The 54817-nt window shown below is 46.8% G+C and carries 58 protein-coding genes (1 of these 58 only partly in view); 41 read left to right on the top strand and 17 right to left on the bottom strand.

All coding sequences use genetic code 11. The features are described from left to right. The first annotated feature begins 392 nt into the window (after positions 1-392). Positions 393-926, top strand: coding sequence for a gamma carbonic anhydrase family protein (locus tag ACXAGX_RS04480; RefSeq protein WP_474836795.1), 534 nt, complete (start codon positions 393-395; stop codon positions 924-926). Positions 927-938: 12 nt separating this feature from the next. On the opposite strand, the gene aroE is transcribed toward ACXAGX_RS04480, so the two are convergent. Further along, positions 939-1745: a shikimate dehydrogenase gene (aroE, locus tag ACXAGX_RS04475; protein ID WP_474818428.1), complete on the bottom strand. Its 807-nt coding sequence runs from the start codon at positions 1743-1745 to the stop codon at positions 939-941. Between aroE and ACXAGX_RS04470 the strand changes: the two genes are divergently transcribed. Further along, positions 1744-2172, top strand: coding sequence for a group II truncated hemoglobin (locus ACXAGX_RS04470; RefSeq protein WP_474836793.1), 429 nt, complete (start codon positions 1744-1746; stop codon positions 2170-2172). The genes aroE and ACXAGX_RS04470 overlap by 2 nt on opposite strands. Before the next feature lie 67 nt (positions 2173-2239). Here ACXAGX_RS04470 and ACXAGX_RS04465 read toward each other — a convergent pair whose 3' ends face one another. From ACXAGX_RS04465 to ACXAGX_RS04435, 7 genes are all read right to left on the bottom strand, one after another. Continuing rightward, positions 2240-2917, bottom strand: coding sequence for an OmpW family outer membrane protein (locus ACXAGX_RS04465; protein WP_474836791.1), 678 nt, complete (start codon positions 2915-2917; stop codon positions 2240-2242). Positions 2918-3104: 187 nt separating this feature from the next. Further along, the gene (gene hemF, locus ACXAGX_RS04460; protein WP_474819238.1) at positions 3105-4019 is read right to left on the bottom strand and encodes an oxygen-dependent coproporphyrinogen oxidase; all 915 of its coding nucleotides are present in this window, start codon (positions 4017-4019) and stop codon (positions 3105-3107) included. Positions 4020-4030: 11 nt separating this feature from the next. Further along, positions 4031-4588 (bottom strand): L-threonylcarbamoyladenylate synthase type 1 TsaC, encoded by a 558-nt coding sequence (gene tsaC, locus ACXAGX_RS04455; protein ID WP_474836789.1) that lies wholly within the window; start codon positions 4586-4588, stop codon positions 4031-4033. Beyond that, positions 4585-5139, bottom strand: coding sequence for a DNA topoisomerase family protein (locus tag ACXAGX_RS04450; RefSeq protein WP_474818433.1), 555 nt, complete (start codon positions 5137-5139; stop codon positions 4585-4587). Before ACXAGX_RS04450 ends, tsaC begins: the two co-directional genes overlap by 4 nt. 24 nt (positions 5140-5163) lie before the next feature. Beyond that, positions 5164-5640, bottom strand: coding sequence for a DUF494 family protein (locus ACXAGX_RS04445; protein WP_070124301.1), 477 nt, complete (start codon positions 5638-5640; stop codon positions 5164-5166). A 3-nt stretch (positions 5641-5643) separates the two neighbouring features. Continuing rightward, positions 5644-6774 (bottom strand): DNA-processing protein DprA, encoded by a 1131-nt coding sequence (gene dprA, locus ACXAGX_RS04440; protein WP_474818434.1) that lies wholly within the window; start codon positions 6772-6774, stop codon positions 5644-5646. Between the two features lie 34 nt (positions 6775-6808). Beyond that, the gene (locus ACXAGX_RS04435; RefSeq protein WP_474836787.1) at positions 6809-7894 is read right to left on the bottom strand and encodes a LysM peptidoglycan-binding domain-containing protein; all 1086 of its coding nucleotides are present in this window, start codon (positions 7892-7894) and stop codon (positions 6809-6811) included. 266 nt (positions 7895-8160) lie between these two features. Between ACXAGX_RS04435 and def the strand changes: the two genes are divergently transcribed. The 4 genes from def to trkA are packed head-to-tail and all read left to right on the top strand — an operon-like array spanning position 8161 to position 12361. After that, positions 8161-8673, top strand: a complete 513-nt coding sequence (gene def, locus ACXAGX_RS04430; RefSeq protein WP_070124304.1) for a peptide deformylase — start codon at positions 8161-8163, stop codon at positions 8671-8673. 8 nt (positions 8674-8681) lie between these two features. Further along, positions 8682-9635 (top strand): methionyl-tRNA formyltransferase, encoded by a 954-nt coding sequence (fmt, locus tag ACXAGX_RS04425; RefSeq protein WP_474836784.1) that lies wholly within the window; start codon positions 8682-8684, stop codon positions 9633-9635. A gap of 3 nt (positions 9636-9638) precedes the next feature. Then, positions 9639-10955, top strand: a complete 1317-nt coding sequence (gene rsmB / locus ACXAGX_RS04420) for a 16S rRNA (cytosine(967)-C(5))-methyltransferase RsmB (RefSeq protein WP_474836782.1) — start codon at positions 9639-9641, stop codon at positions 10953-10955. 26 nt (positions 10956-10981) lie between these two features. Then, positions 10982-12361, top strand: a complete 1380-nt coding sequence (gene trkA, locus ACXAGX_RS04415; RefSeq protein WP_070124308.1) for a Trk system potassium transporter TrkA — start codon at positions 10982-10984, stop codon at positions 12359-12361. Positions 12362-12392: 31 nt separating this feature from the next. Here the strand turns inward: trkA and ACXAGX_RS04410 are convergent, their stop codons facing one another. Continuing rightward, entirely contained in the window at positions 12393-13844 is a 1452-nt protein-coding gene (locus ACXAGX_RS04410; RefSeq protein ID WP_474818443.1) for a TrkH family potassium uptake protein, read from the bottom strand. Positions 13845-13964: 120 nt separating this feature from the next. Continuing rightward, on the bottom strand, positions 13965-14618 hold the full coding sequence (gene elbB, locus ACXAGX_RS04405; RefSeq protein ID WP_474836781.1) for an isoprenoid biosynthesis glyoxalase ElbB: 654 nt from the start codon (positions 14616-14618) through the stop codon (positions 13965-13967). 421 nt (positions 14619-15039) lie between these two features. Between elbB and polA the strand changes: the two genes are divergently transcribed. After that, complete coding sequence (gene polA / locus ACXAGX_RS04400; protein WP_474836822.1) at positions 15040-17814, top strand: DNA polymerase I; 2775 nt, start codon at positions 15040-15042, stop codon at positions 17812-17814. Positions 17815-18226: 412 nt separating this feature from the next. Here the strand turns inward: polA and yihA are convergent, their stop codons facing one another. After that, positions 18227-18838, bottom strand: coding sequence for a ribosome biogenesis GTP-binding protein YihA/YsxC (yihA, locus tag ACXAGX_RS04395; protein WP_474818446.1), 612 nt, complete (start codon positions 18836-18838; stop codon positions 18227-18229). A gap of 177 nt (positions 18839-19015) precedes the next feature. On the opposite strand from yihA, the gene ACXAGX_RS04390 reads away from it, so the two are divergent. The 4 genes from ACXAGX_RS04390 to ACXAGX_RS04375 all read left to right on the top strand — a co-directional run bounded on the left by ACXAGX_RS04390 (position 19016) and on the right by ACXAGX_RS04375 (position 21675). Next, positions 19016-19639 carry a c-type cytochrome gene (locus ACXAGX_RS04390; protein WP_070124313.1) on the top strand — a complete coding sequence of 208 codons (624 nt, stop codon included), beginning with the start codon at positions 19016-19018 and terminating at the stop codon, positions 19637-19639. A 360-nt stretch (positions 19640-19999) separates the two neighbouring features. After that, complete coding sequence (locus tag ACXAGX_RS04385; RefSeq protein WP_474836779.1) at positions 20000-20647, top strand: class I SAM-dependent methyltransferase; 648 nt, start codon at positions 20000-20002, stop codon at positions 20645-20647. Between the two features lie 49 nt (positions 20648-20696). Beyond that, positions 20697-21203: a Der GTPase-activating protein YihI gene (gene yihI, locus ACXAGX_RS04380; protein WP_474818450.1), complete on the top strand. Its 507-nt coding sequence runs from the start codon at positions 20697-20699 to the stop codon at positions 21201-21203. A 13-nt stretch (positions 21204-21216) separates the two neighbouring features. After that, a complete protein-coding gene (locus ACXAGX_RS04375; RefSeq protein ID WP_474818452.1) occupies positions 21217-21675 on the top strand; it encodes a DUF2489 domain-containing protein in 459 nt (152 codons plus the stop codon). A gap of 20 nt (positions 21676-21695) precedes the next feature. Here ACXAGX_RS04375 and ACXAGX_RS04370 read toward each other — a convergent pair whose 3' ends face one another. Next, on the bottom strand, positions 21696-22286 hold the full coding sequence (locus ACXAGX_RS04370) for a DNA-3-methyladenine glycosylase I (protein ID WP_474818454.1): 591 nt from the start codon (positions 22284-22286) through the stop codon (positions 21696-21698). A gap of 121 nt (positions 22287-22407) precedes the next feature. Here ACXAGX_RS04370 and glyQ point away from each other — a divergent pair, with 121 nt between their 5' ends. From glyQ to ACXAGX_RS04355, 3 genes are all read left to right on the top strand, one after another. After that, on the top strand, positions 22408-23313 hold the full coding sequence (glyQ, locus tag ACXAGX_RS04365) for a glycine--tRNA ligase subunit alpha (protein ID WP_474836777.1): 906 nt from the start codon (positions 22408-22410) through the stop codon (positions 23311-23313). Between the two features lie 2 nt (positions 23314-23315). Then, positions 23316-25385 (top strand): glycine--tRNA ligase subunit beta, encoded by a 2070-nt coding sequence (glyS, locus tag ACXAGX_RS04360; protein WP_474836775.1) that lies wholly within the window; start codon positions 23316-23318, stop codon positions 25383-25385. 71 nt (positions 25386-25456) lie between these two features. Further along, positions 25457-25900 (top strand): hypothetical protein, encoded by a 444-nt coding sequence (locus ACXAGX_RS04355; protein ID WP_474836773.1) that lies wholly within the window; start codon positions 25457-25459, stop codon positions 25898-25900. A gap of 350 nt (positions 25901-26250) precedes the next feature. Here ACXAGX_RS04355 and gyrB read toward each other — a convergent pair whose 3' ends face one another. The 4 genes from gyrB to dnaA are packed head-to-tail and all read right to left on the bottom strand — an operon-like array spanning position 26251 to position 32505. Beyond that, the gene (gene gyrB / locus ACXAGX_RS04350) at positions 26251-28671 is read right to left on the bottom strand and encodes a DNA topoisomerase (ATP-hydrolyzing) subunit B (protein ID WP_474818458.1); all 2421 of its coding nucleotides are present in this window, start codon (positions 28669-28671) and stop codon (positions 26251-26253) included. A 10-nt stretch (positions 28672-28681) separates the two neighbouring features. Further along, the gene (recF, locus tag ACXAGX_RS04345) at positions 28682-29770 is read right to left on the bottom strand and encodes a DNA replication/repair protein RecF (RefSeq protein WP_474836771.1); all 1089 of its coding nucleotides are present in this window, start codon (positions 29768-29770) and stop codon (positions 28682-28684) included. Positions 29771-29824: 54 nt separating this feature from the next. Further along, positions 29825-30928, bottom strand: a complete 1104-nt coding sequence (gene dnaN / locus ACXAGX_RS04340; protein ID WP_474836769.1) for a DNA polymerase III subunit beta — start codon at positions 30926-30928, stop codon at positions 29825-29827. Between the two features lie 32 nt (positions 30929-30960). Then, on the bottom strand, positions 30961-32505 hold the full coding sequence (dnaA, locus tag ACXAGX_RS04335) for a chromosomal replication initiator protein DnaA (RefSeq protein WP_474836767.1): 1545 nt from the start codon (positions 32503-32505) through the stop codon (positions 30961-30963). Between the two features lie 620 nt (positions 32506-33125). Here dnaA and rpmH point away from each other — a divergent pair. The 25 genes from rpmH (at position 33126) to ACXAGX_RS04210 (ending at position 53647) form a co-directional block, all read left to right on the top strand. After that, positions 33126-33260, top strand: a complete 135-nt coding sequence (rpmH, locus tag ACXAGX_RS04330; RefSeq protein ID WP_014290886.1) for a 50S ribosomal protein L34 — start codon at positions 33126-33128, stop codon at positions 33258-33260. 15 nt (positions 33261-33275) lie between these two features. Beyond that, positions 33276-33632, top strand: a complete 357-nt coding sequence (gene rnpA / locus ACXAGX_RS04325) for a ribonuclease P protein component (protein WP_283645666.1) — start codon at positions 33276-33278, stop codon at positions 33630-33632. After that, positions 33620-33868, top strand: coding sequence for a membrane protein insertion efficiency factor YidD (gene yidD / locus ACXAGX_RS04320; RefSeq protein ID WP_283645667.1), 249 nt, complete (start codon positions 33620-33622; stop codon positions 33866-33868). Before rnpA ends, yidD begins: the two co-directional genes overlap by 13 nt. A 10-nt stretch (positions 33869-33878) precedes the next feature. Then, the gene (yidC, locus tag ACXAGX_RS04315) at positions 33879-35543 is read left to right on the top strand and encodes a membrane protein insertase YidC (protein ID WP_474818464.1); all 1665 of its coding nucleotides are present in this window, start codon (positions 33879-33881) and stop codon (positions 35541-35543) included. Between the two features lie 59 nt (positions 35544-35602). Further along, positions 35603-36085, top strand: coding sequence for a YajQ family cyclic di-GMP-binding protein (locus ACXAGX_RS04310; RefSeq protein ID WP_474818467.1), 483 nt, complete (start codon positions 35603-35605; stop codon positions 36083-36085). 2 nt (positions 36086-36087) lie between these two features. Next, positions 36088-37476 carry a tRNA uridine-5-carboxymethylaminomethyl(34) synthesis GTPase MnmE gene (gene mnmE, locus ACXAGX_RS04305; protein ID WP_474836765.1) on the top strand — a complete coding sequence of 463 codons (1389 nt, stop codon included), beginning with the start codon at positions 36088-36090 and terminating at the stop codon, positions 37474-37476. A 3-nt stretch (positions 37477-37479) separates the two neighbouring features. Further along, a complete protein-coding gene (locus tag ACXAGX_RS04300) occupies positions 37480-37914 on the top strand; it encodes a flavodoxin domain-containing protein (protein ID WP_474836763.1) in 435 nt (144 codons plus the stop codon). A 7-nt stretch (positions 37915-37921) separates the two neighbouring features. Next, a complete protein-coding gene (locus tag ACXAGX_RS04295; protein WP_474818472.1) occupies positions 37922-38584 on the top strand; it encodes a DnaT-like ssDNA-binding domain-containing protein in 663 nt (220 codons plus the stop codon). 4 nt (positions 38585-38588) lie between these two features. Continuing rightward, the gene (locus ACXAGX_RS04290) at positions 38589-39407 is read left to right on the top strand and encodes a DnaA ATPase domain-containing protein (RefSeq protein ID WP_474836761.1); all 819 of its coding nucleotides are present in this window, start codon (positions 38589-38591) and stop codon (positions 39405-39407) included. Between the two features lie 650 nt (positions 39408-40057). Further along, the gene (gene mnmG / locus ACXAGX_RS04285; RefSeq protein WP_474836759.1) at positions 40058-41959 is read left to right on the top strand and encodes a tRNA uridine-5-carboxymethylaminomethyl(34) synthesis enzyme MnmG; all 1902 of its coding nucleotides are present in this window, start codon (positions 40058-40060) and stop codon (positions 41957-41959) included. 35 nt (positions 41960-41994) lie between these two features. Then, complete coding sequence (rsmG, locus tag ACXAGX_RS04280) at positions 41995-42597, top strand: 16S rRNA (guanine(527)-N(7))-methyltransferase RsmG (RefSeq protein WP_474819247.1); 603 nt, start codon at positions 41995-41997, stop codon at positions 42595-42597. Positions 42598-42607: 10 nt separating this feature from the next. Continuing rightward, positions 42608-43399, top strand: a complete 792-nt coding sequence (locus ACXAGX_RS04275; RefSeq protein ID WP_474818478.1) for a ParA family protein — start codon at positions 42608-42610, stop codon at positions 43397-43399. 64 nt (positions 43400-43463) lie between these two features. Beyond that, positions 43464-44345 (top strand): ParB/RepB/Spo0J family partition protein, encoded by an 882-nt coding sequence (locus ACXAGX_RS04270; protein ID WP_474836757.1) that lies wholly within the window; start codon positions 43464-43466, stop codon positions 44343-44345. A gap of 197 nt (positions 44346-44542) precedes the next feature. After that, positions 44543-44926 carry an ATP synthase subunit I gene (locus ACXAGX_RS04265; RefSeq protein WP_474818483.1) on the top strand — a complete coding sequence of 128 codons (384 nt, stop codon included), beginning with the start codon at positions 44543-44545 and terminating at the stop codon, positions 44924-44926. A 101-nt stretch (positions 44927-45027) separates the two neighbouring features. Continuing rightward, positions 45028-45888 (top strand): F0F1 ATP synthase subunit A, encoded by an 861-nt coding sequence (gene atpB / locus ACXAGX_RS04260; protein ID WP_474818485.1) that lies wholly within the window; start codon positions 45028-45030, stop codon positions 45886-45888. Between the two features lie 101 nt (positions 45889-45989). Next, positions 45990-46211 carry a F0F1 ATP synthase subunit C gene (atpE, locus tag ACXAGX_RS04255; RefSeq protein ID WP_012520222.1) on the top strand — a complete coding sequence of 74 codons (222 nt, stop codon included), beginning with the start codon at positions 45990-45992 and terminating at the stop codon, positions 46209-46211. Between the two features lie 44 nt (positions 46212-46255). After that, positions 46256-46726 carry a F0F1 ATP synthase subunit B gene (gene atpF / locus ACXAGX_RS04250; RefSeq protein ID WP_474818486.1) on the top strand — a complete coding sequence of 157 codons (471 nt, stop codon included), beginning with the start codon at positions 46256-46258 and terminating at the stop codon, positions 46724-46726. Positions 46727-46740: 14 nt separating this feature from the next. After that, a complete protein-coding gene (gene atpH, locus ACXAGX_RS04245; protein WP_474836755.1) occupies positions 46741-47274 on the top strand; it encodes a F0F1 ATP synthase subunit delta in 534 nt (177 codons plus the stop codon). 13 nt (positions 47275-47287) lie between these two features. Further along, complete coding sequence (gene atpA, locus ACXAGX_RS04240; protein WP_474818490.1) at positions 47288-48829, top strand: F0F1 ATP synthase subunit alpha; 1542 nt, start codon at positions 47288-47290, stop codon at positions 48827-48829. Between the two features lie 57 nt (positions 48830-48886). Further along, complete coding sequence (gene atpG, locus ACXAGX_RS04235; RefSeq protein ID WP_474818491.1) at positions 48887-49747, top strand: F0F1 ATP synthase subunit gamma; 861 nt, start codon at positions 48887-48889, stop codon at positions 49745-49747. Between the two features lie 33 nt (positions 49748-49780). Continuing rightward, positions 49781-51163, top strand: a complete 1383-nt coding sequence (gene atpD, locus ACXAGX_RS04230; RefSeq protein ID WP_070124358.1) for a F0F1 ATP synthase subunit beta — start codon at positions 49781-49783, stop codon at positions 51161-51163. A 70-nt stretch (positions 51164-51233) separates the two neighbouring features. Continuing rightward, positions 51234-51650: a F0F1 ATP synthase subunit epsilon gene (locus ACXAGX_RS04225; RefSeq protein WP_070124359.1), complete on the top strand. Its 417-nt coding sequence runs from the start codon at positions 51234-51236 to the stop codon at positions 51648-51650. Between the two features lie 121 nt (positions 51651-51771). Next, on the top strand, positions 51772-52188 hold the full coding sequence (locus tag ACXAGX_RS04220) for a GFA family protein (RefSeq protein ID WP_474836753.1): 417 nt from the start codon (positions 51772-51774) through the stop codon (positions 52186-52188). Next, a complete protein-coding gene (locus ACXAGX_RS04215) occupies positions 52185-52547 on the top strand; it encodes a VOC family protein (RefSeq protein WP_474836751.1) in 363 nt (120 codons plus the stop codon). Before ACXAGX_RS04220 ends, ACXAGX_RS04215 begins: the two co-directional genes overlap by 4 nt. A 134-nt stretch (positions 52548-52681) precedes the next feature. Next, positions 52682-53647 (top strand): hypothetical protein, encoded by a 966-nt coding sequence (locus ACXAGX_RS04210; protein ID WP_474836749.1) that lies wholly within the window; start codon positions 52682-52684, stop codon positions 53645-53647. On the opposite strand, the gene ACXAGX_RS04205 is transcribed toward ACXAGX_RS04210, so the two are convergent. Then, a complete protein-coding gene (locus tag ACXAGX_RS04205; protein WP_474836747.1) occupies positions 53618-54235 on the bottom strand; it encodes a tRNA-uridine aminocarboxypropyltransferase in 618 nt (205 codons plus the stop codon). The two genes, ACXAGX_RS04210 and ACXAGX_RS04205, sit on opposite strands and share 30 nt — an antisense overlap. Before the next feature lie 33 nt (positions 54236-54268). On the opposite strand from ACXAGX_RS04205, the gene ACXAGX_RS04200 reads away from it, so the two are divergent. Then, entirely contained in the window at positions 54269-54613 is a 345-nt protein-coding gene (locus tag ACXAGX_RS04200) for an MGMT family protein (protein ID WP_474818502.1), read from the top strand. 86 nt (positions 54614-54699) lie between these two features. Beyond that, positions 54700-54817 carry the 5' end (the start) of an HD-GYP domain-containing protein gene (locus ACXAGX_RS04195; RefSeq protein ID WP_474836820.1) on the top strand. The gene runs 1070 nt beyond the window's last position, so the window shows 118 of its 1188 coding nt (coding positions 1-118); its start codon is at positions 54700-54702; the stop codon falls past the right edge of the window.

Below are 54817 nucleotides of genomic sequence, written 5' to 3'. Positions count from 1 at the left end.
GTCTTGTTATACATTTTTAAAGAACAATGCTAAGTGCTTATTTAAAAGCTCTACTTAGCGGCTTCGAAGCTTTACCCCGAAGCGGGACGCGCATTCTACGCGCTTCGTTTTCAGTGTCAATCGTTTTTTTAATTTAATTTCAAAACGTTGCTTTTGAAAACGGCTTACTGAATTTACTTGAAAGCCTTATTCTGCAAGCTCTTCGCGGTGTCTGTCAGTGACGTTCCCCGTCGAAGTGGGGCGCATTATAGGGTGTTCATTTAATAGATCAATGGTTATTTTCAAAAAACTGAAACATTTCGTTCGTTCGCTTAAATCTTGTACTTTCGCGCCTATAAAGCGAGCGATCAGAGGCGTATAGTAGCGTTATTACTATTTAAGAGAGCTTTATAATGCCTGTTAGAGAATACAATTCTATCTCCCCTTCTATTGCAGAACGCTGCTATATAGATGAATCGAGTGTATTGGTTGGCGAGATAACTATCGGTGCGAATTCCAGTGTCTGGCCCCTTGTTGCAGCCCGTGGCGATGTTAACTACATAAAAGTAGGTGCCAGAACGAATATTCAGGATGGTTCTGTTCTTCATGTTACCCGTAAGTCATCCGGCAACCCTGAGGGCAATCCTCTGATTATTGGTGATGATGTCACTGTTGGGCATAAATGCATGCTACATGGCTGCACCCTTGGTAATCGTATCCTTGTGGGTATGGGCGCGATAGTAATGGACGGTGCGGTTGTAGAAGATGATGTGTTTATTGGCGCTGGCACATTGGTGCCCCCCAATAAGCGACTTGAGAGTGGTTATTTATATGTAGGCAACCCAATGGTGAAGAAACGCCCGCTCAAAGAAAGTGAACAGGCTTTTCTTAAAGTATCTGCTGACAACTATGTGCGCCTTAAAGATGAATATCTGGCGCAGGACTGAATAGGTGCAAATCTAAGGTCTCAGTTTCTCAATGACACCGGCGGTCTCCGGTGTCTTTCCTGTCCATATAGTGAATGCCGCTGCAGCCTGTTCCACCAGCATACCAAATCCGTCTTTCGCATTACGCGCGCCTTTCTCCTGTGCATATTGCATAAATGAAGTGGGATTAGCGCTGTATACCATGTCATAGGCAAGCTCACAGTGATCGAACAAGCCTTCGGTCACAACAGGAAGCTCACCGGTCAGACTAGCCGACGTACAGTTAATAATAATATCCGGCTGGTTAGTCTCTGCATCCTTAACGCTCACGGCGCAGAATCCATCCAGTTGAATATCCGAAACAATTGCTTCTGCTTTAGACAAGGTACGGTTTGTCATCATCAGTAATTCAGGCTCTGCTCTGAGGATTGGCTGCACCACACCACGGGCTGCCCCACCAGCGCCAATTAACAAAATACGCTTACCTTTTAACTCTGTAGCATTCAGTAAATCCGCCACCAGCCCCATGCCGTCGGTTGTATAACCAAATAGTGCATTCCCCTCACGATGAAGAGTATTTACTGCCTTAGCAGTTTTCGCTTCCGGATTACAGTTTGCTTCACTTAGCACAAACGCCTTTTCCTTAAAGGGAACCGTAACATTACAGCCCACCGCCAGTTCATCTGCGAAGAATGCGTCAACAGCTTGCTCAAAGCCATCTACTGGTGCCTCAATTTTGTCATAATGAATATCTTCACCGGTTAATTCTGCAAACATATGGTGGATGGCCGGTGATAAACTATGAGAAATTGGATTTCCGAATACAGCGAACTTTTTCATGGGCATTTTTAGCTTGTTAAATAAATCAAAGAAGAATACAGGATCCCCTGCCACACCTTATGAGGCGATTGGCGGAGAGGAAACAGTCAGATTAATTGCTAACCGATTCTATGACATCATGGAGCAAGATCCTATTGCTGAGGAGCTTCTCGCTATCCATCCGCAGCCACTAGATAAAATTCGCCATGTATTTTTTCTATATTTAACGATGTGGCTGGGCGGGCCAAATGAATTTGAAAAACAGTTTGGCCACCCACGTTTGCGCGCGCGTCACCTAGGCTTCCCGGTGACACCAACCCTTAAACGTCAGTGGATGTACTGCATGCGAAAAGCCATGCTACAAACGGTAGACAATATGGCTATTGCTGAGAAGCTACTCGACGCACTGGATCAGTTAGCTGAGCACATGATTAACCGCGAGGAATAAAAAAGCCCTCCAATTCAAGAGGGCAAAAGGCAAGTGCGAAAAACGCATGGAAAGCAAAAGCGAGTTATTAGAAAACGTAGCCCACTGATACGGTGTAAACCCAAGGGTCAATGTCAACGTCTACGCTGCCAGCTACACTAGCAACAGTAAAGTCGGCAGTAGTGTCGATAGCGATATAGCGGGCAGAGGCGTTAATCAGCCATTTTTCATCAATTTTATAGTCGAAGCCTACCTGCGCAGACCAACCAAATGAATTGTCGAGATCTAGATCAGAGAAGGTTTGCTCCTCACGATCGCCTGTAAAGTCTTCATCATAGATAAACGTGTAGTTTAAACCCGCACCAATGTAAGGAATAAAAGCTGAGTTGGTATCAAAGAAGTAAACAGCACTAATCGTTGGAGGTAGATGCGTAACTTCAGCAAGTTTGCCGTCACCTAAACCGAGATCATTATCTGCGGTACCTGTCAGTTCAACATCATGGGTAAACGGCGTTGCAGCCAGAATTTCCACGCCCCAGTTTGAATCCAGCATGTAGACCAGGTTTAAACCAAGCTGAGTATCGTTATCGACACCAACCCCCATACCAACATTGCCGCCTAGCGCGTTTACGTTAACATTGCTAGAATCGTCATTTGGCGCAACCGTAGTTACACCCGCGCGAACAATGATATCACCGGCTTCATAAGCCATGGCAGGAGCAGTAAGAGCAGTCAGAATAAGTGCTGCAAGGGTAGTTCTTTTCATGATTTTCTCTCGTGTATTAACGTTGATGTGCGTACTGTACGCCTCGGGAAAATCAGAATGTTGTTCTAGATCAACAGAAAAAATCTGTTTGAGAATGTGCCCGTTGAGGTTGATCTGAATCAACATCAACGAGTCATAGTGCTTTTAAAGAGAAAGCGAATTCACTGAGAACCAGTGGAGTGAATCATTACCAATCGGTGGGTTTAAGCCAGCTTGAGAGCTTGTCTTCAGGACTGCCAGGGGCTGGTTCAAAACCATACTCCCAACGAGCCAGCGGCGGCATCGACATAAGAATGGATTCAGTACGGCCGCCGGTTTGCAAACCAAACAGCGTGCCTCGGTCATACACCAGGTTGAACTCGACATAGCGACCACGGCGATAAAGTTGAAACTGACGTTCCCGCTCGCCAAAAGACTGACCTTTACGACGCTCTACAATAGGCACATAAGCATCGAGGTAACTATTCCCTACAGACTGCATAAATGCGAAGCTTTTTTCGAAGCCCCATTCATTTAAGTCATCAAAGAACAAACCGCCGACACCACGGGTTTCATTGCGATGTTTCAGATAGAAGTAATCGTCGCACCATTTTTTATAATTCGGATAAACTTCATCGCCGTATGGCGCGCAACACTTTTTGGCCGTATCGTGCCAGTGCTGTGCATCTTCCTTAAATGGATAAAAAGGCGTGAGGTCGTATCCGCCACCAAACCACCAAATCGGCGCTTCGCCTTCTTTCTCTGCAATAAAGAAGCGCACATTAGCGTGGGATGTTGGAATGTAGGGGTTGTGTGGATGGATCACCAATGACACGCCCATAGCCTGAAAGCTTCGGCCAGCTAACTCTGGACGTGATGCTGTGGCGGAAGCTGGCATAGCATCACCAAACACATGGCTGAAATTAACACCGCCCTGCTCGATTACGCAGCCATTCTTCATTACTCTGGAACGGCCACCACCGCCCTGCTCTCTCTCCCAGGTGTCTTCTTCAAAAGAACCTTTTCCGTCAGCCAATTCCAGGGTCTGGCAAATATTATCTTGTAGAGAGAGTAAAAAAGCTTTTACTCGAGCGATGGCGTCAGCCGTATCCTCAATGTTCATGATTTGCATATCTAGTCTCTGATTATCTGCCCGGTTTCGCAGTCACGAATCGTACTGGGACGGGTTTTAGCGCCGGTTTCGCCATCGATATAAATAACGCTATCAGCAAAATAAGCGCGCGCTTGCTGTTGATCTTGCGCAGGCGGCTCGCCGGAAGGATTGGCGCTGGTAGATACCAACGGCTTCCCCAAGCGCTCACAGAGCGCTTTAACCACCGGGTGATCAGTAACGCGAACGGCAATTTTTTCGTGTTCGCCCGTTATCCAACGAGGCGCGGTTTTCGATTTGGGTAGTAGCCAGGTGTTGTGACCCGGCCAGGAGGAGAAGATTTCTGCTCTGCGATGAGGCGGCACGGCATTATCATTAACAAATGGCAGTAATCTTGAGTAAGAATCTGCAATCAGGATCATGCCTTTTTCAATTGGACGCTGTTTTAGCTGTAGCAGCTTATGTACTGCCATTTCGTTATCAGGGTCGCAGCCAATCCCCATTACTGCTTCTGTAGGGTAGACAATTAATGCCCCCTTTTCGAACGCATCTTTCAGCGTATCGTTTTGTTGTTCGCTCATTCTTTGGACTCAGCCTGATAGTCACATAATGGTTGAGGGCAGCAGAGTGTTCCTTTCTTATCGATAAGCAATTCCCATCCACATTCTGGGCAGCTACCCGACACAGGCGGGAAATTTACCACATATCGACATTTGGGATAATGATTACAGGCGTAAAACCGCTTCCCATATTTATTTGTGCGTTCGATGATATGCCCGGTTTTACATTGTGGACATAAAACCTGTGTATCTTCCTGTTGCTTGATCGGCTCGATATGATGACACTCAGGGAAATTGGTGCAGCCGATAAACATACCATATCGCCCTTTCTTAATAGCCATCACATTTCCACATTCTGGACAGGCCGAGCCGGCAATTTCTTTTAGCGTCGTAGTTTGCTGATCGTGTAGAGGTTTACTGAAATGGCAATCAGGATAGGCAGTACAGCCAAGAAACGGGCCGTTTTTGCTGTTGCGAAGTTGCATACGACTGCCACATTCCGGGCAGTCGCCAAAGGCGTGCTCAAGCGCATGCTCGTGAGCACTAAAAAGGGAATGATCAATTTTTGACATAAAGAATGTCGGAAACGCTCCTACTTAATGTAGCGTACCGTCTGATTCCTCAAACAAAAGATCTTCCATTTGGGCGTACGCATTTTCTTTACCGGGTACATTGAATAACACCATCAATACTACCCACTTAAGATCTTCAAGGCAGAATTCAGGAGAATCGATTTCCATTACTCTGTCTATCACCATCTCACGCGTTGACGCGTCAAGCACACCAACCTGCTCTAAAAACAGCAGGAAGCCCTGACACTCAACATCAAGACGCATTTGCTCTTCTTGCGTATAAATGCGGCTCACGCCAGATGAGATCCCTTTACAAAAATACGGTTTAATATCCGTCTCTTGCAATGCGGCGAGTTTTTCTAACCAGGCCAACGCTTTGTAGATCTCATCGTGATGAAAACCAGCGCGTATTAACTCATCTGTCAGTTCGTCCTGATCGACGCGGATTTCCGTTTCGCTATGAATGAAATTCTCAAACAGATACATGAGGATGTCGAACATGGTTTATTTCCCCCTCAATTTGACGTAACCACCAGGAACAGCGGCTACGAGACCACGCAGCTCATATTCTAATAATGTTGCCATTACTACTGATATAGGCAGAGCGCTACGTTCGGCTATGATGTCAACGCCAGTAACATCTAACTCCACACTATCTAATAATTTATCGGTTGCCAAGTTTTGTTCTTTACTTTTTTGCTGCGATGTTTCGGGCAGACCATGCGCAGTACTGGCTTGCGGACTCAATTCTTCAATAATGTGTTCAGCCGATATAACCAGTTTAGCACCTTGCTGAATAAGTGCATGACACCCACTTGTTTGCGAGTTGCTGATATTACCTGGCACTGCGAACACATCACGCCCCATATTTGCGGCCAAATTCGCAGTTATCAAGGTGCCACTTTTCAACGACGCTTCTACAACCAATGTTCCGGCCGATACAGACGCAATCAGGCGGTTTCGCCGAGGGAAATGAAATCGTTTCGCCGGTGTACCGGGGAAAAACTCAGAGGCAATCAGACCTCCCCCTTCGACAATGTGCCTGGCAAGACTATGGTTACGCCGGGGATAGATGATGTCAGCACCTGTCCCCAAAAAGGCGATAGTTCTGCCTTCAAATGGCATTGCCCCCTTATGCGCCGCACTGTCGATACCGGTGGCTAAGCCACTGGTGATAGTGATACCAGCCTGCGCTAACTGTGTAGCAAACATCTCAGCGTGCTGTAGTCCAGAGAACGTTGCTCGTCGGCTACCAACAACGGCGATTTGTATATCAGATAATCTTGATACGTTGCCAACAGCAAAAAGTACCAACGGGGGCGATGACAACAACGAGAATCCGGTTGGCCAGTGCGCATGCTCACAGGTAAGAATATGGTGCTGCTCACTTTGCTCAAGCCAGTTAATAGCCTGATTTACCGCCTTTACATCGATATGTAGACGTAGGGTAGCCAATGCTGTTCTTACAGGCTCAGGAATAGCGTCAGACGATAACACTTGCTGATTAAACATGATGTCCTCTGCGCTCAGTGAGTATGCAGAAAGCATGCGGTGCCACTTTTGCGGCGACATTTTAGGAACGGTGGCCATGGCAAGCCATGCAGCGAGGGATGAATAATGGGAGGAAAAGTGCATGCCGTAACTCCTTGGTTACGGCATGGCTATTTAGTTAAGGGTTGGCGACAATCGCGCCGGTTTTCACCAGCTCCCTTGCGCGGGTAATAATACCGTAACTCGCTTTTTCAAAGGTTTTGAAGATAACAATTTCGCCAATTTTTATGCCTGGCTGATGCACCGTACTGCCATCGTTAAACACGCTGTAAAGCGCATTATTTTCGCCGGCATATTTGGGGGATTCACCATCAATAATGTCTGGCCCTTGTGCATAAAGCCCCATGACTGTGCCAGGCTGAACCTGTTCTGCGCCCAAGTCGACGATGACCACATCATCTTTGCCAAGCAATTCATGCTGATGCAGGTTGCCCACCACGAACCCTCGCTGTTCAGGCTTCGCAGCCTGAAGCATGAGATCTTGTTTACCGGTGAACTCGCCATCGTATAGGCGGTCACCGCGGCGGGCTTCAAAATTAGATTTAGATACCTTAACGAGCCATTGAAACGGTACCGTGTCGTCAATCATATCGGCATCGGCGACGTGATAAACCTGGATGCCGAGGATATCGCCATTCAGGTTTTCAATAGTAGATTGTCTTCTCAGCACGCGATACTGATCGGAAGATCGGCCGTAGCTGCGACTAATTACGATATCATCTGTCACGAAGCGGATATCACCCGTTTGGTTACCTAAAATGTGAGGCAGCTTTTCGTACACCTCTTCATCCAGCAATTCGTTCTGATTGATGTAAGGCGCAATCGCGGTCCAGGGCAACATGCCAATGGGATCTGGTTTACTCTGCTTTCTCAGTGATGGCCCGAGGGTTAAATGTTTCTTCTCCCGCTGTACAACAAGTACAGGCTGCCCGTCAACAATTCGGATAACCAGCACGTCGCCGGGGTAAATAAGGTGAGGATTTATGATTTGCGTGTTGTTGCGCCATAACTCTGGCCACAGCCAAGGCTTGTCTAGAAAGAGACTCGCAATGTCCCACAACGTATCGTGACGTTTTACGGTATAAGTTTGTGGCGCGCCCTCTTTTAACGTTATCGCCTGAGCCAGCCCCGACAAACAACCGATAAGCATACCTAGCAAGACTGCGGCAGTGGTTAAACGCTTCTTTATGAATCCTGTTTTCATGCTGGCACCAGCCACTCCTGTTGAAATGTTCGTCATTGCCTCTATATCGGCGGTGTAACGTATTTTTACAGTCCGAAACGCCTTATTACTTAGCTTTGGTTAAAGCAGGCCTCTAGGACTAAAGCATAGCGCCAATGCATCAGGAAACAAAAAAATGCACGGCTGAACCCGTTATACGATAGAATAGTAACTTAAACGAATGTGTAAATAGCGCTGGCTATTGGATCGTATATAAATTCATACACGCAAGCGAAGTAGAACGACAGATGGCAATATTAGACGTTTTAAGTTTTCCCGACGAACGGTTACGCACTGTAGCGAAGCCGGTAGAGTCAGTTAATGATGAAATCAAACAACTTGTTTCGGACATGTTCGAAACCATGCGCGACGAGAAAGGCATTGGCCTGGCAGCAACGCAGGTAGATCGTCATGTTCAGGTGGTGGTGATGGATGTGTCTGAAGATCAGGACACGCCTCGGGTTTTCATTAATCCGGTTATCACCGAAAAAGACGGTTCCACGATCAGTGAAGAAGGCTGCTTATCGGTACCGGGCAATTACGCCAAGGTGGATCGCGCCGAGCGTGTTACCGTTAAGGCCCTCGATGCCGACGGCAAAGAATTTGAGCTTGAAGCTGATGGCCTGTTGGCTATTTGTATTCAGCACGAACTCGATCACCTGAAAGGTAAGCTGTTTATTGATTACCTCTCTCCTCTCAAGCGTCAGCGTATTCGTAAAAAGCTTGAGAAAGAAGCCCGACTGGCTGCGAAAGAAGCATAAGGTACGCTGTGACTTCACCACTACGAATTATCTTTGCAGGTACGCCTGAATTTGCTGCCGATCACTTACGTTCTTTGTTAAAAACAGAGCACGAAGTTATTGCCGCCTATACGCAACCCGATCGCCCGGCAGGACGTGGGAAAAAGCTCACTCCCAGCCCGGTAAAAGTGCTAGCGGAAGAAAGCCAAATTCCGGTTTTCCAACCGGCATCGCTTAAAAATGAAGAAGCGCAGGCAGAACTGGCTGCATTGAATGCCGATGTAATGGTAGTTGTGGCGTACGGTTTACTGCTACCTAAAGCCGTACTCGATATGCCGCGCTATGGTTGCATCAACGTTCACGGTTCTATTTTGCCCAAATGGCGAGGTGCTGCACCTATCCAACGTTCTATTTGGGCAGGCGATGACGAAGCCGGCGTTACCATCATGCAAATGGATGTGGGTTTGGATACCGGCGATATGCTGCATATTGCTAAACTCCCGATTGAAGCTTCAGACACCAGTGCCACTTTGTACAATAAATTGGCTGAGTTAGGTCCGGTTGCTTTGGTAGACGTACTTAATGATCTTGAGCGTTACCTTGGCGCTGCAGAAAAGCAAAATGACGACGAAGCCACCCATGCTAAGAAACTAAGCAAAGAAGAAGCGCTTATTGACTGGCAGGCAACGGCAGAACAGATTGAGCGGAATATTCGTGCGTTTAATCCCTGGCCGGTTGCATGGATGCAGTTAGGAAGCGACAACGTGAAGGTATGGTCTGCATCGGTTAGCGAAGCAACGTCAACACAAACGCCTGGCACCGTAGTCAAAGCGGATAAGCACGGTATTGTAGTTGCCACCGGCAGTAAAGATCTGCAAATCAATCAATTACAAATTCCGGGTAAAAAAGCCCTACCGGCGGCAGATGTTCTTAATGCTCGCCCTCAGTGGTTCGAAACCGGCAAGCCCATCGGCGGCAATTAAGTTATGACAATCCCCTTACCCCGTCAGAAAAACCTGCGCGCCGATACCGCGTGGGTTATTTATCAGATCCTCGAAAATGGTAAATCCAGTCGTGAATGCTTAGCAAAAGTACAGCGTCGATATCAGGGGAAAGATAACGCGTGGATTCAAGAAATGTCGCTGGGTGTGATGCGCCAGTTGCCTTTATTGCAAACTTGGTTACGTCAGCTGCTGGATAAACCGTTAAAAGGTAATAAGAAGGTGCTTGAACATCTGATTTTGCTTGGGCTGTATCAGATTGCATTTAGTCGTGTGTCGTCACATGCCGCTGTCAGTGAAACCGTCAACGCTGCTTCTTATCTTGGCGGCATGCAACTAAAAGGTTTAGTGAATGCCATCCTACGTAATTTCGAGCGACAGGCGCTGGCAACACAACCCGTAGAAGATCCTATCATCGCCAGTGGATTGCCCAAGTGGTTCTATAAACGTGTTGTTACGGCCTACCCTGATCACTACGAATCGGTTGTTGAACAAACCAATGCTCAAGCGCCTATCTGGCTTCGAGTGAATACCTGCCAGGTTTCACGTGAAACGTTTTGTGCAGCATTAACACAACAAGACATTGCGTTTTCGCTGTCAGAACAACACCCGCAGGCAGTGATACTGGTTAAGCGCCAGGATATTACCGCCCTTCCTGGCTATGAGAAAGGTTGGTTCGCCGTGCAAGACGGGGCGGCTCAATTGGCAGCGCAATATTTGGCACCACAGCCAAACGACCGAGTTTTGGATTGCTGTGCGGCTCCCGGTGGAAAAACCGGACATATTTTTGAGATCCAGCCTGCCGTTGGCTCTTGCCTCGCCATCGATAGCGATGCCATTCGTTTAGAGCGGGTTAAAGAAAACATGACTCGCCTACAGCACAAACCAGAAATAAAAACAGGTGATGCGCTTAGGCCGGATCAATGGTGGGATGGCCAACTATTCGATCGTATTTTGCTTGATGCCCCCTGCTCTGCAACCGGAGTAATTCGTCGTCATCCAGATATACGCTGGTTACGTAAATCCACTGATATTGCAGCACTCGGCGCACTGCAGTCGGAAATTATGGATGTCATATGGTCATTGCTTAAACCCGGCGGCACACTGCTTTATGCCACCTGCTCCATATTGCCTGAAGAAAATCATCAGCAAGTTGCCGCGTTTTTAGCGCGCACTGAAGATGCAGAATTGTCTTCGCTTACTGAAACCGACACCACCGAAAAACCTGGTCGCCAGATTTTACCTGGCGAGCAACAAATGGATGGTTTCTACTACGCGAGACTGATAAAGTCTTCTCACTAATAAGATAAAGAGTCTGAAATAAATCAATGAAAATCATCATTCTTGGCGCAGGACAGGTCGGTGGTACGCTGGCAGAAAACCTGGTTGGTGAAAAGAACGAGATAACCGTTATTGATTCAGACCCGACCATCTTACGAGCGCTACAAGACAGGCTCGATCTTCAGGTCGTCGAAGGCGTGGGTTCTCACCCAGATATTCTTAAAAAAGCCGGTGCCGAAGACGCAGACATGCTTATTGCTGTAACCAACAGCGATGAAAGCAACATGTTGGCTTGTCAGGTCGCTTACAGCCTGTTCAAGACCCCAACCAAAATTGCTCGCGTGCGTAGCGAGCAATACATTATTTATCAGGAACAACTGTATAAAGAGCAGAATATTCCTGTCGATCATATTATTGCGCCAGAGCAATTGGTTACCACGGCGATTAAACGCCTAATTGATTACCCTGGCGCACTGCAAGTTGTCGAATTTGCCGAAGGCAAAGCCAGTCTTGTTGCGGTAAAAGCCTATTATGGAGGTTTGCTCGTAGGTCATGCACTTTCAACATTAAAAGAGCACATGCCTAACGTGGAAACCCGGGTAGCCGCTATTTACCGACGTGGTCGCCCTATCCGCCCTCTAGGAACAACGGTTATAGAAGCCGACGATGAAGTGTTCTTCATTGCGGCTACAAAGCATATTCGCGCTGTAATGAGCGAGTTGCAGAAGCTGGAATCCAGTTATAAGCGTATCATGATAGCCGGTGGTGGCTTGATTGGCGCGGGCTTGGCAAAACGTCTTGAGCATAAGCACAACGTTAAACTTATTGAATTTAGCCCTGAGCGCGCGCAGTATCTTTCTGCGAACCTGGATAAAACCATCGTGTTCTGTGGTGATGCTTCTGATCCTGAGCTACTGAATGAAGAAAGTATCGATCAGGTAGATGCCTTCATAGCGGTTACCAACGACGATGAAGCGAATATCATGTCTGCGATGCTGGCCAAGCGAATGGGCGCGCAAAAAGCGATGGTGCTAATTCAACGCAGCGCGTATGTTGATCTGGTTCAGGGCGGCGAGATTGATATCGCCTTTTCACCACAACAGGCAACGATTTCTGCACTGCTGACGCACATCCGTCGCGGTGACATTGTAAATGTATATTCTTTACGTAGAGGGGCCGCCGAAGCCATCGAGGCGATAGCCCACGGCGATGAGAATACGTCTAAGGTGGTCGGACGCGAAATTGGCAGTATCAAACTACCGCCCGGCACAACCATCGGCGCAATTGTTCGTGAAGACACGGTAATTATCGCTCACAGCGACACCAAAATTGAAGCCAATGACCATGTGATTCTGTTTCTGGTAGACAAGAAATACATCACCGACGTGGAAAAACTGTTCCAGCCTAGCGCTTTCTTCTTTGGCTAATTGATAACTTACAGATGAAGGCGAAGCCGGATCAGCTTCGCCAGAATGTGGGCGAGAATAGCACCAACAGTGAAAACACTTCCAAACGACCAAACAGCATGGCCAGCACCAACAGCCATTTACCTGCGTCGGTGACTTCAGAATACGTGCCAGCAACACTGCCAAGACCAGGGCCTAAGTTATTCAACGTTGCCGCTGTTGCCGTAAAGGCTGAAATATTGTCCAGCCCGGTAGCAATCATACCAATCATGATCACCACAAACACGATGGCATAAGCCGAGAAGAACCCCCATACCGCTTCTACAACGCGATCAGGCATTGCCCGCTCACCCAGCTTAACGGAATACACCGCTTTAGGGTGAATAAGCCTATCGACTTCCCGCTTTCCCTGTAGAAATAGCAGTAAGACACGCACCACTTTTAGCCCACCACCGGTAGACGACGCACAGCCGCCGATAAAACTGGAAAAGATTAACAATATTGGCAAGAAGGCCGGCCAGGATGAGAAGTCTGTGGTAGCGAATCCCGCGGTAGTACTAATAGACACCGCTTGAATCATTGCCTGATCGAGGGCTTCTTCTGCAGAACCGTAATAACCCGATAGCGTGAGCACCAGGAAGCAAATCATGATCAACGCAAACTGAATGCAAAGGAAAGCTTTAAATTCTGGATCCCGCAGGTAGCCCTTTATCGATCGAGAGCTGGCAGCCGCGTAGTGTAATGAAAAGTTAAGTGCCGCGATAAGCAGGAAGATGGAGCAAACCGCATTAACCATCGGACTGTCGAAGTAGCCAAGACTCGCATCATGCGTCGAAAACCCGCCAATAGCCACCGTGGCAAAGGAGTGGCAAACCGCATCAAACCAGTCCATACCGGCAATCATGTAAGCACCGGTACAAGCGATTGTCAGCGACAAATAGATATACCAAAGGTGCTTTGCCGTATCGGCAATACGAGGCGTCATTTTTGAATCTTTCACAGGACCGGGGGTCTCCGCTCTGTATAGCTGCATACCCCCTACGCCAAGAATAGGCAGAATCGCAACGGCCAGTACAATGATACCCATGCCGCCTAGCCACTGCAGTTGCTGACGATAAAATTGAATTGAATGAGGAAGGAATTCAATCCCTTCGATAACAGTGGCCCCGGTGGTGGTGAGCCCAGAGAAGGACTCGAAAAAAGCATCTGTGACCGTCATGCTCGGCTGTTCGAGCAAAATAAACGGGATGGCACCGAAGCTGGCCAGTACTGTCCAGAACAGTACGACGATGAGAAACCCCTCTTTCGCCCGGAGTTCTTTACGATGGTAACGGTTTGGGTACCACATTACTGTGCCGGTGGCGACACACATCAGGAAGGCAATAATGAAAGGCAAACCACTGCCGTCTTCAAAAACCAATGATATCAGTGCAGGCGGTATCATTGTGACGCTAAACAGCGCAACCAGTAATCCCAGAATCCTTACGATTGCACGGTAGTGCATATTTCGCTGTGCCTTTTTATATTTCTTCTAATGCAGTAACTGCATTGTTATCACCCCAATCTTGTCATTATGCGGTGACTCAGGCGAAAGGGAAAGCCCATTCGCCTTAACCGACTACGATTAGTTCATCGCCAGTACGGTTTTCACCATTTTATCGATACCGGCCTTGGCCTCCAAAATGTCACCTGCAAGCATGTAAGCAGGTGTGGTGACAAGTTTTGCTTCGGTATCAATAACGATGGCATCAACGGCGCAATCAACATGTGAAGCACCCAACGCATTAATACCTGCCGCCGCTCCCTCGTCGTTGCCGATGGTGACTTTACGTTGATCTTTATAAACCGCTGCAGCAAGGGCTGGTGCAATACAGGCGTAGCCCGCTGGCTTGGCGGCTTCTGCAAATGCTTTGCAGACGGCCATGACATCATTGTTAACTGAACATTCAGGCCCGTCTACCGCAAAGGTGCATAAGTTCTTCGCTGCTCCGAAACCGCCCGGTAACATAATGGCGTCAAAGTCGTCGGGCTTGCACGCGGTAACAGGTTTAATTTCCCCGCGAGCGATGCGGGCAGATTCAACCAGCACATTGCGCGACTCGCCTTCAGCAACTTCGCCTGTAAGATGATTCACTACATGCATTTGCGCCACATCCGGCGCGAAGCATTGATATTGTGCCCCGTTTTCACGAATTGCTAATAAGGTAATAACCGCTTCGTGAATTTCAGCTCCATCAAACACGCCACTTCCACTTAGAATCACTGCTACTTTTTTCACTGAATATTCTCCCATCTCTGCAGGCCAGATAGATCAGGCGTTATGCCTTTTATGATTAAAAAAACAACAAATACTATACAAAAAGTATCAATCTCAGCTGTCACTGATTGTTACCGTTATGCTACATTAACTGCCGAACTTGGTTAAACTATAAATCTCAATACACCAAGTTATCCACATTATCAGGGAAGAATTTATCACAAGGATGATGCCTCTTCGGTTTCCTGCAACACCTTATATACTCAGATCTACGGAATTTGACGCCGTTTTAGATCTACATTAACGATCCCGTTATTCTTAGATTTGATCACAAAGTTATCCACAAGCGATCCGAATATTGCTCAATACGGCTAATATGGCTTTAAGACGCCGCCTGTGGCATCCTGCATGCTTTATTATTGATGCCTGCGATAGCCTTTCTATGTCCCAAAGCAAAAAGCCTCCTTTTATTCTTGTTGATGGATCTTCTTACCTGTTCCGCGCTTTTCATGGTTTGCCCCCTCTGACCAACTCCAAAGGTCAGGATACGGGTGCCATTTACGGTGTGATCAACATGCTCAGAAGCTTGATCCGCCAATACCATCCTACTCACATAGCCGTTGTGTTCGATGCAAAGGGTAAAACCTTTCGTGACGATATGTATGCCGACTATAAGGCTAATCGCCCGCCGATGCCGGAAGAGCTGCGTTCTCAAATAGCCCCACTGCACGATATTATCCGCGCGATGGGTTTACCGATAATTATCGAAGACGGCGTTGAAGCCGATGATGTGATTGGTACGCTCTCCCGACAGGCGACAGAAAAGGGTATCGATACGCTTATCAGTACCGGTGACAAAGATATGGCTCAGCTGGTTAACCAGCATGTCACGTTGATAAACACAATGAACAATCAGATCACCGACATCGCCGGCGTAAACGAGAAGTTTGGTGTACCACCAGAATTGATCATCGACTTCCTGGCCCTAAAAGGGGACAAAGTGGATAACATTCCTGGCGTGCCCGGTGTAGGTGATAAAAGCGCGCAAGCCTTATTGAACGGCATTGGTGGCATTAATGATATCTACAATCATCTTGATGATATTGCTGGCTTGTCATTTCGCGGCAGTAAAACCATGGCAGCGAAAATGGCCGAGTACGAAGAACAAGCTCGCCTTTCCTATGAGCTTGCCACCATTAAGTTAGACGTGGAAATGGACTTTGCCCCAGAAACCCTCACCCCAACAGAGGCAGACAACGGCAAACTTGCTGAACTGTTTGCGGAATATGAATTTAAACGCTGGTTCTCTGAAGTATCTTCCGAATCGGCGGCTGAAGCAGCCGCTGAAGCAATCGCTGACTCTGATGATTCCGAAGACGCCCCGGCCTCTCTTTCTGATATTAATCGTGACAACTACGAAACGGTAACGACACAAGAAGTGTTCGATAACTGGCTTAAAAAACTCGAAGACGCCCCGCTGTTCGCGTTTGATACCGAAACCACCAGTCTGGATTATATGGAAGCGGAAATCGTCGGCGTGTCTTTCTGCACCGCCCCCGGCGAGGCGGCTTATGTTCCGGTTGCCCATGATTATCCCGATGCACCAGAGCAGCTAGATCGCAATCACGTGTTAAGCGCACTTAAGCCCCTTCTCGAATCGGAGAGCATCAAGAAAGTAGGTCAGCATCTAAAGTACGATAAGAATGTACTGGCGAATTATGATATCAACCTGCAGGGCATTGCTTTCGATACCATGCTAGAGTCGTACGTGTTGAATAGTACCGCCACTCGTCACGACATGGACTCTCTGGCGATGGCATACTTGAATCACAAAACGATTCACTTTGAAGAGATTGCGGGCAAAGGAGCCAAACAGTTAACCTTTAATCAGATCGATCTGAATGAAGCCTCGCCCTATGCCGCAGAAGATGCCGATGTTACGCTTCGCCTTCATAACGAAATTTGGTCGCGTCTGGAAGAACATGACGAGCTAAAAGCGCTCTTATTGGATGTAGAAGTGCCCCTTGCCAGTGTGCTATCCCGCATGGAACAGTTGGGCGTTTTTATCGATTCGCAGAAGTTGAATCAGCAAAGTCAGGATCTCGCCACCAGAATTAAAGAACTGGAAGCCAGCGTGCACGATGCAGCCGGAGAGACTTTTAACCTGGGATCAACCAAACAGCTCCAGCAAATTCTGTTTGAAAAGCTTGAACTGCCTATTATCAAGAAGACACCTAAAGGTGCGCCTTCTACTTCCGAGGAAGTGTTACAGGAACTGGCGCTTGAGTACCCTATTCCAAAAATGATCATGGAATACCGAGGCTTGACCAAGCTGAAGAATACCTACACGGATAAACTCCCGAAGATGATTAATCATCGTACCGGTCGCGTGCATACTTCTTATCATCAAGCAGTCACTGCAACAGGACGTTTGTCTTCAACTGATCCAAACCTGCAGAATATTCCAATTCGTACAGAAGAAGGTCGTCGGGTGCGTCAGGCATTTGTACCCCGTGATGGCTTCAAAATTGTAGCCGCCGACTACTCGCAAATCGAACTGCGTATTATGGCGCACCTATCTAAAGACAAAGGCTTACTCGATGCCTTCTCTGAAGGAAAGGACATTCACCGCGCAACAGCAGCTGAAGTATTCGATACGCCTTTAGATGACGTTACCGCCGATCAGCGCCGCAGTGCAAAGGCGATTAACTTTGGCTTAATTTACGGTATGTCTGCGTTCGGCTTATCTCGCCAACTGAATATTCCGCGTAACGATGCACAAACCTATATGGATTTGTATTTTGAACGTTATCCGGGCGTACTTCGCTACATGGATGAAACCCGCGAACACGCGAAAGAGAAAGGCTACGTGGAAACGGTGTTTGGCCGTCGTCTCTATTTACCTGATATTAAAGCCAGCAATGGGGCCCGTCGTAAAGGCGCCGAACGTGCAGCGATCAATGCACCGATGCAAGGCACTGCCGCCGACATCATTAAACTGGCCATGTTAAAAGTGGATGAGTGGATTCAAAAAGAAGCCGGCGATGATGTGTATATGATGATGCAGGTACACGACGAACTGGTATTTGAAATTCGCGAGTCTGTTGTTGACGAAATGAAGGCAAAAATTGTAACCCTGATGGAGCAGGCTGCTGCTTTATCTGTTCCCCTTCAGGTAGAAGCCGGTGTGGGTGAAAATTGGGATGAAGCGCACTAAAACAGAAAGTGGCTTACAGTATTTACTGTATTTATCCTTACAATCGCCTACATTTGGTAATTTTATTACATTTTAACTTGCCTTTTCAGCATTCTGTTGTACCCTATTGCATGTAGGGTACAGAGGTGAGAAAGCTGTTTTCAAACCTTTGCTTTGGCCCCGGTAGTTTTACCGGGGCTTTTTTATGCCTGAAATTCAGTGATAAAGCTTTATCGTAAGACTATGATTTATATAGAGGAAAAAATTAAATAGAAAAAAATCGCGTTTTTTTCTATTTAATTTGAACTAATGGCGGGATGGGGCACTCTATATCTTCGGTTTTTATGTGTTTTCTCTCAGTCCTTTTCCCCGTCCAAATGGATGGGGATTTTTCTTTTCAGGACTGCAAAAATTTATCTCCTACAGCTGCCACCTACTCTTCTTCTTTTTTATTCAGGTCGAACCAATTATTTAATATAGCTTCAGCTTCACCCACGCCAATCTTATTCAACGACGAGAAAGTCTGTACCGTCACATCGCCATTGAAGGCCAGTGCTGCCGTTTTTGCAAACATTAATGCTTCTTTTCGCTTACCTGATTTTAACTTATCAGCTTTCGTCAATAACGCTAATACGGGAAGTCCCGCATCGACAGCCCAGAAAATTAAATCCTGATCGAGATCTTTAAACGGGTGTCGGATATCCATCATCACCACCAGACCGCGTAGGCTTTTCCGCTTTTGCAAATACTCACCCAGCGATGCCTGCCATTTCTTTTTCATTTCTAAGGGTACCTGAGCAAAACCGTATCCAGGTAAGTCAACCAGGCGGCGGTTTTCGTCAAGTTCAAAGATATTAATCAGCTGCGTGCGACCAGGCGTTTTACTGGTTCTAGCCAGGTTTTTTTGTCTGGTGAGCGTATTTAAGGCGCTGGACTTCCCGGCATTCGAGCGGCCTGCAAACGCCACTTCGATGCCTTCATCCTGTTTAAGATGGCGGATATCCGGCGCACTCATGAGAAACTTTGCTTTTGTGTAATACGACATTGTTAATATCCGTCTATACTTTGGACTTAATTATAAATTGTTTGACACTTATCAGAAAATCGCCATAAAACCATAGTTTTATTATGGAATAAGTTTTTCTGCCGTGTTAAATGTGTAAAGATACATATGATATCACGTATAACGCCGAAGCCGTTTGGTCCTTTGTAGAGATTAGTTATGAAAAAACTGTGTTTAGTTGTTTGTGTGGCATTAGGTTTTACCGGAACTGTTCTGGCAGAAGGAAATGCCGAAGCCGGAAAAGCAAAATCTGTAACCTGTGCAGCTTGCCACGGTCCTGATGGCAACGCCATGATCCCCATGTATCCGAAAATCGCAGGGCAACATGCAGGCTATATCGAAAAACAACTGAAAGAGTTTAAACTAGCGATGCAAACGGGCGGCGCAGAAGGCCGTAATAACGCCGTGATGAATCCAATGGCAGGTGCCCTGTCAGAACAAGACATGGCAGATTTAGCGGCCTATTTCTCTTCACAAGATCCTAAAATCGGACAAACGCCAGAGAATTACGTCGAAGCAGGCCAAGCGCTTTACCGCGGTGGTGACGCATCACGTGGCATTCCCTCCTGCAGTGCTTGCCACGGTCCAGACGGGAATGGCATGGGGTTAGCTGGCTTTCCCGATATCAGTGGTCAATACACTGACTACGTCGCAGCCCAACTAAAAAGCTTCCGGGAAGGCCAACGGGCTAACGACATGAACGGCATGATGCGTGATGTGGCCATGAAGCTTACTGACGAAGACATTGAGATCCTGTCGAACTACCTGGCAGGCCTACACTAAGTACTTGTATTTCAAAGGTTGTTAATTATTTGTAAATAACCACTTGTTTTTTGAACTCAGTTCTGTAGTATAGCTGCTCAAGTTTGGAGCTTTGCCTGAAAGAGCACCAACTGAAATACAACAATAACAAAAATCAACAGACCAGGAATTTGGATAAAGCGTCAGGAAGACCTTAAACAATATAAGCTCTGTAAAAAACAAAAAAAAGGGGAGCACCCTTGCACATAAGTGCAATAACGGGAGAGGTGTCATCAGACACTGATAAACGAGGTGATGGTTTCGACCATCACCTTTTTTTCTTTTTGGCTCCTGTTAAACTTGTTTCCAATCCTCCCCCAACCAATCCGGACGCCTCTGTAAATGAAATACTCTGACACTTGTCCGCTCTGTCTTTCAAAACAAATTAACCACTATCACGAAGATAAAAAGCGTCGATATTTGCGCTGTGAGCAATGTGATTTGGTATTTGTGGCAAGGGAGTTTTTGCCCGATTTAAGTCAGGAGAAAGCCGAATACGACCTTCACGAAAACAGCTTTGATGATCAAGGTTACCGGCAGTTTCTGAACCGAGCGTGCACACCAATAACAGAACAACTCACGCCTCCAGCTATAGGATTAGATTTTGGTTGTGGTCCTGCGCCGGTACTCGCCGATATGCTGAAACAGCATGGTTTTTCGATGCACTGGTACGATCCTATTTATGCCAATGACGAATCAGTTCTTAACCTGAACTACGATTTTATTTCCTGTACCGAAGCTATCGAGCACTTTCACAGACCAATTGAAGAGTTAACGTTGCTTACTTCATTGCTAAAACCAGGCGGCATGATGGCAATCATGACCAAGCGTGTTGAAAGTCCGGAGAAATTCGTCAGTTGGCATTACAAGAATGACATGACACATGTGTCATTTTTCTCAGCGCGTACCTTCGACTATATTGGTCGGGAATTCGGGTTTTCTGTCACTCTTTGCAGCAAAGACGTTGTATTGTTGAAGAAGCATCCATAGATACGCGGTATAATTACACCCAATTATCGTTTAACCAGGAGACAAAGTTATGTCGTCTCGTTCTAAAAAGACCCGTAAAGTCGGGCTAATTGGTGTCAGGAAAGATCCTGACTTCAATAAAAAGAAAAAACAAAATACCACTTCACCTGCAAAATCTAAGAAGCACTCCGGTAACAAAGCGGGTAGCAGAAACGCAGTTGAATCTAAGGCCAAGCAAGAGAAGCGCGCCTCAGGAAATAAAGATCCTCGCCACGGCAGTAAAAAGCCGATTGAGCTGATAAAAGCCCCGGTAACGAAAGCTGTGGTAAAAAAATACGCCACGCCAGCAGACGAATTGGCCGCGTTAGAAGCGGATAACCGATTAGCAACGTTGCTCGATAAACTCGACGACGGTATTGCCATTAGTAAGGCAGAACAAGCTTACGTTGACGAGAAAATGGCACGTCACCGTATTATTTGTGATTTACTGGGTATTACTGACAGCGACGATGAAGAAGAGGACGAAGATCCGATGAAGCATCTGGATGCTATCAGTATGGATGAATTCAAAGACTAGGGTGTAAAGTGCTATGTGGTTAACTGTCGCCATTGTCGCAGGTTTACTGATTATTCTAGGTCTTGGATTTTATGCCGGAAAGCTCCTGTTTTTGTTAAAGCAACAGAACGCGAGACAAAAGGCTGCCAGAGATGGCCGGATAGACACAATCACAGAAAGTATTGTTGTTATCAGCAAAGCGATGCAACAGCAACAGTGTGATTTATCAGAAGGCGCCATTCGCATTTGTAAGCTGCTTAATGCCCTGCCATTGGAAGCACCGCCAGAGTATAAAACGAAGTTCCCCCATATCTACGCGCTCTATGTAGAGATCAGTGGCTTTGCGATTTTAGACGAACGCAGAAAACTGCCACTGAAAGAACGAAGAAAGCAAGATGTGGCCAGAGAACAAATTGAATCTGAATACGAGACCAAGGTGTTAGCCGAACTGGATGATATCAGTCGCTGGTGCCAACAACTGAACACCGCTTGAGTGCCAGTCTATCTTCACTGTTACCGCCGTGCCTGTTCACAGCACGATTGGTAACAGTGACATTCCACCGTGTGATCGTTCACCATTCCCACCGCCTGCATGTAGGCATAACAAATCGTTTCCCCCACAAATTTAAAGCCGTCTTTTTTAAGTGTTTTCGACATCTGCTTCGATTCAGGTGAACTGACCGGTGCCTGTTTATAGTCTTGCCATTGGTTAATAATGGTTTTATGTTCCGTGAACTGCCAGATGTAGTCTTTGAAAGTCATGCGCTCAGTAATGTTTAAATAGGCCTGAGCGTTGGTAATGATGCTTTTTATTTTAAGACGATTACGAATAATTCCTGTATTTTGCATAAGTCGCTCAACATCGTCATCGGTCATCTTTGCTACCCGTTCTGGTTCAAAGTTATGGAAAGCGGATTCAAAATTGGCCTGCTTTTTCAGAATCGTAATCCAGGATAAGCCAGCCTGTTGTCCATCGAGGCAAAGTTTGGCAAACAGTGCCTTATCATCCAATTCTGGTCGTCCCCATTGCGTATCATGATAAAGCTGATATTCCGTATCATCCGAGACCCAGCCACAGCGATTTACACCTGTCGTCACTTTCATATCGGTTTCCCTGCTAAATTAAGCGTATTTTAATCAGTTTTCATTAAATTCAGCCTACATTCGGCTGCTGACAAATTGTATACTACTCCACCTTTACATTGGTCAGTTATAAGCAGCAAACATGCAGAAATACGATATTAAAACCTTTCAGGGTTTGATCCTCGCACTGCAGGATTACTGGGCACGCCAAGGTTGCGTGATTATCCAGCCTCTTGATATGGAAGTAGGTGCCGGTACTTTCCACCCGATGACGTTCTTAAGATCGTTAGGGCCAGAGCCTATCAGCAGTGCTTATGTACAACCTTGCCGACGCCCTACCGATGGTCGTTATGGCGAAAACCCCAATCGTCTGCAGCACTATTATCAGTTTCAGGTTATGTTGAAGCCTTCTCCTGACAACATCCAGGAGCTATACCTTGGCTCGTTGAAAGAGCTGGGTTTCGATCCGCTGGTTCACGATATTCGTTTCGTAGAAGACAACTGGGAATCACCTACCCTGGGTGCCTGGGGTCTTGGTTGGGAAGTCTGGTTGAACGGTATGGAAGTAACTCAATTTACTTACTTCCAGCAAGTAGGTGGCCTTGAGTGTAAACCGGTTACTGGTGAAATCACTTATGGTTTAGAGCGCCTGGCCATGTACGTTCAGGGCGTCGACAGCATTTACGATCTGGTGTGGACAGATGGCCCAATGGGTAAAGTGACCTACGGTGATGTGTTCCATCAAAACGAAGTTGAGCAGTCGGCGTATAACTTCGAGCACGCTGATGTGGATTTCCTGTTCAAAACATTCGATGAATGCGAAGCCGCCAGCCAATCGTTAATTGAAAAGAATTTACCTCTGCCCGCTTACGAGCAGGTTATGAAGGCGTCTCATGCTTTTAACTTGCTCGATGCCCGTCATGCGATTTCAGTCACCGAAAGACAACGTTATATCTTGCGCGTACGAACACTTGCTAAGGCCTGTGCTGAAAGCTATTACCAGGCGCGTGAAGCTCTCGGTTTCCCAATGTGTAAGAAGGAGCAGTAATCGTGCGCACAGAGAATTTATTAGTAGAAATTGGCACTGAAGAACTCCCTCCTAAAGCGCTGAAGGCGTTGGGGCAAAGTTTCGCCGACAATTTACAAACGGCTTTGGATAATGCTGAACTCGCTTATTCTGGAATTCACTGGTTTGCAGCACCGCGTCGTCTAGCAGTATCGGTTTCCGACCTTGCAGAATCACAACAGGATAAAGTGGTAGAGAAGCGCGGCCCTGCGGTTTCTGCTGCGTTTGATGCAGATGGCAATCCAACGAAAGCCGCCATGGGCTGGGCCCGCGGTAATGGTATCGACGTTTCTGAAGCAGAACGCATGGTTACCGATAAAGGGGAATGGTTACTTCATCGCGCCAGTGTTGAAGGTCAGCACATTAGCGCACTCATTGAAGGCCTGGTTAATCAAGCGATCGGGAAATTGCCTATTCCTAAAGCCATGCGCTGGGGTAATTCTACAACCCAGTTTATTCGTCCGGTGCATACGGTTACTGCCCTTTACGGCGCAGAATTGTTGCCTTTAACCGTACTGGGTAAAGCCAGTAGCCGTGTTGTTCAAGGGCATCGATTCCATGGCGAAGCCACCTTTGAGCTTGATCACGCTGATAACTACGCCGCCGCTATGAAGTCGCATTATGTTTATGCCGACTTTTCAGAGCGTACCGAGTACATTCGAAACGAACTGGAAAAGGCAGCGTCTGAGCTTGGTTTAAAAGCTGACTATGACGAGAGTTTACTGGAAGAAATTGCGTCACTGGTTGAATGGCCGGTTGTAATGCAGGCATCGTTCGAAGCCGCTTTCCTGGAAGTGCCAAAAGAAGCCCTCATTTACACCATGAAAGATGACCAGAAATACGTCCCGCTGCTGACCTCAGAAGGCGCGCTGGACAACCGTTTCCTGTTCGTCAGTAACATTGAGTCTCAAGATCCCATTCAGGTGATCTCCGGGAACGAAAAAGTCATCCGCCCTCGCCTTGCTGACGCAGAATTCTTCTTTAACACAGATAAGAAGTCTACGTTAGAAAGTCGTCTTGCCAGCCTGGAGACGGTGCTGTTCCAAAAGCAGCTCGGTACACTGAAAGATAAATCTGACCGTATTGCAGCCCTCTCTGGTTTTATTGCAGGCCAAATTGGTGCCGACGCGGAATCCGCTTCGCGTGCAGGTTTACTCGCGAAAACCGACTTAATGTCGCAAATGGTCATGGAATTCCCTGACGTACAGGGCGTGATGGGCAAATACTATGCGCTGAACGACGGCGAATCTGCTGACGTTGCCAATGCGCTTTATGAGCAATACATGCCGCGTTTCTCTGGCGATGCGCTCCCTGCATCTGGCGTGAGTGCTGCTGTTTCTTTGGCAGACAAGCTGGATACGCTGGTGGGTATCTTTGGTATTGGTCAGTTGCCAAAAGGCGATAAAGACCCATTCGCACTGCGTCGTGCTGCCATTGGTGTGCTTCGTATTATTGTTGAGAAAGATCTCGCGCTTGATTTAGATACGCTGGTTGCGAAAGCGGTAGACGTTTATGGTGATAAACTGACTAACGCAGAAACACAGGCGCAGGTTGTAGACTTCGTGCTTGGACGTTTTGTCGCGTTACTGCAAGACCAAGGTGTTAGCATTGATGTTATTCAAGCGGTGGCTGCCCGTCGTCCTACTCGTCCAGCCGATTATGCTGCACGTGTAGAAGCGGTGTCGGCGTTTAAAGCCCGTGAAGAAGCTGAAGCACTCGCGGCGGGTAATAAGCGTGTTGCCAATATCCTTGCTAAGCAAGATGGCGATATTTCTGACGCTGTCGATGCATCCTTGTTACAGGAAGAAGCCGAAATCGCCCTGTACAAAGCGCTGGAGAGTGTTAAAGCTGAAGTTGAGTCTGGTGTTGAGTCATCTGATTACAATGCGGTATTAAGCGCTCTGGCTACGTTACGCGACGCCGTAGATAGCTTCTTCGATAACGTGATGGTTATGGCCGAAGACGACGCTGTACGGAACAACCGTCTGGCGCTGTTGTCTGTATTAAGACAGCAATTTCTTAAAGCAGCAGATATTTCGCTTCTCGCCAAATAGCCTGCTGTATTGCACACAATAACGCGCATTGCCCGGCAAGTTGTGTCGGGCATTTTTTTAATGGAGTTACAGTGATTAAAAAGTTCGCTTTTTTATTATTCGTCGCCCTTCTCTCTGGCTGTAGTAGCCGCAGCGTTGTAAGCCTGCCTGGCCTAATGGATCCGCCTGAGATTAAATTTCAAGATCTCTATTTACGCGGTGTTTTTAACTGGTGGGAAGCCAACGCTAAATATCAGTTAACCGATGGCCCTCAAGGCTGGTATGTTGATGTTGATTTAATTGCTGATGGTCAGCCGTATGACTTCCGTCTATCTGACGGCTTCTGGACACCTGACCAAACCTGTGGAGCCCGTTATCGTGGTCAGGTTGTTCTTAACCAAGAGCCGCTCTACATGGTTTGTGGCACAGATTCAGAGAATCTGCAGTTCACCCCACAAAAAACCGGTCTGTATCGATTTACCTTCACTCCCGCAAGCGGTGGTGAGGTAATGCTACTGGTGACGCCAAGAGCCTAATCCACCATTTATCTGAGCGCCGATAAATGTGAAAAGCCAGCTTATTGAGCTGGCTTTTTTTCTTCTAGCAGATGTTCGCGCAAAAATCGGGTTATCGTTTCGAACAATTTATTTCGGTTATGTTGGATGGTTGAGATGCTTCAATGGGCGTTGCAATACCAATAAGGCAAACTAAAGTGAAAGTGATTTTTCTAAGCATGGCAATGTCCTTATTTACATCTGACACGTCCCTTTTCTTTTGAATAAATTACCACTATTTTCTAAGCAATACCTCTCTTTGAGGTAGTTGTTTCCCATAAAAAAAGGCGACTCATTGAGTCGCCTTTCACAAATTATTTTATTGTAATCAACTACACATCCAGGTTTTCAACTTTCAGTGCGTTCGCTTCGATGAAGGCACGACGCGGTTCAACCTGGTCTCCCATCAGCGTAGTAAACAGCTGGTCACAGTTAATCGCATCTTCAACTGTAACCTGAAGCATACGACGGCTATCAGGGTCCATGGTAGTTTCCCAAAGCTGGTCTGGGTTCATCTCACCCAGTCCTTTATAGCGTTGAATATACTGACCGCGTTTTGCTTCGTTCATCAACCATTCCAGTGCTTCCTTGAATGACTCCACCGGTTGCTTCTTCTCGCCACGTTGCACGAATGCCGAGTCGTTCATCATATCGTTAATTGACTCATTGAGGTCACGGATTTTCGCGTACTCTGCAGAGTCGATAAACTCCTGGCTTAGCTTATAGTTATAGTCGATACCGTGCATACGCATAGTAATTTGAATGAAGAATTCACTGCCTTCTTCTTCCTTCAAGATATCGTAGCTATACGTGGCACCATCATTCTCTTTCTCGTTAAGACTGTTTACGAAGCTCTCAGCAACGCTATCGAGTGTCGATTCACTCATAAGGTCTTCGTGTCTTAATGTTGGAGAATAAATGAGACGATATAAAATCGCAGGCGGCATCAGACGATGCATACGCTTAATCATTTTCTCAACTGACTGGTACTGCTTAACCAGATTTTCCAGAGCCACACCAGAAATTCCGGGGGCATCTTCGCTGGTAAATAACGCCGAACCATCTACAGCAATGTTCGTCAGATAATTAGTTAGTGCATCTTCATCTTTCAAATATTGCTCTTGCTTACCCTTCTTCACTTTGTAAAGCGGTGGTTGAGCAATATAAACGTAACCACGCTCGATGATTTCAGGCATCTGACGATAGAAGAACGTGAGTAGCAATGTACGAATGTGTGATCCGTCTACGTCCGCATCGGTCATGATAATGATACTGTGATAACGCAGTTTCTCCGGGTCGTATTCGTCACGCCCAATACCACAACCCAACGCAGTGATAAGCGTGGCGACTTCCTGAGAAGAAAGCATCTTATCGAAACGGGCTTTTTCTACGTTCAGGATTTTACCCTTCAACGGCAGAATAGCCTGATTTTTTCTGTTACGCCCCTGCTTGGCGGAACCACCTGCAGAGTCACCCTCCACGATGTACAGTTCAGACAGTGCAGGATCTTTTTCCTGACAGTCAGCAAGTTTGCCAGGAAGACCAGCCAAGTCGAGCGCGCCTTTACGACGGGTCATTTCACGGGCTCTTCGTGCAGCTTCACGGGCACGGGCTGCATCGATAATCTTTGAAGCAATAATCTTACTTTCGTTAGGGTTTTCAAGCAGGAAGTCAGCCAGTTTTTCGTTCATTGTAGACTCAACGGCATTCTTCACTTCTGAAGAAACCAGTTTATCTTTAGTCTGTGATGAGAACTTAGGGTCTGGAACTTTTACCGAAATAACAGCAGTCAAACCTTCGCGGGCATCATCACCACTCGCGTTGGTTTTGGCCTTTTTGTTCAGGCCTTCTTTTTCCATATAGTTATTCAGCGTACGCGTCAACGCACCACGGAAACCCGCTAAGTGTGTTCCGCCGTCCCGTTGAGGTATGTTGTTGGTAAAGCAGAATATGCTTTCCTGGAAACCATCATTCCACTGCATCGCCACTTCAACAGAAATGCCGTCTTCACGCTCTGTGCTGAAATGAAATACTTTCTGATGCACGGGTGTTTTATTCTGGTTCAGGTACTGAACGAAAGCCTGAATCCCGCCCTCGTACATGAAGTGATCTTCTTTACCATCACGCTCATCTTTGAGACGGATAGATACGCCAGAGTTAAGAAATGACAGTTCACGGAGACGTTTAGCCAGAATGTCGTAGTGGAACAACGTATCGGTGAAGGTATCGGTACTGGGCCAAAAACGTACTGAGGTACCGGTTTTGTCAGTATCGCCAGTCACTGCCAGCGGCTCCTGAGGAACACCATGTTGATATTCCTGCTCGTGAACTTTGCCTTCACGTCGGATTTTCAGCTTCAGTTTGCTGGACAGTGCGTTTACTACAGAAACACCTACACCGTGTAAACCACCAGAAACTTTATAAGAGTTATCGTCAAACTTACCGCCGGCATGCAGTACGGTCATAATAACTTCTGCTGCAGACACGCCCTCTTCCGGGTGCATAGCAGTAGGAATACCACGGCCGTTATCTGATACAGAAACGGAACCATCAGAATGAATCTGAATAACGATTTCGGAGCAGTGACCTGCCAGTGCTTCGTCAATGGAGTTATCTACAACTTCGAAAACCATGTGGTGCAAGCCGGTTCCATCGTCTGTATCACCAATATACATACCCGGGCGTTTACGTACGGCGTCCAAGCCCTTAAGTACTTTAATACTGGACGAGTCGTAGTTATTTTGCTCTGACATAGTCTAACCTTTACTCCTCTTTCACGTGGCCATGTTCCACGTGAAACATTTTTTTGTCTTCATATTTGTCTATAAATTCGAGTTGCTCGCGTTCAATTGCTGTAACAAACAATTGTGTATCCATTGCGATCAACCCATCTATAAACCGCTCTCGCTTATCTATATCTAATTCTGCGCCGACATCATCAAGAAGGAAAATACTCTTTCTTTGCGTTTCCTGTTGAAACAGCTTTGTCTGCGATAACTGTAATGCTGCGACAGCCATTCTAAGTTGGCCTCTTGATAGAATTTCTTGTGCAAGGTTTCCATCTACCTTAAAGCGTAGATCAGATTTATGTGGTCCGGATGTGGTATATCCTACCTTGCTATCGTAATCACGTTTGCGGAGCAAACTATCTGTCAAAGAGGCGCCTTTTTCCCACCCCTTATAATACGAGATTTCGAGAGAAAACTCAGGTAGAAATTCACTACAAATAGCATTAAATATTGGCTGTAAGCGGCCTACATAGTCTTTTCGTTGGGTATTGAGGTGCTCCCCTACAATAACAAATTGCTGCTCCCAGTATGCATTCTCGGGCGAATCCAAATTAGCTTGCTTTTTAAGTAGCGTATTACGGGTTTTAAGCAGTTTTTGAAAGGTCTGAAACATCAAATTGAATTGATGTTCCACGTGGAACAACCCCCAGTCGATGAAACGTCGTCGCTCACCAGGAGAACCAATTATCAAATCTGTGCTCTGCGGTGTGAACAGTTGAACTGGGATCAGGCTAACTAAATCAGCTAAACGGTGGGAATGATTGCCATCAATCGAACAAACAAATTTTTCATGGCGACTACGTTGCAACCCAACAGAAGACTGCTCTCCTTCATCGTCTATACAACGCGTAAAAATACTGAAACGCTCGGCAGTGTGCTGAATTGCTGATTCGTGCTTGTTGGTTCGAAATGAGCGACCATAGCCAAGATAATAAAGCGCTTCAATAAGAGACGACTTACCACTGCCGTTTTTGCCACTGATTAGTGACAGCGAACGTGAGGGGTTGAAATCTGCGCTTTTGATATTTCGAAAATCAGTCAGCTGGACACGGTCCAGTTTCATAGAATAAATCCGGAAGGGAAAATATCCGGTGCAGTATCCGCACCGGAAGAATGTCTACAGACGCATAGGCATAATGACATAAAGAGCTGAGTCATCACCCGCGTTTTGAATAAGTGCGCTCGAATTGGAATCAGATAATGTAAGCTGCACCTCTTCAGTAGTAAGGGCATTTAAAACATCGATAAGATACGCAACATTAAAACCGATTTCTAAATCATCACCGCTATAGTTAACGTCAACGATTTCTTCGGCCTCTTCCTGCTCTGGGTTATTAGCAGTAATTTTTAGCTCACCGTTAGAAAGGTTCAACCGCACACCGCGGAATTTCTCATTAGACAGAATCGCTGCCCGGGCAAATGCATCTTTCAGCACTGCCTTGCTTGCAGTGATATTCTTATCGCCATCACGTGGAAGTACACGACGGTAATCAGGAAAACGGCCATCTACCAATTTACTGGTAAAGATAAAATCTGCTGAAAAAAGACGGATGTGATTAGCACCAATTTGTACTTTAATAGATTTGTCTTCATCACCAATTAAACGCGAGATCTCAAGAACACCTTTACGCGGAATAATTACCTGACGCGCTGGCAGCGATGCTGCGCCGTATTCTAAACGACACAATGCAAGACGGTGCCCGTCTGTCGCAACAGTGCGAATAATATTTTCTTCGGTCTCGAGGGACATCCCGTTCAGATAATAACGTACATCCTGCTGCGCCATGGAGAAATGGGTACTGTTTATCAGGCGTTTAATGTCTGAAGAAGACACTTCAAATTCAACTTCACCTTCCCAATCTTCCAAATTCGGATAATCGCCAGCCGACAAGGTTGATAAGGTGTAGCGACCACGACCTGCACGAATAAGTGCTTTGCTTGAATCAAGGGTAAAAGTAATCGAGGTGCCATCCGCAATGCCGCGAATAATATCAAAGAGCTTTTTAGCTGGAACGGTGATTTCGCCTTCTTCGAAATCCCCTTCAAGTTGCGTGCTGGCAATCAGCTCGACTTCTAGATCTGTACCAGTCAGCCAGAGTGCGCCTTCACTAACTTTAATTAACACATTAGAGAGAATGGGTAAGGTGTGTCGACGCTCAACAGCGCCAGATACCAACTGCAAAGGTTGAAGAAACTTTTCTCGACTGATGGTAAATTTCATTGATTTACTTTCCTGCCTGGAATGTCAAAGATTTATGAGGACAAGGTCCTTATCAGGTTCTTGTAGTCCTCTTTTATATCATGACTTTCCTCTCTAAGCTGCTCTATTTTTCGGCATGCATGCAGAACCGTTGTATGATCGCGACCACCAAAAGCATTTCCCAATTCCGGCAAGCTATGGTTGGTCAATTCCTTCGCTAAGGCCATAGCAACCTGACGTGGTCTGGCTACGCTTCGACTTCTGCGTTTAGAGAGAATGTCAGCTACCTTAATCTTATAATAATCCGCGACAGTTTTCTGGATGTTATCAACAGTTACCAATTTTTCCTGTAAAGCTAACAGGTCACGTAGTGCTTCGCGCACAAAGTCGATAGTGATGGGTCGACCCGTAAAATTCGCATTAGCAATTACACGGTTCAATGCACCTTCAAGCTCACGCACATTAGACCGTAAACGCTTAGCAATAAAGAATGCGACTTCATCCGGCAGGTGGATTTTATTTTCAGCAGCTTTACGCATCAAAATTGCAACGCGCGTTTCCAGCTCTGGCGGTTCAATAGCAATAGTTAAGCCCCAGCCAAAACGGGATTTAAGTCTATCCTCCACACCATCGATTTCTTTCGGATAGCGATCAGATGTGAGAATAATTTGCTGATTACCTTCCAACAACGCGTTGAAGGTGTGAAAGAACTCTTCTTGTGAGCGCTCTTTATTCGCAAAAAATTGAATATCGTCAATGAGCAGTGCATCAACAGAGCGATAAAAACGCTTAAAATCTTCAATGGCATTATTCTGTAGTGCTTTTACCATATCTTGTACAAAACGCTCAGAATGCATGTACACGATTTTTGCACCGGGACGATTAGCAATAATGCCGTTCCCCACTGCATGCAATAAGTGCGTTTTACCTAAACCGGTACCGCCATAGATAAACAACGGGTTGTAAGAGCCGCCAGGATTATTGGCCACCTGGGTGGCCGCGGCGCGAGCAAGTTGATTCGACTTACCCTCAACAAAGTTATCAAATTGATAGGTCGGATTAATATTACTTTTGTGCTTCATCGCCTCAGGAATAGGCACCACATTTGGGCCCGCCCGTTGCGGTTGAGCCGAACTGGAATAATCGCGATTTTGTTGAGGCTTAGGTTCTGCCATCACTGCTGATGGACTTGCAGCCTGACTCCCCTGATGATGATGAGAAGATACATTCGCTGTTGCATCGCCCTGTTGGTGTGAAAACTGACCAGGGGCTTGAAATGCAGGTGGCTGCGTTGGCGTACGCGCAGGTTGTTGGTTCGACGTTGGCGATCGAGAAGCAACAGAAGGCGCTGGTCTTACAGAACGCGTAGCAACATCAAGATGCAACTGAGGTGCATCAGCGCCACGAAATTCGTTGAACAATTCAGTTATCTTGTCTCTGTACTTATCTCTTACCCAATCCAGCACAAAACGGTTTGGGGCAAATAAAGTCAGCACGCCAGCTTCTTCTTGCGCAGTAAGTGGACGAATCCACATGCTGAACTGCTGAGTCGGCAATTCCTGGCGTAAGCGCTCTAGGCACATATTCCACAGAGACATAATAAAAACGGACTCCAAAAGGTGCTGCAGACGCCAGGTAGCGAAAAAAGACGAAAAGAATAGCTATTCCTTATCTGAAAATAAGAAATTAAGCTATGTAGTCTGGGTAACAGCGGTGTTTATCGTATTGTAATTGTGATCGCTGTGGATTATCTGATCTTCTGTGGGTAAAGTAAATCTTGATCTTTTTCGATCTCTACGATCTAACATTTAAATTATTGTTATTATTAGTTTATTTTATTTATTCATGAATTTAGTAAATTTATAAATAAAAACACTGTACGCTTGATCAGGTTGAAGGATCACGCAACAAAACTTACTGATCCGGCGCGATCAATGCTTGACTTGTGGATAAAATTATAGTTCCGACAAGGTTATTCACAACTTTAACTCGTCGGTCAAGTGTGAAAACGATTGATTGAACAAAATTTCTTCTTTGATAGCGAAAAAATATCCACTATCATCGCGTTTTCAATTGACATCAGCCCGCGAGATCTCTAGAATTCAGCGTCCTTTTTGGATGGGCGGCGTAACAACCTTACTGACAAACTCCACGTTTCGTTATTAAGTGCGTTATTTTGAACGTCTGATAATTTAACTAGAAAAGTGAGACTTTGGTCATGAAAAGAACATTTCAACCGAGCAACTTAAAGCGCAAGCGTTCTCACGGTTTTCGTGCTCGTATGGCGACTAAAAATGGTCGTAAAGTACTAGCAGCTCGCCGTGCTAAAGGTCGCGCTCGCCTTTCTGCTTAAGAGTACTACCCTAAAGTGGGTGAAAATAATTTCTCCAGGGAGTTACGTCTGTTAACTCCCTCCCACTTTACTCATGTGTTTAATGACGCAACCCCTGCTGTATCTCCCGCTTTTACATTACTTGCCAGACATAATCAGTTAGCACATCCACGTGTTGGAATTACTATTGCCAAAAAACGTGTGCGTAAAGCGCATGACCGAAATCGGCTGAAAAGATTAATCAGAGAAAGTTTCCGGCATCAACGCCACAAACTTCCTGCAGTTGATATTGTCGTTGTCGGAAAATCTGGCGCTGATAAGTTAACCAATGAAGAAATTGTTTCAATGTTGGACAAGCAATGGAAAAAACTGGCAAAGCGCTGCGCAAAATAACCATCGCCCTTCCCTTGCTACTGGTAAAATTCTATCAGTGGTTTATTTCACCCATGCTCGGGCAACGCTGCAGGTTCCATCCAACCTGCTCATATTATGCAATTGAAGCATTAAATTCGCACGGATTGCTAATTGGCGGTTGGTTATCGATTAAACGCATATTAAAATGCCACCCTTTCAATCCGGGCGGAGTCGATCCCGTGCCGGAATCACGGAATAATAAACACTCAGAATAAAGAGACCTATATGGAATCGCAACGTAGTTTTCTGCTAATCGGCCTTGCCCTCGTAAGCTTCTTGCTTTGGGATCAATGGCAAAAAGATTATGGACCCCAACCCGTTCAGCCCGCCGCGACTGAACAAGCCAGCGTAGAAGCCGGTAATGAGGGTGTACCTTCATCCGTGCCAATGAGCGACGATATTCCCGCCTCTTCCAACGAAGATGTACCGGGTGTGACACCAGAAGCAAAGCCGAACGCAGCTCGCATGATTCACGTTCTGACCGACACACTGGATTTACAAATTGATCTGGTCGGTGGCGATGTTATCAAAGCGAACCTGGTAAAATTTCCGCTAACGCAGGAATCAACCGAAACTTATAGTCTGCTACGCCCTGCAGACGGTCTCTATGTTGCGCAAAGCGGGCTAGTTGGTCGTGATGGTCCTGACGCTAACCGTTCTGGACGTCCTCGCTACGATGCAGAACAACAAGAGTTTGTCATGCAAGGTGATACGTTATCTGTACCATTAACTTGGCAAAATGCAGATGGCGTTGCGGTAACGAAAACTTACAACTTCACTAAAGGCAGCCACGACATTGCCTTAACCTACACTATTGCGAACAATTCATCGCAAACGACCACTTTCCAACAGTACGCGCAATTAAAGCAAACCACGCAAGTGCCTGACGGTGGCAATATGTTTATGCCGACATACCGCGGTGCAGCGTATGGTACTGATGAAGACCGTTACGAAAAATATCCGTTTGATGATATCGAAGACAAAAACCTGAAAGTCTCTACGGCTGGCGGTTGGGTCAGTATGCTTGAGCACTACTTTGTTGCTGCATGGGTACCGCCTCAGTCACAAACGAATAATCTGTATTCCAAACTGGTTCAAAATCAGTACGCCATCATAGGTTTTACCGGCACACCGGTTAACGTTAATGCGGGTGACACTGTGACCGTTGGTTCCGAACTGTATTTAGGACCAAAAGATCAAGATACCCTGGAAAGTCTGGCTAACGGTTTGGATCTGACAGTGGACTACGGCATTCTGTGGTGGCTGTCTAAACCACTTTTCGCCCTGCTGCAATTCCTGCACAGCTTGGTTGGTAACTGGGGTGTAGCAATCATTCTGATCACCGTTGTGGTGAAAGGTGCAATGTACCCGCTGACTAAGAAGCAGTACGAATCTATGGCGCGCATGCGTAATCTTGCACCTAAAATGCAGCAGCTGAAAGACCGCTTCGGTGACGATCGCCAGAAGATGTCTCAGGCAATGATGGAACTGTACCGCAAAGAGAAAGTAAACCCGATGGGCGGCTGTCTGCCAATTATCCTGCAGATGCCTATCTTCCTGGCACTGTACTGGGTACTACTGGAAAGTGTGGAACTGCGCCACGCAGATTTCTTCTTGTGGATCACTGACCTGTCTGTGAAAGACCCATACTTTGTACTGCCAGTACTCACCGGTGCCAGCATGTGGTTACTGCAAAAACTGCAACCAACCACGGTGACCGACCCAATGCAGCAAAAGATCATGCAATTCATGCCAGTGGCAATGAGTGTATTCTTCTTATGGTTCCCAGCTGGTCTGGTGCTGTACTGGCTGGTCAGTAACATCATTACTCTTGTCCAGGCGAAATTGATTTACGCCGCCATGGAAAAGAAAGGGCTGAAATCCAAGTAATTCATCTAATCTTAAACAGCCCGCTTCTGCGGGCTGTTTCATATATAAAGAGGTCAAACATGCCATCTTTCGATATCGTATCCGAAATCAACATTGAAGAAGTTCGTAATGCCACGGAAAACACTACCCGTGAACTTGCTACCCGTTTCGATTTTCGTGGCGTAGAAGCCAGCATCGAATTTAAAGAAAAAACGGTTGTGATGAAGGCTGAGGGTGAATTTCAGCTGCAACAGCTAGAGTCAATGTTCCGTAACGCCTGTTCTAAGCGCAATCTGGATACCAGCATCCTCGACGTCAAAGATTACGACCAGCGCGGAAAAACCTGTACCCAAGTCATCGCGTTTAAAGAAGGTATAGAACAGGCCACCGCAAAGAAAATTGTAAAACTCATCAAAGATGCCAAGATCAAAGTACAAACGGCTATCCAGGGCGACCAGCTTCGTGTTACCGGGAAGAAGCGCGACGACTTACAACAGGTTATCTCGCTGGTTCGTGGCGCTGACTTAGGCCAGCCATTTCAGTTCAAGAACATGAAAGACTAATAATGAATTCACTCACCACCTCTCAGGATACTATCGTTGCTCAAGCCACCGCGCCCGGTCGTGGCGGCGTGGGCATTGTACGGGTATCCGGCCCGGCCGCCCTTGATGTAGCTAAAGCGCTGGTTCCTTCTCCGCTTAAGCCTCGTGTAGCCAGCTATACCCCTTTTGTGGGGCAAGATGACACGGTTATCGATCAAGGTATCGCGCTGTTCTTTAAGGGGCCTAATTCGTTTACTGGCGAAGATGTACTGGAACTCCAAGGACATGGCGGTCAGGTGGTGATGGATATGCTCATTGATGCGGTACTCAGTGCGGCCAATGTGCGCCTGGCAAGACCGGGAGAATTCAGTGAACAGGCATTCTTAAACGACAAACTTGATCTGGCGCAAGCAGAAGCCATCGCCGATCTCATTGATGCCAGCTCTAAACAGGCAGCAAAAAGTGCGCTGCGTTCACTTCAGGGTGAATTTTCACAAACCATCACTCAGTTATCAGAAGAGATCATCCACTTAAGAATGTATGTGGAAGCCGCCATTGATTTTCCTGATGAAGAAATCGATTTTCTGTCTGACGGAAAGGTAGCCGGCGATCTTCGTCAAATTATCGAGTCATTGTCTCAGGTGCAGCAAAAAGCTAAGCAAGGTTCCCTACTGAGAGAGGGCATGCAAGTGGTCATTGCAGGTCGACCTAACGCCGGTAAATCCAGTTTGCTAAATGCATTGGCAGGACGCGACAGTGCAATTGTTACCGATATTGCCGGCACCACAAGAGATGTGCTCAAAGAGCATATCGATATTAACGGTATGCCGGTGCATATTATTGATACCGCGGGCTTACGTGAAAGTCCGGACAAAGTAGAACAAATTGGGATAGAACGGGCCTGGAAAGCCATTGACGAGGCCGATCGGGTTCTTTTTGTTGTCGACAGTACCGACACGGCTGTTATTGATCCTTATGAAATCTGGCCAGAATTTATGGCCCGTCTGCCTGAAAATATTCCAACCACCGTTATTCGGAATAAAGCAGATTTGTCTTCAGAAACGGTAGGTATCCAACAGTTAAACACACAGCATGGAGAAGTGAGTGTCATTGGTTTATCAGCAAACACCGGTGATGGCGTAGACTTACTCCGGCAACACCTTGCAGACACCATGGGTCTGGACACCACTACCGAAGGCCAATTTATTGCACGACGTCGGCACCTTGATGCCCTCGCCAAAGCAGCCGAACACGTAGACAATGGTGAGCAACAATTACTCTCAAACCTAGCAGGGGAACTCCTCGCAGAAGAATTGCGATTAGCCCACCAAGCGCTCACTGAAATTACCGGCGAATTCACCTCCGACGATCTGCTAGGTCGGATTTTCTCTTCTTTTTGTATTGGTAAATAACGCATGTCTCAGCATTTATCTATTGTGGTCGGTTCCGTTCTCGGTGCCTCAGAATATGTCGCAGAAGCCCTTGAGCAAGTTGCACAGAAAGCGGGTTTCACAACCACACTGCAATTTGAGCCAGACCTCTCAGGGCTAAAATGTGAAGGCAAATGGCTCATCTGTACGTCTACCCATGGTGCGGGCGAATTACCTGAAAATATTCAAGCTTTTGCCAAATCACTGGAAGATACCGATCTTTCGGGGGTACAAGCCTACATCGTAGGACTAGGCGATAGCAGCTATGACACCTATTGTTTTGGCGCCATCGAAATGGAGAAGCGCTTAAAAGCTGCTGGCGCGAAAATCATCGCTGAACCACTGCACATTGATGTGCTCAATCATCCCATTCCAGAAGATGTCGCGATAGAATGGTTTGAACAGCAATTGAACTCCTGAACAACGCATGTTTACTGAAGCCGAATTTCACGCGCTTACTGCCTCGTTGTCAAATGACAGCCGGGTGCTCTACTGTCTCGGTTTACGACCCACCGTTGATGTGCCTTCTGCATTGTCGGAACCTGTAAATTATAAATATCTGATCAACTTAGTTAACGGCAACAACACTGAAGACGGTGACTATTCTCGCGGCCAACAAATCAATGCCCTACTCGGGGAACTCGAACAGGCTGGCCTAATTGCCCTTCAGGATGACAACACGCTGGAAACGTCGTTGAGCGGACAGCGTCTTTTACTGCCATTATGTAATGGTAACCAAGACAACTTTACGCACCTGCATCGTCAATACACCGCGATCCACGGACGCTGGCGACCCGATCCCGCTCTCTTTGAAGAAATGGCCAATCTCATCGGACTCATCGATCGCAAGTTTGATGACGAAGATATCGGCGAGTTTGTCTCGTATTGGTTAGGCCGTCCAGATGCGGTTTTCAGCCATTTTCAATGGACCCAGAAATTCGCCTATGCAGTAAAACGTAAGCGATTAGCTGTAGGCCATACCACAACGCGAAAGGTGGGTACACAGACCGTTCCAGTTGCAGCCGGCATTGAAGCCGACGATAATGCCAGAAAGCTGGTGGAAAAATACGCATCACAGAAAAAGAGCTGATCCAATGCAATCATTAAAAGACAAACTGAATTCCCTTGCCCGCGCCATGGGTAAACCAGAGGTGCAGGATGGCTATCAGGATTACGAAACGCTGCGAAAAGAGTACGAACGCAAAGCTAACGATGAAATTCGACAGTTGCAACAAGACAGCAAGATTAAACGTATCCACGACTTACACGGGCGTTCTGATCTGAATCCGAGATGGACCTTTGCTAACCTGGTAGAAGACAGTGACGATGTGATAGAAGCCGTTAGCATCGCCCACTCCTTTATTGCCGCTCACAGCGATAGAGAATGGCGTCAGGCAGGATCACACATGATGCTGTTCTACGGTGACTATGGCCGCGGTAAATCACACATTGCTGGTGCCATTGCCCATGAACTCATTGAGCAATACGAGATCACCGTGTTATACCGACAGCTATCTACACTCATGGAAATGCGTCATTTTTCTTTTGATTTTGGCTCCCAGGACAACATCGGACAGCGTTTCCGTGAAGCCCATCAGGAGCTTCTAGAGGTCGATCTGCTGATCTTAGATGAAGTGTGCGTGAATGAAACCATGCTAAAGAAAAATCAACAGAGCTGGCTAGGGAACTTACTTAGACAACGTTTGGTGAATAAGAAGAACTGTATTTTGATCACCAATCACAATCTCACAGAGCTTGAACTGGCGTTAGGTAAGTACTGCTTTGAGTCGATAAAAGAATACGACACCTATAAAGTACGCTTCTCGGGGCCTAGTCGTCGTGACGGATTGGTTAATGATGAGAACCCGGCAGACAATCCCCAGCCGCGTTATCAACCTAATCAGGTACGCTAAATAACAAAATTTCCGTGAAAAAAATCAAAGCCGGTGTCCATCACACCGGTTTTTTTTCGTTTGGCCACAAATAATGTATTTATCAACATAAACTTTTTTGGATCGAAAAAAGCGATCATGTGGAAAAGATCTAATCACAGGAAGATCACCCGATCAGCCCCCGAAAACACTACGATCATACGAGCATAAAGTGATCGTTCTCGACAACTTATCCCCAACACGATCACATCTTGATCACCCTTGTGGATAGGATCCCCTAAACCTTTGTGCATAAGCTCTGATCGTAAAATGCATAAGTTTTCAGCCACTTCCCGCTGTGGATAATATACCCGGTTATACACATGATCACAGAGTACTTATGATCCCCTCTGTACCACGGTTATTAATTCTGTAAGATCATGATCTCATGATCAAAAAGTGACTTACTAACAGATCTTCGCGATCCTAATAAATATAAAAATAAAGATCTTAAAAGAGATCTTATTTTCTATAAGCCACCAGGCAGACGCAAACTAAAAACAGATTGCAGAAAATTTAACCATTTTCATTAGCCAATAAGTCAGCTAAAATACGCGCCCTTTTTCTGACAGACTAACCAATGTCAGAACAAACCAGATTAATTACATTCCCCGTGTTATGTGAGGTTCAACATGTTTTATCAAGACGTATTTGATGTCATCGTGGTTGGCGGTGGGCATGCCGGAACAGAGGCTGCTCTGGCATCTGCTCGCATGGGCGCAAAAACATTGCTGCTAACCCATAACATGGAAACGATTGGCCAGATGTCTTGTAATCCCGCCATTGGTGGGATCGGAAAAGGCCACCTGGTGAAAGAAATTGATGCCCTCGGTGGTGCCATGGCATTGGCTATCGATCACGGCGGGATCCAATTTAGAACACTGAATTCAAGTAAAGGTCCTGCTGTACGTGCAACCCGCGCGCAAGCTGACCGTAGTCTGTATCGCCAAGCTATTCGTCAAATTGTAGAGAATCAGCCTAATCTGTCTGTATTCCAGCAATCCTGTGATGATTTGATCGTAGAAAATGATCGTGTCGCGGGTGTTGTCACGCAAATGGGCCTAAAATTCAAAGCCCAAAGTGTGGTACTCACGGTTGGCACATTCTTAGGCGGTACCATTCACATCGGCCTTGAAAACTACCGTGGAGGCCGTGCTGGTGATCCTCCGTCCATCGCGTTAGCCGAACGTTTGCGAGATCTCCCTTTCCGTGTTGATCGCTTGAAAACCGGTACGCCTGCGCGTCTCGATGCGCGCACACTGGATTTCAGCGTGATGCAGGCCCAGCCGGGTGACACACCAACGCCGGTATTTTCTTTCATGGGCAACCGTGAAATGCATCCTGAACAGATCAGCTGCTACATCACGCATACCAATGAGAAAACCCACGATATTATTCGTGGCGGTTTGGATCGCTCGCCCATGTTTACTGGTGTCATTGAAGGTGTTGGTCCGCGTTACTGTCCGAGTATCGAAGATAAAATCACCCGCTTTGCTGACAAGAATTCACACCAGATCTTCGTTGAGCCTGAAGGTTTGAACAGCATCGAAGTGTATCCAAACGGCATTTCAACCAGTCTGCCTTTCGATGTACAGCAGGCGCTCATCCACTCAATTCGTGGTTTTGAGAACGCGCATATTATCCGTCCGGGCTACGCTATCGAATATGATTTCTTTGATCCGCGGGATCTGAAGCAAACGTTGGAAACCAAATTCATCGGTGGTCTGTTCTTTGCCGGTCAGATTAACGGTACAACCGGTTATGAAGAGGCTGGTGCGCAGGGTCTGATGGCGGGCGCGAACGCGGCGCTGCAGGTACAGCAGAAAGATCCTATGATTTTACGTCGCGATCAGGCTTACATGGGTGTGCTAGTTGATGATTTGGCCACCATGGGCACCAAAGAACCGTATCGTATGTTCACAAGCCGTGCTGAATACCGCCTGTTGCTGCGAGAAGATAACGCTGATTATCGTTTAACGGCATTAGGCCGTGAGGTTGGTCTGGTTAATGACGCCCGTTGGCAGTCGTTTAACACCAAAATGGAAGTCGTTGAACAAGAACTTCAGCGCCTGCGCGGCCAGTGGGTTCATCCTGATCACGCTGCGGTTGAAGCACTTAACCCGTTACTGAAAAATCCGGTAAGCCGAGAGCATTCTTACGAAGAACTGATCCGCCGTCCTGAAATGACTTATAACGCATTGATGGCCATCGAAGGGATCGGGCCGGGTATCGACAATCCTATCGCTGCAGAACAGGTGGAAATTCAAATCAAGTATGCCGGTTACATTGCCCGTCAACTTGACGAAATTGCAAAAACTCAGCGTCACGAAAATACCTTGCTGCCAATGGACTTCGATTACAGTAAAATATCCGGTCTTTCTAACGAAGTGGTTGCTAAGCTAACTGAAGCTCGTCCAGAGACCATTGGTAAAGCATCACGTATCTCGGGTATTACCCCTGCCGCAATCTCGCTTCTACTGGTATATCTCAAGAAGCACGGCATGTTACGTAAACAGGAATTAAAAACCGCGTGAGCAGAATCGACACCGCAAAACTCAACGATATTTTAATGCAGGGCAGCGATGCGCTGTCTCTGGCTGTGTCAGCACAGCAAGCTGAGAAGCTGATTGGGTATGTGGAACGTATTGATAAGTGGAACAAAGCGTATAACCTGACATCGGTTCGTGAACCTGAGCAGATGATGGTAAAACACATTCTCGATTCAATCGCCGTTGCGCCGTTCATCGAAGGTAAACGCATCATCGATGTGGGAACCGGGCCAGGTTTGCCTGGCATACCATTGTCAGTGATGTTGCCAGAATCTTCGTTCACGTTGTTAGATAGTTTGGGCAAACGCGTGCGTTTTATGAAACAATGCGCTTTCGAACTCGATTTGAAAAATGTCACCCCCGTCCATAGTCGTGTGGAAGACCATAAGCCTGATCACCCATACGATATCGTATTAAGCCGCGCATTTGCGTCCCTGAAAGATATGTTGCACTGGTGCGAGCATCTGGTAGATTCATCAGGAGTCTTTGTTGCTCTTAAAGGTCAGTTTCCTCAGAGCGAAATAGATGAAGTAAGTGATCACTTCCGAATCGAGTCCGTAAAGGCGTTATCTGTCCCGGATCTTGAGGGCGAGCGTCATTTAGTCAATATTCGAAAAGTCTAACGGGTGCACAGTGGCGAAGGTAATCGCAATAGCGAATCAGAAAGGTGGTGTGGGTAAAACCACAACGGCAGTGAACGTGGCGGCATCAATGGCTGCAACGAAACGTAAAGTGCTGCTGATTGATTTGGATCCTCAGGGTAACGCCACCATGGCGAGTGGTGTCGACAAATACGAAGCCGATGCGACCAGTTTTGAATTGCTGATCGAAGAAAAACCGGTGGATGACGTTATCATCAAGAATACCACTGCCAAATACGACCTCATTGCCGCAAATGGCGATGTGACCGCAGCAGAAATCAAATTGATGGAAATGTTTGCTCGCGAAGTCCGTTTGCGTAATGCGCTACAACCGGTGAAGGATTATTACGATTTTATTTTTATCGACTGCCCGCCATCACTGAACCAACTCACCGTTAACGCGTTGGCCGCGGCCGATTCTGTTCTTGTCCCGATGCAGTGTGAATATTACGCCCTGGAAGGGTTAACCGCACTGATGGATACCATTCAGAAACTGGCATCTGTGGTAAACCCGGAACTGAAAATTGAAGGTGTGTTACGTACCATGTACGATCCACGTAACCGTTTGGCCAATGATGTTTCAGAACAGCTAAAACGTCATTTTGGCGAACAGGTTTATCGTACTGTCATCCCCCGTAACGTCCGTTTGGCTGAAGCACCGAGTTTCAGCATGCCGGCCATGTATTACGACAAATCGTCTGCCGGTGCTAAAGCGTATCTTGCGCTGGCCGGAGAAATACTGCGTCGACGCGAAAAGACATTGCAGCCCGCAAAAGCCAGTTAATCTGGTAAACTAACAAAAATTACTACACTGTCAGTTTAAATCGCTTGAGTCATTGAGGAAAAACATGTCTGCAAAGAAAAGAGGACTCGGACGTGGCCTGGACGCGCTACTTGCCACCAGTCAGACATCCGCTGCCCGCCGTGAACAGGAATCGGAAACGGTTGCTTCAGCCCAAAGCGAGCTGAAGAAACTGCCTGTTGAGTTTTTAAAACCTGGCAAATATCAGCCGCGTAAAGACATGTCACCAGAGGCACTCGAAGAATTGGCCTCTTCCATTCGCTCTCAAGGTGTAATTCAGCCAATCGTGGTGCGCAACGTTGGCGAAGACGAGTATGAAATTATTGCCGGTGAGCGCCGCTGGCGTGCATCGCAACTGGCGCAGCTCGATGTTGTACCCTGTTTAATCAAGAACGTTCCCGATGAAGCGGCGGTGGCTATCGCACTTATCGAGAACATCCAGCGTGAAGACTTAAACGCGATGGAAGAAGCGCAGGCACTGGAACGCCTGATGAACGAGTTCGAGCTGACGCATGCACAAACGGCCGAAGCGGTAGGTAAATCCCGCGCGACTGTCACGAATTTGTTACGCCTGAATAATCTTAATGACGATGTAAAACTGCTGCTTGAACATGGTGACATTGAAATGGGCCATGCCCGCGCCCTGCTTGGACTTGAAGGTGAGCAGCAAACCGAGGTGGCGCAGGTGGTATCCGGCAAGGGACTGACGGTAAGAGATACAGAGAAACTCGTTCGTAAATGTTTGGAGCCAGCAAAGCCAAAACCTGAGAAAACCGTCGACCCTGATGTTGCGAGTCTGATGAACCGCCTTTCCGAGAACCTCGGTGCATCAGTTTCGATTGATCACAATGCCAAAGGTAAAGGGAAAATCACTATTAATTTTAATGATTTAGAACAACTGGACGGCATCCTTTCCAAGATTCACTAACCCGCTATAAGACCATGGTTGCAGATCAGCTAACTGTGGTCGTTATTGCTGCTCTTTTCGCGTACAATGCGTGGCAACCTGACATTCGACACGAAAATTTTCATAATAACTTTCAAAACGCGATGTATGGTTGAAAAATATCGGTAAAACAGTATACTTCTGACGCTTTTTATTTGGGCTGAGAAATAAGCAGAATAATGGCCAGAGAAGAATTGGCTGCGGCCGGAAAGCGGCTTGCGAGAAAAGCCCTCTACATGCAAGCGATTGTCATGTGTATTTTAGTCGCCATCAGTGGTGCAGGAATGTCATTCAATGCTGCGAAATCAGCAGCGATTGGCGCGCTCATCAGCATCCTACCCAATCTTGTGTTTGCGACATTCGCGTTTAAATACGCCGGCGCCAGTAAGAATCAACTGGTGGTTAAAAGCTTCAGTCAGGGCGCGAAACTGCGCATGGCAATAGCAATAATTTTATTCGTAGTGGCCTTTAAGCTGTTGCACGCAATACCGGAGGTGGTATTTGCCAGCTTCGCCATTACGACGGTTAGCTACTGGCTGACCATGTTTCGTCAACAACAATAAGAAATAATAACGAAGTTGACCGGTACCTTGGTAGCACGACTACTGTGGTACAGACGAAACGCTGAAAAGTTTTTACACTTTAATTTTTTTTAGGTTGAAACATGGCATCTGAGATTACAACACAAGAGTATATTCTCCACCATTTGACCAATGCCACCATGTGCGTCACTGACGACGGGGTGAAATTTAGTCACGGTGAAGAACTTCATAACGTTGCAGAAGTATGTGCGGAAGCAGGCTTCTGGGTTTGGAACATCGATACGATGGGCTGGTCTATCGGTCTGGGTATTCTGTTCCTATGGTTGTTCCGTCGCGTTGCAAAGTCAGCAACATCTGGCGTACCGGGCAAAACACAGGCTTTTATCGAGCTGGTTGTTGAGTTCGTAAACGACAACGTACGTGATACTTTCCACGGTAAAAATAATCTCATTGCGCCACTGTCATTAACCATCTTCGTCTGGGTTTTCCTGATGAACCTGATGGACTTGATTCCAGTAGACTTCCTGCCTACCGCAGCGGGTCAAATTGCTAACGCTGCAACCGGTGTCGATCCACACCATGTGTACATGAAAGTGGTTCCTACCACCGACCTGAACATGACGTTGGCACTGGCATTAGGCGTCTTTTTCCTGATTCTTTTCTATTCCATCAAAGTCAAAGGCATTGGTGGCTTCATGAAAGAGCTGACGTTCCAGCCTTTCAATCACTGGGCTTTCATTCCGGTTAACTTTGTACTGGAATCCGTTACCCTGCTGGCTCGCCCGTTCTCACTGGCGCTGCGACTGTTCGGTAACCTGTATGCCGGTGAACTTATCTTCATTCTTATTGCGACCCTGGGTGTCTGGCAGCTGCCTCTGCACTTCCCATGGGCGGTATTCCATATTCTGGTAATCGTGCTCCAGGCCTTCATCTTTATGATGCTGACCATTGTATATCTGAGCCTGGCTCACGAAGACCATTAATGTAGTCCGGAGAGCCTGCATAACCCTGGAAAATGCAGGCAATTCAAACTGTTTTACTTTTTACACTTTAACTTTAAATTTAACTTAAATCGGAGACGTACATGTTATACATCGCTGTTGCACTACTGATTGGTCTGGGTGCCCTGGGTACCGCTATTGGTTTCGGTCTGCTGGGTGGTAAATTCCTTGAATCTGCTGCTCGCCAACCAGAACTGGCTCCTCAACTGCAAGTTAAGATGTTTATCGTAGCGGGTCTTATCGACGCGATCGCAATGATCGGTGTTGGTATCGCGCTATACCTTCTGTTCGCTGTTGGTGCTTAATTTTTTAAACCCATTTTTTAGCGAACATATGAGGAGGAGCGGTCGTGAACATTAACGCCACTCTAATTGGTCAATTAATCGCATTCATCGTATTCGTGTGGTTCTGCATGAAGTACGTATGGCCACCATTGCTGGGTGCGATTGAAGAACGTCAGAAGAAGATTGCCGATGGCCTTGAAGCTTCTGAACGTGCTGAAAAAGACCTGGAACTGGCTCAGGAAAAAGCTACTGAGCAGTTGAAAGATGCGAAAGCGCAAGCAGCTGAAATTGTCGAGCAAGCCAAAAAGCGTGCTAGTCAACTTGAAGAAAGTGAAAAGCAAAAAGCTTACTCAGAGCGTGAGAAAATCATTGCTTCTGGTTATGCCGAAATTGAAGCTGAACGCAATCGTGCCAAGGAAGAATTACGCGCCCAGGTAGCAGCCTTAGCTGTTGCTGGTGCACAACAAATTCTTCAACGTGAAATCGACGCAAACGCACAAAACGACATTGTTGAAAAACTTGTCGCTGAGCTATAAGAGGGAGATGAGCCATGTCTGAATTGACAACCGTTGCTCGTCCCTACGCTAAAGCTGCTTTCGATTTTGCTGTCGAGCAAAACGCCGTTGCCAAATGGCAAGACATGTTGGTATTTGCCGGCGAAGTTGCAAACAACGACGACATGCATCAGTTAATGACTGGTGCTGTTGCCGCTGAGCAACTCGCTGAAATATTCATCAATGTCTGTGGTGAACAGCTCGACGAACATGGTCAGAACTTCATTAAGGTTCTGGCTGAGAATAAACGTTTAGTTGCACTGCCAGCTATTTCAGAGCTGTTTAACGCTCTGAAAGCGGATTACGACAAAGAAATTGAAGTTAACCTGACTTCGGCTTCTGCACTGTCTGATTCGCAAACTGCTGAAATCAGCGCATCGTTAGAAAAACGTTTGGCACGTAAAGTGAAGCTTAATTGTAACGTGGACCCTGCCCTGGTCGCAGGCTTTGTTGTCAAAGCCGGTGATACAGTTATTGATGGTTCCGTGAAGTCGAAATTGAACCGTCTCGCAGACGCGTTGCAAGCATAACGGGGATAAGAGTATGCAACTTAATTCCACTGAAATTGCAGAACTGATCAAAAAGCGAATTGAACAGTTTAATGTAACCAGTGAAGCTCGCACCGAAGGGACTATCGTCGCAGTAACTGACGGTATTATCCGCATTCACGGCTTAGCCGATGTAATGCAAGGTGAAATGATCGAACTTCCTGGCAGTCGCTACGCTATTGCACTGAACCTTGAACGAGATTCAGTTGGTGCAGTAGTTATGGGTCCGTATGCGGACCTGCAAGAAGGCACAAAAGTACAATCTACCGGCCGTATCCTTGAAGTACCTGTAGGCCCTGGCCTGCTGGGTCGTGTTGTAAACACCCTGGGTGAGCCAATCGACGGTAAAGGCGCTGTTGAAGCTGCCGGCTTCGAACCAGTAGAAAAAATCGCACCAGGCGTAATCGACCGTCAATCAGTTGATGAACCTGTACAGACTGGCTACAAGTCAGTTGACGCGATGATTCCTGTTGGTCGTGGTCAGCGTGAGCTGATCATCGGTGACCGTCAGTGTGGTAAAACAGCCATGGCTGTTGATGCCATCATCAAACAGAAAGATTCAGGCATTAAATGTGTTTACGTAGCAGTTGGCCAGAAGGCTTCTACTATTGCTAACGTAGTACGCAAACTGGAAGAACACGGCGCGCTGGCTCACACCATCGTTGTTGCGGCTTCTGCCTCTGAATCTGCTGCCCTGCAGTACCTGGCACCTTACTCTGGTTGTACCATGGGTGAGTACTTCCGTGACCGCGGTGAAGACGCACTGATCGTATATGATGACCTGTCTAAGCAAGCTGTTGCTTACCGTCAGATCTCTCTGCTTCTGAAGCGTCCTCCTGGTCGTGAAGCATACCCTGGTGACGTTTTCTACCTCCACAGCCGTCTGCTGGAGCGTGCTGCTCGTGTAAACGACAAGTACGTAGAGCGTTTCACTAACGGTGAAGTTAAAGGTCAAACGGGTTCACTGACGGCTCTGCCGATCATTGAAACGCAGGCCGGTGACGTTTCAGCGTTCGTACCTACTAACGTTATCTCTATCACCGATGGTCAGATCTTCTTAGAAACTGACCTGTTTAACGCAGGTATTCGTCCTGCTGTTAACGCTGGTATCTCTGTATCACGTGTTGGTGGTGCTGCTCAGACAAAGATCATTAAGAAATTGGGTGGTGGTATCCGTCTTGCGCTTGCACAGTATCGTGAATTGGCTGCGTTCTCTCAGTTCGCATCTGACCTTGACGAAGCAACGCGTGCACAGCTTGAACACGGTGAGCGCGTTACCGAACTGATGAAGCAGAAGCAATATGCTCCTCTGTCAATCGCTGATATGGGTGTGTCTCTGTATGCCGTTGAGAAAGGCTTCTTAAAAGATGTAGCGCTGGACAAAATCCTTGATTTTGAATCTGCACTGCACGCTTACATGAACAGCGAACACGCTGAGCTGATGAAGACTATCAATGCAACCGGCAACTACAACGACGATATTGATTCACAGTTGAAAGACGCTTTAACGAAGTTCAAAGCAACTCAAACTTGGTAATCAATGGTGCTGGCTTTCGTGGTCAGCACATTTCGTTGAGTAATCGGAGAGATAATCATGGCCAGCGGTAAAGAGATTAAAGGTAAAATTGGGAGTATCAAAAATACTCAAAAGATTACCAGTGCGATGGAAATGGTTGCTGCGTCGAAGATGAAAAAGGCGCAGGAACGTATGGCCCACGGCCGTCCATACGCGCAAAGCATGCTAAAAGTGATTGGTCACATTGCTAACGGTAACCTTGAGTACCGTCACCCTTACTTAGAAGAGCGTGATGAGAAACGGGTTGGCTTTATCGTGATTTCTACCGACCGCGGTTTATGCGGTGGCTTGAATACTAACGAATTCAAGCTGGTCACCCAGAAAGTGCGTGAATACCACGACAAGGGTGTTGAAGTAGATTTTGCGGCATTAGGCTCGAAGGCTTGTGCATTCTTTAACCGTTTTGGTGGTAAGCTACTTGCCGCAGAAACGGGTTTAGGTGATGCCCCTTCAGTCAGCGATGTAGTTGGTGTGGTTCGTGTAATGTTACGCGCCTACGACGAAGGTTCACTGGATAAGATTTATCTGGTTTACAACGACTTCGTTAACACCATGACGCAGAAGCCTGTGATGAATCAATTATTGCCTTTGCCAAAGTCAGAAGATGAAACACTGAAGCATCGTTGGGATTACATCTACGAGCCGGATCCAAGAGAAATTCTGGAATCCTTAATGGTTCGTTACATTGAATCCCAGGTATATCAGGGTGTTGTGGAAAACGCAGCATCAGAACAAGCAGCTCGAATGGTAGCAATGAAAGCGGCAACAGATAACGCCGGCAACCTTATCGATGATCTGCAACTGGTATACAACAAGGCTCGTCAGGCTGCAATCACACAGGAAATCAGTGAGATTGTATCCGGCGCCGCAGCGGTGTAGGCAAAGGTTTAGAAGAGATAACGAGGACAAATTATGAGTCAAGGTAAGGTCGTCCAAATCATTGGCGCCGTTGTGGACATCGAGTTTCCACAAGATGCGGTACCAAGAGTATATGACGCACTGAAAGTTACCGAAGGTGACTTATCCGGGCTAACCCTGGAAGTGCAACAGCAATTAGGCGGTGGCGTAGTTCGTTCCATCGCTCTGGGTACCACAGACGGTCTGCGTCGTGGCCTGGCAGTAGAAAACACTGAAGCACCTATCATGGTTCCGGTTGGTACATCCACTCTGGGTCGTATCATGGACGTGTTAGGTAATCCAATCGACGAAGCGGGCCCGATCGGTGAAGAAGAGCGTATGTCTATTCACCGCGCAGCGCCAAGCTACGAAGATCAGTCAAGTGCAGTTGAACTGCTTGAGACAGGCATCAAGGTAATCGACCTGGTATGTCCGTTCGCGAAAGGTGGTAAAGTTGGTCTGTTCGGTGGTGCCGGTGTAGGTAAAACCGTAAACATGATGGAGCTTATCCGTAACATCGCAATCGAGCACAGTGGTTTCTCTGTATTCGCCGGTGTTGGTGAGCGTACTCGTGAGGGTAACGACTTCTATCACGAAATGAACGAATCTAACGTACTGGACAAAGTATCGCTGGTATACGGTCAGATGAACGAGCCACCGGGTAACCGTCTGCGTGTTGCTCTGACGGGTCTGACGATGGCAGAGAAGTTCCGTGACGAAGGTCGTGATGTACTGTTCTTCGTAGATAACATCTACCGTTATACCCTGGCAGGTACTGAGGTGTCAGCACTGTTAGGTCGTATGCCTTCAGCAGTAGGTTATCAGCCTACCCTGGCTGAAGAGATGGGTGTTCTGCAGGAACGTATCGCATCAACCAAGACAGGTTCAATCACGTCTATCCAGGCAGTATACGTACCAGCCGATGACTTGACTGACCCGTCACCAGCTACCACCTTTGCTCACTTAGATGCAACGGTAGTACTGTCTCGCGATATCGCGTCTTTAGGTATCTACCCTGCGGTAGACCCACTGGATTCGACTTCACGTCAGCTGGATCCTCTGGTAATCGGTCAGGAACACTACGACACAGCGCGTGGCGTTCAAACCGTACTTCAGCGCTATAAAGAGCTGAAAGATATCATCGCGATCCTGGGTATGGACGAACTGTCTGATGAAGACAAGCTTGTGGTAACACGTGCTCGTAAAATTCAGCGTTTCCTGTCTCAGCCATTCTTCGTAGCAGAAGTATTCACCGGTTCTCCTGGTAAGTACGTTTCTCTGAAAGACACTATCAGTGGCTTTAAAGGCATTCTGGAAGGTGAATACGATCACCTGCCAGAACAGGCTTTCTACATGGTTGGTTCTATCGACGAAGCGTTGGAAAAAGCCAAGAAATAAGAGTGAAGCCGGGCGGGTGGTAACCCCCCTCGCCCGTGCTTGATTCACGTTCCTTACTAAGGAGTTTACAATGGCAGCTATGACCGTTCATCTGGATGTAGTAAGCGCAGAAAAAGAGATTTTCTCTGGTCTGGTTGAAACATTACAGGTAACAGGAAGTGAAGGTGAATTGGGTATCCACCCAGGTCACGCGCCACTTATTACTGCAATTAAACCTGGTATGGTGCGTTTGGTTAAGCAGCACGGCGAAGAAGAGTTGATTTATGTTGCTGGTGGCGTACTTGAAGTACAACCCGGCACTGTGACTGTTCTCGCTGACGCAGCAGTCCGTGCAGATGATCTGGACGAACAGGCAGCGGAAGAAGCGAAACGTCGTGCTGAAGAGCACATCGCCAACCCAGGCGCTGATTTCAACTATGCAGAAGCGGCACAGGAGCTGGCAGAAGCCATTGCTCAATTACGCCTGATTCAGAAACTGCGTAAGTAATTATTCAGCTACTTTTAAAAAACCCGGCTTATGCCGGGTTTTTTGTTTTCTGCGGCTTGCCAATACGACGCAAATAGCGTTACTGTATATTTAACCAGCAAGGAATCCCCGGAGAACCGATATGTCAAAATCAGGAAGTTGTCTGTGCGGTGAAGTCGAAGTTCATGCTTCACAGGTTGAAGAAGGCGTCGGCGCCTGTCATTGTTCAATGTGTCGTAAATGGGGCGGAGGACCGTTCTATGGCGCTCACTGTGGTACATCAGTTACATTCAAAGGCGAAGATGCAATAACCCGCTTTGCGTCATCTGCGTGGGCTGAGCGCGGATTCTGCCATCGTTGCGGCACGCACCTGTTTTATCAGTACATGGAAACCGGAGAATACTTTGTGCCGGCTGGGATTTTCAGTGATGACTCCCTCACTTTGGCAAGCGAAATCTTTGTCAACGAAAAAGGCAGTTATTATCAACTCGACGCAAACAGTAAAAAAATGACCGGGGCAGAAGTACTGGCCTCGTTCTCTCAGGAAGATAAATCGTGAAAAGTAAGTCGCTGCAGTATCTCGAATACCCTACTCGCTCTATCCTTAAAACCAAGGCATTCTTCAGCACGGTATTTGGCTGGGAATTCGTTGATTATGGCGACATGTACTGCGCCTTTTCATTGGACAACGTGGATGGTGGCTTCTTTCAAAGTGATGTAATCAGCGATACCGGAAATGGCGCTGCTTTAACGGTTTTCTTTAGCGATGATCTCGAAGCGATTCAAAGCGAAATTACACAAGCTGGCGGCTTTATTAAACAAGAAATCTTTGCGTTTCCGGGTGGTCACCGTTTTCACTTTAGCGAGCCAGGTGGTAGTGAATTTGCCGTTTGGTCAGATTGTTATAAAGAAAAGTAATATGCAAATTAAGGGATAGCATTGTGCTAGTGTTGCATTAAGCTGCTGGTCATTTAAACTACGCCAAAAATAATAATAAGTAATACCAACAACGCAGTGGGAAGGACTTTACTGATTGGTTTCGTGAAGGCCCTATGACAACACACTACAACTATCCTTCTTCCTCTGCCTCGTCGTTCTGGCGAATGCCGCTTAGCTACTTTTTCATTTGCTGCGTCATTAACTATTTCACCGGTGCACTGGATTTACAAACAATAAGCGACGCGCGAGGCCAGCGAGATTTTAACGCGGCCATCGGCATGCCGTTGTTAACCAGTTTCTTTTGGATCAGCCTTCGGGTTCAGCAGCAACAAATGGCCAGTGCGATCATGAGCTATTTGCTGGATAAGAACGCGCTGAGCCTATTTGCACAACATCGAGCCAGGCTAGCTTCTAAGTTACGCCAGCAAATTATTACATCCGCTACGCTGGCTGTTTCGGTGACGGTTGTTTATATCATTTCCGAAGAGTTGGTAGCGTTCGATCTTAATGCCCAAGTGCTGGTTCTCGATCTCATTGCTGTGCCATTCTGGTTCTTTTTCTGGTTATTCTTATTTCAAATGGTGTCATCGACGCAATATATATCACGACACTTCATTACTAAGACCATCACCACCAGCGGTGAGCTAAAAGCACTAAAACGTATCTCATCTCTTTCAGTGGAAAATACACTCTTTGGCCTTATTGCGCTGGTTATCATTCCTGTATTCTGGTTTAACACGCAAATTCCAGCCATAGACTTGTTCATCGTCACCATCTTCTCGTTGTCACTGATCGCCTATTTGTTTATGCCCGCCTACCGAATTGTGGGTTTAATTAGTACGCAAAAGCAGCAGGTTATCGATAAACTCACTGTTGGCTTAGTCGCCATCCATAAAGTAAAGCAGCACAATAAGCTTGAAGCAGAACGTCGCCATACACTGGAAAGGGAAATTGAAGAGGTAGAAAATATCTCTGCGTCGCCCGTCCCTTTCGAGCTGGCTAAGCGACTAATCAGTGTGGTTGTGTTGGTGCCTGTCTCGTGGATGGCGTTATTGTACGTTGAGCACCTTGTTGGTTGAAGACTCGCTGTTACGGCGATGTGCCCTCGGACTTTGCCAAAACGACTGAAATTTTTGCTGAAGACGGTGTAACGGCGCAGCAGAGCTATCGCATGTGCTAGTCAGGGTGTATGCGACGGCCTCCAGCGTTGAAAGACTTTTATCAAATTTTGTGTGTCTTATTTCGTACTCACTCGGCGGTGCACTATCAAAATGATACTGTGGCAGCGTATGTAACTGCTGCAGTGTTTTCCACATACCAAAAGCCTGCTTCCAGCTCCCATCGAGCAATATGAACAAATCGTGTTCGCGCACCGGCTTTGTCTCTAGGGATTCAATCGCTACACTGCCTTCAGACGGATAAATAACTGCAGGTGATTGATACTGTTGCAGATAATCGGTAACTTTTTGATTTGATTGCTCGGTGCCGGAGACAATAATTTTAGTATCAGGTAGTGTAAGACACACTAATCGTGCGGTATTCTTTGCGTGAATTGCTTCTTTCTTATGCTGAATGATGAGAAAATGAACATCTGAGTGAAGCGTTTCTACTGCTTGGCAAACACAGGTTTTACTAGGATAGCCACAGTCTGAACAATAGGAACGCATGAGTAACTCAGGATTGCCGAAGAAGGGGTTATTATGGCTGAAATTGATAAAACGAGGCAAATTCTCGAAACTGTCATGGTCATTCCTGTAGGGAAAGTAGCGACATACGGACAAATTGCCGATCTTGCGGGTTTGCCCGGTAGAGCCCGGCTAGTCGGCAGTTCGCTAAGAAGTGAATTCGATGGTGCTGAAGTGCCGTGGCAAAGGGTGCTCAGGGCAGATGGAAAAATTGCGTTTCCCAGCGGTTCCCCCAAAGCCGAAGAACAGCGACAAATATTAATCGCCGAAGGCGTGTGCGTTAAAAATAACCGCGTTTCGCTGGCGGATTACCGATGGCAACCTGATATGGCAACTATACTTAGTGCATTGAAATATTGAATACAAACTTGCAGAGTTAACGTGTCAATGTGTGCCAAAACCAATATTATGCGTAGAACCTGGTGTAAATTGAAGTGACCAATACCGTGATAAAAACAATTACAATCAACGAATTAACCCCCGGTATGTTTGTTCATGAAATTACTGAGCAGTCAGGCAAGGTAAAAATTAAAAGTCAGGGGCGAGTAGCCAGTGAAGCCGTGG

This window comes from Alteromonas sp. ABV4_515, from assembly GCF_056160345.1.
The sequence above is the reverse complement of the archived record's forward strand: the minus strand, read 5'-3'. Positions and strand labels throughout refer to the sequence as shown.

Coding starts and splice junctions, on each gene's coding strand:
- ACXAGX_RS04480 (WP_474836795.1), top strand. CDS start 393: ATGCCTGTTAGAGAATACAATTCTATCTCCCCTTCTATTGCAGAACGC.
- ACXAGX_RS04470 (WP_474836793.1), top strand. CDS start 1,744: ATGGGCATTTTTAGCTTGTTAAATAAATCAAAGAAGAATACAGGATCC.
- aroE (WP_474818428.1), bottom strand. CDS start 1,745: ATGAAAAAGTTCGCTGTATTCGGAAATCCAATTTCTCATAGTTTATCA.
- ACXAGX_RS04465 (WP_474836791.1), bottom strand. CDS start 2,917: ATGAAAAGAACTACCCTTGCAGCACTTATTCTGACTGCTCTTACTGCT.
- hemF (WP_474819238.1), bottom strand. CDS start 4,019: ATGAACATTGAGGATACGGCTGACGCCATCGCTCGAGTAAAAGCTTTT.
- tsaC (WP_474836789.1), bottom strand. CDS start 4,588: ATGAGCGAACAACAAAACGATACGCTGAAAGATGCGTTCGAAAAGGGG.
- ACXAGX_RS04450 (WP_474818433.1), bottom strand. CDS start 5,139: ATGTCAAAAATTGATCATTCCCTTTTTAGTGCTCACGAGCATGCGCTT.
- ACXAGX_RS04445 (WP_070124301.1), bottom strand. CDS start 5,640: ATGTTCGACATCCTCATGTATCTGTTTGAGAATTTCATTCATAGCGAA.
- dprA (WP_474818434.1), bottom strand. CDS start 6,774: ATGCACTTTTCCTCCCATTATTCATCCCTCGCTGCATGGCTTGCCATG.
- ACXAGX_RS04435 (WP_474836787.1), bottom strand. CDS start 7,894: ATGAAAACAGGATTCATAAAGAAGCGTTTAACCACTGCCGCAGTCTTG.
- def (WP_070124304.1), top strand. CDS start 8,161: ATGGCAATATTAGACGTTTTAAGTTTTCCCGACGAACGGTTACGCACT.
- rsmB (WP_474836782.1), top strand. CDS start 9,639: ATGACAATCCCCTTACCCCGTCAGAAAAACCTGCGCGCCGATACCGCG.
- trkA (WP_070124308.1), top strand. CDS start 10,982: ATGAAAATCATCATTCTTGGCGCAGGACAGGTCGGTGGTACGCTGGCA.
- ACXAGX_RS04410 (WP_474818443.1), bottom strand. CDS start 13,844: ATGCACTACCGTGCAATCGTAAGGATTCTGGGATTACTGGTTGCGCTG.
- polA (WP_474836822.1), top strand. CDS start 15,040: ATGTCCCAAAGCAAAAAGCCTCCTTTTATTCTTGTTGATGGATCTTCT.
- yihA (WP_474818446.1), bottom strand. CDS start 18,838: ATGTCGTATTACACAAAAGCAAAGTTTCTCATGAGTGCGCCGGATATC.
- ACXAGX_RS04390 (WP_070124313.1), top strand. CDS start 19,016: ATGAAAAAACTGTGTTTAGTTGTTTGTGTGGCATTAGGTTTTACCGGA.
- ACXAGX_RS04385 (WP_474836779.1), top strand. CDS start 20,000: ATGAAATACTCTGACACTTGTCCGCTCTGTCTTTCAAAACAAATTAAC.
- yihI (WP_474818450.1), top strand. CDS start 20,697: ATGTCGTCTCGTTCTAAAAAGACCCGTAAAGTCGGGCTAATTGGTGTC.
- ACXAGX_RS04375 (WP_474818452.1), top strand. CDS start 21,217: ATGTGGTTAACTGTCGCCATTGTCGCAGGTTTACTGATTATTCTAGGT.
- ACXAGX_RS04370 (WP_474818454.1), bottom strand. CDS start 22,286: ATGAAAGTGACGACAGGTGTAAATCGCTGTGGCTGGGTCTCGGATGAT.
- glyQ (WP_474836777.1), top strand. CDS start 22,408: ATGCAGAAATACGATATTAAAACCTTTCAGGGTTTGATCCTCGCACTG.
- gyrB (WP_474818458.1), bottom strand. CDS start 28,671: ATGTCAGAGCAAAATAACTACGACTCGTCCAGTATTAAAGTACTTAAG.
- recF (WP_474836771.1), bottom strand. CDS start 29,770: ATGAAACTGGACCGTGTCCAGCTGACTGATTTTCGAAATATCAAAAGC.
- dnaN (WP_474836769.1), bottom strand. CDS start 30,928: ATGAAATTTACCATCAGTCGAGAAAAGTTTCTTCAACCTTTGCAGTTG.
- dnaA (WP_474836767.1), bottom strand. CDS start 32,505: ATGTCTCTGTGGAATATGTGCCTAGAGCGCTTACGCCAGGAATTGCCG.
- rpmH (WP_014290886.1), top strand. CDS start 33,126: ATGAAAAGAACATTTCAACCGAGCAACTTAAAGCGCAAGCGTTCTCAC.
- yidC (WP_474818464.1), top strand. CDS start 33,879: ATGGAATCGCAACGTAGTTTTCTGCTAATCGGCCTTGCCCTCGTAAGC.
- ACXAGX_RS04310 (WP_474818467.1), top strand. CDS start 35,603: ATGCCATCTTTCGATATCGTATCCGAAATCAACATTGAAGAAGTTCGT.
- mnmE (WP_474836765.1), top strand. CDS start 36,088: ATGAATTCACTCACCACCTCTCAGGATACTATCGTTGCTCAAGCCACC.
- ACXAGX_RS04300 (WP_474836763.1), top strand. CDS start 37,480: ATGTCTCAGCATTTATCTATTGTGGTCGGTTCCGTTCTCGGTGCCTCA.
- ACXAGX_RS04295 (WP_474818472.1), top strand. CDS start 37,922: ATGTTTACTGAAGCCGAATTTCACGCGCTTACTGCCTCGTTGTCAAAT.
- ACXAGX_RS04290 (WP_474836761.1), top strand. CDS start 38,589: ATGCAATCATTAAAAGACAAACTGAATTCCCTTGCCCGCGCCATGGGT.
- mnmG (WP_474836759.1), top strand. CDS start 40,058: ATGTTTTATCAAGACGTATTTGATGTCATCGTGGTTGGCGGTGGGCAT.
- rsmG (WP_474819247.1), top strand. CDS start 41,995: ATGCAGGGCAGCGATGCGCTGTCTCTGGCTGTGTCAGCACAGCAAGCT.
- ACXAGX_RS04270 (WP_474836757.1), top strand. CDS start 43,464: ATGTCTGCAAAGAAAAGAGGACTCGGACGTGGCCTGGACGCGCTACTT.
- ACXAGX_RS04265 (WP_474818483.1), top strand. CDS start 44,543: ATGGCCAGAGAAGAATTGGCTGCGGCCGGAAAGCGGCTTGCGAGAAAA.
- atpB (WP_474818485.1), top strand. CDS start 45,028: ATGGCATCTGAGATTACAACACAAGAGTATATTCTCCACCATTTGACC.
- atpE (WP_012520222.1), top strand. CDS start 45,990: ATGTTATACATCGCTGTTGCACTACTGATTGGTCTGGGTGCCCTGGGT.
- atpH (WP_474836755.1), top strand. CDS start 46,741: ATGTCTGAATTGACAACCGTTGCTCGTCCCTACGCTAAAGCTGCTTTC.
- atpA (WP_474818490.1), top strand. CDS start 47,288: ATGCAACTTAATTCCACTGAAATTGCAGAACTGATCAAAAAGCGAATT.
- atpG (WP_474818491.1), top strand. CDS start 48,887: ATGGCCAGCGGTAAAGAGATTAAAGGTAAAATTGGGAGTATCAAAAAT.
- atpD (WP_070124358.1), top strand. CDS start 49,781: ATGAGTCAAGGTAAGGTCGTCCAAATCATTGGCGCCGTTGTGGACATC.
- ACXAGX_RS04225 (WP_070124359.1), top strand. CDS start 51,234: ATGGCAGCTATGACCGTTCATCTGGATGTAGTAAGCGCAGAAAAAGAG.
- ACXAGX_RS04220 (WP_474836753.1), top strand. CDS start 51,772: ATGTCAAAATCAGGAAGTTGTCTGTGCGGTGAAGTCGAAGTTCATGCT.
- ACXAGX_RS04210 (WP_474836749.1), top strand. CDS start 52,682: ATGACAACACACTACAACTATCCTTCTTCCTCTGCCTCGTCGTTCTGG.
- ACXAGX_RS04205 (WP_474836747.1), bottom strand. CDS start 54,235: ATGCGTTCCTATTGTTCAGACTGTGGCTATCCTAGTAAAACCTGTGTT.
- ACXAGX_RS04200 (WP_474818502.1), top strand. CDS start 54,269: ATGGCTGAAATTGATAAAACGAGGCAAATTCTCGAAACTGTCATGGTC.